Genomic DNA, 57,671 nt, shown 5'->3' on the forward strand with positions numbered 1-57,671 from the left:
AACTGGCTTGGGGCTGATTATGAGGACAGACTTTTCCATGCATCAGATTATTTCGACAAGATGTATGAGAATGCAGTTAAGCTTATTAAGAAGGGCAAGGCTTATGTTTCAGAGCTCACAGCTGAAGAGATGCGTGAGTACAGAGGAACACTTACAGAGCCCGGCAAGAACGATCCTAACAGAGACAGAAGTGTAGAAGAGAACCTTCGTCTTTTTGAAGAAATGAAAAACGGCAGCGTAGAAGACGGAGCCATGACACTTAGAGCAAAGATCGATATGTCATCACCTAACATCAACATGCGTGATCCTATCATCTACAGAGTTGCTCACATGACACATGCTCGTACAGGCGATAAGTGGTGCATTTATCCCATGTATGATTTTGCACATCCCATTGAGGATGCAGAAGAGGGAATTACACATTCCATCTGCACACTTGAGTTTGAAGATCACAGACCGCTTTATGACTGGGTTAAGATCGAGTGTGAATATGAGAATCCTCCGCGTCAGATCGAGTTTGCAAAGCTCTATCTTCAGAACGTGGTTACAGGTAAGAGATACATCAAGAAGCTGGTTGAGGACGGCATAGTTGACGGATGGGATGATCCCAGACTTGTTTCTATAGCTGCTCTTAGACGCCGCGGCTTTACTCCTGAATCAATCCAGAAGTTCGTTGAGCTTTGTGGTGTAAGTAAGGCTAACTCAACAGCTGATTATGCAATGCTTGAGTATTGTATCAGAGAGGATCTTAAGCCCAAGGCAAAGAGAATGATGGCTATTCTTGATCCGGTTAAGCTTATCATCGACAACTATCCGGAAGGACAGATCGAGATGCTTCCCATCGAGAACAACAAGGAAGCACCGGAGCTTGGAAGCAGAGAGATTCCTTTTGGAAAAGAGCTTTGGATTGAGCGTGAAGACTTCATGGAGGAGCCTCCGAAGAAGTACTTCAGACTGTTCCCCGGCAACGAGGTTCGTCTCATGAACGCTTACTTCGTAACCTGCACAGGCTGTGTGAAGGATGCTGATGGCAATGTGACAGAGATCCACTGCACATACGATCCCGAGACCAAGGGCGGAGACAGCCCCGATGGCAGAAAGGTGAAGGGAACAATTCACTGGGTATCAGCAAAGGAGTGCGGCGAAGCAACAGTAAGACTTTATGAGAACATTATTGATGAGGAAAAGGGCGTTTATAACGAAGACGGTTCACTCAACTTAAACCCCAATTCCATCACAGTTATTGAGAATGCTAAGCTGGAGCCCGAGCTTATGGAAGCTAAGGCTTATGATAAATTCCAGTTTGTGAGAAACGGATTCTTCTGTGTAGACAGCAAGGATTCCAAAGATGGAGCGCCGGTATTTAACCGCATCGTTTCATTAAAGAGTTCGTTTGTATTACCGAAGGCATAAAATACTATTTTCTTGTGAGGTGGCAAAATGGGATTTTTAGATGGACTTAAGAAATTCGGACTTGGAGCGCTTGAAGATGAAGAGCTTTACGAGGATCCTAAAAAGAAGGCGGTAAAAAAGGAAGAGCCTAAAAAGCAAGCCCTGCCTTTAAATGAGGAGACACTTCTTTTTGATAAGAAGTACACATGTCCTATTTGTGATTCTCAATTTGATTCGAAGACTGTCAGATCCGGTAAAGTACGTGTTAAGAGCCAGGATGTGGATCTTAGGAATACCTACAATGAGATTGATCCCAGCAAGTACGATATAGTTACCTGCCCTAACTGCGGATATTCCACACTTGCCAAGTACTATGGCAATCTGACCAAGTTCCAGATCGATGAGATCAAGGGTAAGATCAGTGCCAACTTTAAAAGGCATGAATTTGGCAAGGTGACCTACACCTATGAAGAAGCAAGAATGCGATATGAACTCGCCATTGCTACTGCTATGGTTAAAAAGTCCAAGAATTCCGAGAAGGCTTATCTGTGTCTTAAGATGGCATGGCTTATCCGTGGTGAGAATGAGCACATGGATCCGGCTACAGAGGGCTATGAAGAGAAGCAGAAGGCCAATAAGGCTGAAGAGCTTGATCTTCTTAAGAAGGCTCTTGATGGCTTCGTAATTGCAAGACAGAGCGAGACTCCGCCAATCGCAGGAATGGATGAGCTTACACTTGATTATCTCATGGCTGCCATTGGTCTTGAGGTCAAGGATTATGACATGGCCAATAAGATGGTAGGAAATATCATTCTTTCAAGAACAGCTAACTCACGTCTTAAGGAGAAGGCAAAAGATCTTAAGGAAAAGATTGCTGAGGATATGAAGAATAATCCTCCTTCACAGGCATAAAACATAGAAAAGACCGGGATTATATCATTAAGTTAACCTTAGCCCGGACAACAAAAAGAATCCAAGAGGATGTCGGAGATGTTCCGATATCCTCTTTTTTGCGATTCAGACATTAGTTTAATGCTGTAACCCCAGTCCTGGTAAGCAATAGAGACTTTACATTTTTTACTTTTTTTTAATTTTTATCCATGTAAAATAATGAGATAATTATAATAGCAGTTGCCTATTTTGACTGGCAAAGGGATTGTCACAGGGAGTTAGCAGTCGAGGGTATTTTATGAAGCGGATTTTGAAAAAATACATGATCCTCAGATACCGCATACCATCTATCATTATTTTGAGCCTTCTGATATTAGGCTCATCGATAATCGGTATTTCATATAAGAGATACGAAGAAATTAACGTGGAGAAGCACGTTAAGATGGCACAAGGCATAACTATGCTTATGGCTGAGAACTTTGATGCCCAGAAGATAGATTATTATATGGAGAATAATTATTCCTTAGACGAGTATAAAGATCTTATTGAGCATTATAAGCTCATTATGGATAGCTACCTTGATGTAAAACACATATACATATATAAGTTTTACAAGGATAAAGAAGATGGTCCGTTAAACGGTCGTGTGATCGTGGATATGATTGAGACAGGCGAGGACAGTACGCTCTATGGATCTATCGCCACGGTTGGAAATACTTATTTAGCAGGCGAAGAGACCGCCGCTGTCTATGACCGAATGATTTCCGGTCAGGAATGTGTATTTGAAAAGAACCGGATAGGCGAGAGGGAAGTTACGTTCCTTGCGTATATCAAGCCGATAATGGACAGCGAAGGTAATTATATGTGCAGTATGGGTGTTGATTTCTCTCTCAATGAGCTGTACGGAAAAGGAATCCAGTTTATTATTGAGCTGTTGGTGGTAATAACGGTTGTAATACTTGCTGTTATCATAGGTGTAAATATCCTGCTCTCTGTAATTCTGTTCAGACCCCTTGAAAAGATGACAAGCTGTATCCAGTCCTTTAAGTTTGATACAGACAAAGACAGGTTCGATAACTTAAATGGATTCGAATCACTGAACATTCATCTGAATAATGAGATAGATGAGCTGTATAACGCTTTGCTTCTTTCGCTTAAGGACAGTGCTTATTATGTGTCCAGCTTCAACAGGGCCAAGAATGAGATAGAAGAAATAAGCGAAACGGCCTACAAGGACGCCCTGACTTCCGTTGGCAGTAAAACGGCCTACAATGGCGCTATAGCTAAGTTGCAGGAAGATGTTGATAAGAAAAAGCTGTTTTGTTTTGGCTTCGTGATGATTGACGTGAATAATCTTAAGTATGTGAATGATACTTATGGCCACAAGCTGGGCGATGAATATATAAAGGGGTGTTGTAGTATTGTATGCAACGCTTTCAAGAGATCGCCGGTATTTCGAATTGGCGGGGATGAATTTGTTGTCATTCTAAAGGATGCTGATTATGATACCAGGATGGAACTTGTAGATGATATGGAGAATGCTTTCACAGCGGCTTACAACAATAAGGAAGTAGAACCGTACTACAGGTACTCGGCTTCTTATGGACATGCAATCTTTGATCCATTGCTTGACAAGTCAGTTGAGGAAGTACTAAAAAGAGCTGACCAGCGTATGTACGAATATAAGAAAGAGTTCAAAAGAGTTAACGGAAGTTACAGATGACTATAAAAAGACCCGCGGGATCAAGATAATCCTGCGGGTCATAAAAATCTCATATTTGGTAAATCAAAGAGCGCCGTCCATCTTCTTGAGATCATTTATATCATCGTCTTCATCATCGAAGAACTCTTCTGTTTTAACGGGCTCGCTATCTTCAGAATCATCATCTTCGTCTGCAAGATTCTCTTCAGCAGCTGAAGAATTGAGGCTTACATAGTGACGTCCGATGGAACTCTTAGGCTCCTCATCATCAAGATCCTCTTCATCAAATTCCTCAAAATCATCGAAGTCATCATCAAAATCTGAATCCTTCTGTGTAAGATAATAATAAACACCTGCAGCGGCAGCGCCTGCAGCAGCTGCAAAAAGAACTATTTTTCCAAAATGCTTAGACATATATTCTCCCTTCATAATGTAGCCCTGCTTGGATTTGTAAAAAAATACAACAGAACATAAATTGATTTTAATACAAATTGTCAGATAAGAAAAGCACCTGAGATTAAATCGTTGAAAAAAATGCCAGAAAATGCTATATTTAAATGGACTAAGCCGGTCAATCACAGGAGATCCTTTTTCAATGAACGAAAAGTTTTTTGACTTAAAGAAAGAAAAACAGGACCGAATCATCAATGCGGCGCTTAAGGCTTTTGCCCTGGGCGGATACATGCATGCGAGCACTGATGATATCGTGAGAATGGCCGGAATTAGTAAGGGGTTAATTTTTCATTATTTCGAAACCAAGCTGGGGTTATATCAATTCGTCTACGATTACAGCACTCGTGTAATCAATATTGAGATCAACACGGGTATTTCCAAGGATGAGACAGACTTTTTCACAATTAGGGAGGAAATAGAGAAGGTACTTGCAACCTGTATGAAGCAGTATCCTTACATTCAGCTGTTTTTGTACAGTGCAGCCAGAGAAGATACTCCCGAAGCTGCAACAGCCATACTCCCTGCAAGAGAGGCTTTTGAGGCGAATATCAGAAACATCCTGGACAGAGGCGATATAACAAGATTTAAGCAGAGTGCCAACTATGAGCTGGTTGAGAATATAGTGAGTATGACCAAGGAAGGAGTGCTGAAAGGCAGGTTTAGGGAGGGCGATTTCAGAGCGGATGATTACCTTGCGGAAGTCATCAGATATCTGGAAATGCTAAGAGTTTTGACATACGACTGATTACCGAAGAAGCGTCAATTAGCCGGATTTTTCCGGAACAATAAGGAGGCACAAAATGGGTAAATTTGTGGTTGCAGGTATCACACAGGTTGAAACGATTGTCAGAGTGGACAAGGTTCCGATAACTTACGCTCCGTTAACTACCGAGGTCAATTCCATTTACACTGGTCTTGGAGGAGATGCTTACAATGAATCCCTTGCACTCAGATGGCTTGGAGATGAAGTTGAATTCATGTCCATCATAGGCCGTGACAGGTCTGTAGAGGAGCTTAATCCGCCCGGAAACAAGATTCAGTTATCAACGAATTACGTTGTACAGATGATGGAAGAGACTCCTAACTGTGTCATCCTTTATGATAAGGACAGACAGAAGCAGATATTTGAGGATATCAAGGATCTGCGTGATAAGGTTTATGATATGTCCATGTTTGCTCCGCTTGCAGGATGGGCTGACATGATGGTTCTTGCAAATGCTAACTTCTGCAGACCTTTTGCTGTGGCAGCTGCCGAGCATGGCAAGAAGCTTGCTGTCAATATTCGTAATTTCTGCAGAGAGAAGGAGAAGTACAACAGGGAGTTCCTTGATGCAGCTTCTATCCTTTATTTTTCAGACGATCAGCTTGAAGAGGATCCTTATGATTTCATAAGAGGAATCAGTAAGACCTACGGAACAGAGATCATCATCATGGGCCGCGGCTCAAAGGGTGTTATCCTGTTCGATAAAAAAGGTGAATTCATCGCTGATTATAAGACAGTTAAAACTAATGAGATCGTTAATACTGTCGGCGCAGGTAATGCGTTGTTTGCATGTTTCCTTCACTACTATCAGGAGACAGGCGATTCTGTAAATGCTATTAAGAATGCGCTTCTGTTCTCATCCTACAAGATTGGTTATATGGGAACATCCAAAGGTTTCATGACAACAGAGCAGATGGAGCAGTGGAGAAATCTGATCTGGGGTATTCGCGACAACGGACTATAAAAAGATGCTGTCATCATGGGTAGGTGGCAATTTAAAGAGCGTCTTCGTAGTTTTCGCGTGCTATTTTTTGGTAATACTAAATTTACATATATAAGAAGGACAAAATGAAATGGCAAAGAAAGTAAAGAACACAAGAAAATGCGGCGTGCTTATGCCCATTTTCAGCCTTCCGTCAAAGTACGGGATCGGCACATTTTCCAAGGAAGCATACGAGTATGTAGATTTCCTTGCAGACGCAGGTCAGAGTTACTGGCAGCTTCTGCCTCTTGGACCTACAAGCTACGGAGATTCTCCGTATCAGTCATTCTCAACCTATGCAGGCAATCCCTATTTTGTGGATCTTGAGAAGCTCGTCGAGGAGGGCTATCTTAAGGCTGCAGATCTTGAGAAGGTTAATTTTGGAACAGATCCTGAGCACGTTGATTATGAGCGTCTTTTCAAGAACCGTTATGTTGTTTTGGAGACAGCTTATGTGAACAGCGGTCTTTCAGAAAACAGTAAGAAAAAGCCAAAGGCAGAGCTTAAGAAAGAGTTCGATGCTTTTGTTAAGGAGAACGCAGACTGGTTAGAGGATTATGCTCTTTATATGTCCCTTAAGATGCGCTACGACGGTCTTAGCTGGGTTGAGTGGCCAGAGGGAATTCGCCTCAGGAAAAAGAAGGATCTTGATGAAGCAAAGAAGAAATATGCTGATAAGATAGGTCTTCACAAGTTCATCCAGTTCCTGTTTATGAAGCAGTGGTTTGAGCTTAAGGCTTATGCTAACAGCAAGGGAATAGACATTATCGGTGACATCCCGATCTATGTGGCATTTGACTCCGCAGATACATGGGCAAATCCTAAGCTTTTCCAGCTGGATAAGAAAAATCTTCCGATAGCGGTTGCAGGATGCCCGCCCGATGCTTTTTCAAGAACAGGTCAGCTCTGGGGTAATCCGCTCTATAAGTGGGACTATCACGAAGAGACAGGCTTTAAGTGGTGGATTTCAAGAATCCGTGGCTGCTATAAGCTCTACGACGTTATCAGAATCGATCATTTCAGAGGTTTTGATGAGTATTATTCAATTCCTTACGGTGATCCCACAGCTGAGAACGGTAAGTGGGTAAAGGGACCCGGCTATAAACTTTTTGAAGTGATGAAGAAGGAACTTGGTAATATCAGAGTCATCGCTGAAGATCTTGGATACCTCACACCTTCTGTAATTGCCCTTGTTAAAAAGACCGGATTCCCCGGAATGAAGATTCTTCAGTTTGCATTTGATGCAAGGGAAGAGAGCGATTATCTGCCTCACAACTATGTGAAGAACAGTATCGTATATACAGGAACTCATGATAACGACACAACACTTGGATGGTACAAGACTATTCCGAGAACAGATAAGGCTTTTGCAAAGAAGTATCTGAACCTTAAGTCAAACAAGAATGTGACCTGGGAATTCATCAGAGCTACTTTCATGAGCGTATCAGATACAGCCATTATCCCTATGCAGGATTATCTTGAACTTGGAAGCGAAGCAAGAATCAACACTCCTTCCACTCTTGGTAAAAACTGGACATGGCGCATGAAGGGTGACGCACTTTCACCCGAGCTTGCCGAGAAGATGAAGGATATGGCAAAGACCTACGGAAGATGTGCAAATGTCTAAGATTACTATAGTTGATGTTGCGAGACTGTCAGGCGTCGGCGTCAGTACAGTCTCCCGCGTCATCAACGGGCATGTGGATGTAAGTGCCAAAACAAGAGAGAAAGTCCTTTCAGTTATAAAGGAAACAGGATATGTTCCAAATGACAGTGCCAGAAACCTGAAGCGTACAGATGCCAAGTGTATCGGCGTTGTCATTAAAGGAATAACCAATCCTTTTTTCACACCTATGATCGATATCCTTGAAAAGGAGATAGACAGGCAGAATTATGCTCTGGTCCTTCGACATGCAGGCGCTGAAGAGGACGAAGCAGACGTAGCTCTTGAGCTTGAAAATGAAAAGCGACTAAGGGGAATTATTTTCCTTGGAGGCGGCACGGAGCAGTCAAGGCAAAAGCTGCAGGAACTTAAAGTTCCCGCAGTTTTCTCTACGATAGGCGCTACTCTCCTTGAAGAAAATTCCACAGCAGAATATTCTACGGTTTCTGTTGATGACAGACTTGAAGCAAGACATATAACTCAATATCTTATGAATCTTGGGCACACTAATATAGCCATAATAACCGAGGCTATGGGAAGGCGCTCTGTCGGACACCTTCGTCTGGAAGGATATCGTGATGCTTTTGTCATGAGGAAGATTCCTGTTGATGAAGGGAATATTTTTTATGTAGATCAGACCATGGAGCATTTCTCAGTGGAGAATGGCTATAGAACCACCCAGAGAATTATTGAGTCGGGAAAAGATATATCAGCAATTTTCTGCGTGACAGATCTTTTGGCAATAGGTGCCATGAGAGCAATAGCGGATGCGGGACTAAGGGTTCCCGAAGATATCAGTGTATGCGGTTTTGACGGAATGGAGATAGGAAGATATTCCAATCCCAGACTTACGACCATAAGCCAGCCACTGGATCAGATTTCCAGGGAGACGGTTAAGCTTCTGTTTGACATTATTGAGTCCAGGAGCAGTCACAGACATATCGTTTTTCCGGGAGAACTATTTATAGGCGAATCGACAATCAAGCATTTCGTAGAATAATGAGGCTTTTATGAGGGGAAGCTACATTAAGAAAATCATCAGTGTTTTATTGGCGGCAGTACTTGTAGTGTCGTGCGTGGGCTGTGGCCTTTTTGGCGGCGAAGATACCTTCGATCCCAATGAAGCCAATACTAACTACATTACCTGCATGGTCTGGGACCGCGGAGATATGGCTGAGGGCGTAGGTTATGATGACAATGCGCTGGCAGTATGGATAAGGGAACAGGTTTTAAAAGAAACCGGAGTCGAGGTTCATTTTACCGCCATAAAAAGAGAAAATACCAATGAAACTGTTCAGGAAATGATCGATGAAGGAACTGCACCTGACATAGTTTTTTCTTACTCCAAATCTCTTTTTGGAAAACTGGCAGGCATGGGACAGATATCCGACCTGACAGAGGCTTATAAGAATTATGGCAAGGACATTTCGAAGAACATCGGTGAACTGCAGAAGATGGGACAGTACAATGACCTGCAGGCAGCCATCGTAAAGCACAGAGGCTTTGTGATGCCAAGGCATGTGGCATATGTCAGAAGAGACTGGTGTGAAGCTCTTGGAATGGATGAGCCTACTAATAAGGAAGAGCTTGAGAAGTACCTCTACGCCGTGAAAGTAAAGAATCCCGGCGGAGTGGATGACGTTATACCCTGGGCTATGGGCGGTACAGTTAACTCAGAGAAGGCCTACAACAGTTTTGTTGGTTCATTTATCGAAGAGCTAAGCCCCAGGGATTCTTATCTTTACTCGGAAAGGTTTTTGGTCCTTACAGATGAAGCAAATATAGGACTTAAGGAGCTTAACAGGTACTATAAAGATGGGCTTATAAGTCTGGATTTTGCTGCGGATAAAGATAATGAAAAATACATTGAGGATATAAAGAGCGGCAGGGTTGGATTTTTCGTGGATGATAACACTTCACCCTTCAGTCTTTTTGCTGAACTGAATAAGAATGAAGGTCATATCTGCTTTGATCCTGTTTTGTGTTTTGATCTTCCGGATGGCGGATACAGGAATGTCTGTGAACCTTCAACCGGACTTTATATCATGGTTCCAAACAGAAGTAAGGACAAGGTAGATGCGGTAATGAAGTACCTCAACTGGCTTGCGGTTACTGAGAATGCTGTGAATGTTGCATTTACGCCGGATCATACACTTACGGATGAGGGTGCACCGAGGGTTTTATCAGGCGATGAGCTTAATGAAAATAAATATCCCGGAACACCAATTGACTACAGTATTGTTAATAATCTGTTTTTTGAAAATGACAGGGAAAAACAGGTTTCGACCTGGGCTTACGGGTCCGATTGGGCAGACAAGGAGTGGTTTGAGAAATTCTATGATGTATGTACCGCGGACAATTACTTTTTCCTGACAAGTAATGTATTTCTGGAGCCTGAGGCCGATTATCAGACAAATATTGATAAGATGCTGGTTGAATACGCATATAATCTGATATGCTGTAATCCTTTGGATTTTGATGGTGAAAGGGTCTACGAGGAAGCAAAGCTCATGGATAATGGACTTGGACAGATCCTGGATGAGAGAGCTGCATATTTTGATAATGGAATGATTAAATACTAGATATTTTAAGGGAGGACAAAATTATGGCAAACATAGCAATTTTTCTTGCAAACGGATTCGAGGAAATAGAGGCTCTTACTGTGGTTGACCTCTGCAGAAGAGCGGGCCTTACTATAGATATGGTATCTGTCACGGATTCACTTCAGGTTACAGGTTCCCATGGAATCGAAGTGAAGGCTGATAAGGTTATAGATGACCTTGATTTTGATGCAATGGATATGCTGGTTCTTCCCGGAGGAATGCCCGGAACCACTAATCTTGAGAATACAGAAAAGCTTATGGAGAATATCCGTGCCTTTGACAGCAAGGGTAAATTCATAAGTGCAATCTGCGCAGCTCCGGGAGTGTTCGGAAGAGCAGGTCTCCTTCAGGGCAAAAAGGCCTGTGTTTTCCCGGGACTTGAGGGCGAGCTTAAGGGCGCCGATGTTCAGATGAGCGAGACAACCGTAGACGGTCACATACTTACCAGCAGAGGCATGGGAACAGCCATGGCATTCGGCCTTGCTATCGTAGAGCGTTTCTGCGGAAAAGAAACAGCAGATGAGCTTGGCAAAAAGGTTGTCTACAAAATCTGATCCCTTAAAGAGGATATGTAATGGGCGTTGAGATAGAAAGAAAATTCACGGTAAAAGAGCTTCCGGATAATCTTGGGCAGTATCCTTTTCATATTATTGAGCAGGGGTATCTGAGTGTGGTTCCCGCTATAAGAGTAAGGCGTGAGGATGACAGCTTCTACATGACCTACAAGAGTCATAAGGATTTTGGTAAGCAGGGCGTTTTCTCCGAGGCTGGGGATATTGGCAAGATAGAATACAATCTTCCTCTTGATAAGGATTCCTACGAGCATCTGGTAGCAAAAGCGGATGGGAATGTGATTTCAAAAAAGAGATATATTATTCCTATTAATAGTGATGCTTTTGATTCATCGGATGACAGGTGCAAAAAGCTTATGGATTCCCTTAAGATAGAACTTGATGTGTTTGAAGGGAAGTTCGAGGGACGAATCCTTGCAGAAGTAGAGTTTCCTGATGAGGAGACGGCAGCAGCCTACAAGCCTGCAGACTGGTTTGATGAGGATGTCACGGGAGATGTGAGATACAGCAATGCTCACATGAGTACCGAGTAAATCAGGTATAAAATTAGTTGTGGAAATTGATACCGACCTATGTTATAATCGTTAGGCGATTGTGCCTAATGATTTTGGCATAGGTCGTTTTACATAGATAAAAACAGCACAATAAGAGTTGTGTAAATATTTTTATGTTTTATTCAGATATGTATTTATAGGAGGAAGTAAACTTAATGAGCGTATCAGTAGAAAAGCTCGAGAAGAGCATGGCTAAGCTTACAATCGAAGTTGCAGCAGCTGACTTTGATAAAGCAATCGACAAAGTTTTCAACAAGCAGAAGTCTAAGATCCAGATCCCCGGATTCCGTAAGGGTAAGGCTCCCCGTCATATGATCGAGCGTATGTACGGCAAGGAGATTTTCTTCGAGGATGCAGCTAACGAGCTGATCAATCAGGAATATCCCAAGGCAGTTGATGAGTGTGGCGAGGACGTTGTTTCCAATCCTGATATCGATGTTACACAGATCGAAGCAGGCAAGCCTTTCATCTTCACAGCTACAGTAGCACTTAAGCCCGAGGTTAAGCTTGGTAAGTACAAGGGCGTATCTGTTGAGAAGGCAGATACAGAGGTTACTGAGGACGAGATCAAAGCTGAGATTGACCAGGAGAGAAGCAGAAATGCAAGAACAATCGAGGTTACAGATCGTAAGGTTCAGAACGATGATATCGTAACTCTTGATTTTGAGGGATTTGTTGACGGTGTTGCATTCGAAGGCGGCAAGGGCACAGATTATCCTCTTACAATCGGTTCAGGTTCATTCATCCCCGGTTTCGAGGAGCAGCTTGTAGGATTTGAGATTGGTCAGGAAGGTGAAGTTAACGTTAAGTTCCCTGAGGATTATCATTCAGAGGATCTTGCAGGTAAGGATGCTACTTTCAAGTGCACAGTTAAGGGCATCAAGGTAAGAGAGCTTCCTGAGCTCAATGATGAGTTTGCAAGCGATGTTTCAGAGTTTGAGACAGTTGCGGAGTATAAAGAAGACGTTAAGAAGAAGCTTACAGAGCGTAAAGAGGCTGAGGCTAAGGCAAAGAAGGAAGATCAGGCTGTTAAGGCAGTAATCGAGGATTCTGAGATGGAGCTTCCTGAGAAGATGATCGAGACTCAGCAGCGTCAGATTGTTAACGATTTCGCTCAGAGACTTCAGTATCAGGGCATGGATATGAAACAGTATATGCAGTACACTGGCAATACTGTTGACCAGCTCCTTGAGCAGGTTAAACCCCAGGCTGTAGAGCGCATCCAGTCAAGACTTGTTCTTGAGGCAGTTGCAGCAGCTGAGAAGCTTGAAGCTACTGAGGAAGAAGTTGATGAAGAGCTTAAGAAGATGGCTGATCAGTACAAGATGGAGATTGAGAAGCTTAAGGAGCTCATGGGTGAGCGTGAGATCAAGACTCTTAAGGATGATCTTGCAGTTCAGAAGGCAGCTAAGTTCCTTGTAGACAATGCTAAGGAGACAGCAGCTAAGAAGACAACCAAGAAGGCAGCAGCTAAGAAGGACGAGGATGCAGCTGAGGAGAAGCCGAAGCGCACACGCAAGACTGCAGCTAAGAAGGACGACGAGACAGCAGAGGAGAAGCCGAAGCGTACTCGTAAGACAACAAAGAAGGCAGATGAGGAATAATGTTTCCTTTAAGAGGACCCGGTACAGATGTGCCGGGTCTTTTGCGTGGTTGCTAAATAAACTCTTTGTGGGTATAATAGTGTAGTATATTTATAAATAAAATTAAAAAGGGAGCAATGAATATGAGTTTAATACCTTATGTCATAGAACAGACGAGCCGCGGTGAGCGCTCATACGATATTTATTCAAGACTTTTAAAGGAGAGAATTGTATTCCTGGGTGAGGAAGTTAATTCTGTATCCGCAAGTGTTGTTGTGGCACAGCTTCTTTTCCTTGAGGCTGAGGACCCCAGCAAGGACATTCACATGTACATCAACAGCCCCGGTGGTGAGATCACATCCGGTATGGCTATCTACGATACAATGCATTATATCAAGTGCGATGTCAGCACGATTTGTATCGGTATGGCTGCAAGCATGGGCGCATTTCTTCTTGCAGGCGGTGCTAAGGGTAAGCGTATGGCTCTTCCCAATGCAGAGATCATGATCCATCAGCCCCTTGGCGGAGCTCAGGGTCAGGCTACTGAGATTGAGATTGCTGCTAAGCACATCATCCGCACAAAAGAGAAGTTAAACACACTTCTTGCTGAGAATACAGGCAAGCCCTATGAGCAGATTGCTCAGGATACAGAGCGTGATAACTGGCTTTCAGCTCAGGAAGCGCTCGACTATGGTCTTATCGATTCAATCGTAGAGTCAAGACCTAAGGATAAGGAAGAGGATAAGTAATATGGCATCAAAGAACAATGGAGAAATTCGCTGCTCTTTTTGCAATAAGACACAGAATCAGGTGAAGAAGCTTATTGCAGGACCTGCAGGAGTTTATATCTGTGATGAGTGTGTAGATATCTGCGCAGACATCATAGAGGAGGAGTTTGAGGACGAGCCTATAGCTCATGATGATAGTGATATCAACCTTCTCAAACCCGTAGAAATCAAGAACTTTTTGGATGAATATGTAATCGGACAGGATGAAGCTAAGAAGGTTTTATCTGTTTCAGTTTACAACCACTACAAGAGAGTACTTGCACCTAAGGCACACAATGTAGATGATGAGGTTGAGCTTCAGAAGAGTAACATCATCATGGTTGGTCCTACAGGTTCAGGTAAGACATATTTGGCGCAGACCCTTGCCAAGATAATTAATGTTCCTTTTGCAATAGCTGATGCAACCACTCTTACAGAGGCAGGTTATGTGGGTGAGGACGTTGAGAATATCCTTCTTAAGCTCATTCAGGCAGCTGATTATGATGTAGAGAGAGCTCAGTACGGTATCGTTTATATCGATGAGATAGACAAAATCACCAAGAAGAGCGAGAACGTATCAATCACAAGAGATGTATCAGGTGAAGGTGTACAGCAGGCACTGCTTAAGATCATCGAGGGCACAACTGCAAGTGTTCCGCCTCAGGGTGGACGTAAGCATCCTCATCAGGAGCTTATTCAGATTGATACATCCAATATTCTTTTCATTTGCGGCGGAGCTTTTGACGGCCTTGATAAGATTGTTGAAGCAAGACTTGACCGCAACTCAATCGGATTTAACGCTGAGATCGCTGACAAGAGTGAGCGTGAGATCGGCGAGGTGCTTAAAGAGGTAACTCCTCAGGATCTTACCAAGTTTGGTCTTATCCCTGAGTTCGTAGGTCGTGTTCCAATCTGTGTAACTCTTGAAGGACTTAACAAGGAAGCACTTGTAAGAATCCTCACTGAGCCCAAGAATGCGCTGGTTAAGCAGTATCAGAAGCTGTTTGATTTTGATAATGTAAGACTTACATTTGAAGGCGATGCAGTTGAGAAGATTGCAGAGCTTGCACATGAGAGAAAGACAGGTGCAAGAGGACTTCGTTCCATCATGGAGAAGGCTATGATGGATGTTATGTATGAGATTCCTTCCGATGACAATATCTCGGAATGTGTCGTTACAGAGGAGTCTGTATCGGGTACAGCTCAGCCCCTTATCGTTTACAAGGATGAGGTTAAGAGACTTAAACCTGCAAAATAAATTAAGAGGAAAAACTATAGGCAGAGGTGCATAGCATCCCTGCCTTAAGTCATTATTTACTGAGGTATATATGGTAATTAAGAAAGTAAATCTTGAAACAGTAATAGGAATCACAAGTAAGCTTCCACAAAATGATAAGCCGGAGTTCGCATTTGCAGGCAAAAGTAATGTGGGTAAGTCATCACTTATCAATGGCTTGATGAATCGTAAGCATTATGCCAGAGTCAGCCAGGAGCCCGGTAAGACTCAGACCATAAACTATTACAACATAAATGATGAGTTTTATCTTGTGGACCTTCCGGGATATGGCTTTGCCAAGGTACCGGAATCTGTAAAGAAACAGTGGGGCAAAATGATAGAGAATTATCTTCATAAGTCCCGCATGCTTAAGCAGATTTTTCTGCTTATAGATATAAGACATGATCCTTCTGCCAATGATAAGATGATGTATGACTGGATTGTGGATTCAGGTCTTACACCTATCATTATTGCAACTAAATCCGACAAGCTAAAAAAGAGTCAGATAGAAACTCATATAAATGCCATAAAGAATGTCCTTGGAATGCCTGAGGACGGACTGGTTCTTCCTTTCTCTGCGCAGAGTAAGGCAGGAAGAGAAGAGATATATGAGGTTATGGAAAGCATTCTCGCTGAAGATGCCGAGGAAGCCGAATAATAAATGGGGAGCAGGGGTATGGAATTTTTTGTAAAGCTTAAAACTAATTTTCTTGTTGATGCAATAGCACTTATAGTGCTTGGGGCAGTTCTTATTTTTCTTCCGGGAGCAAGTCTTACGCTCCTGACTAAGGTTATTGGCGGAGTTGTTTTAGCAGCGGGAGTTCTTTCGATAGTCGGAAGTCTTGTGTCAAAAAATCAGAATGTTTTAACAAAGAACAGTTCTATTGGTTTTGGCATAGTAATTGCCGTTGTCGGAATCTGGATCTTTATCAATCCTCACTTTTTCGAGGCTATCATTCCTGTAATCGCAGGAGTTATCATGTTATTCAGCGGACTTTTGAATCTTGGCGAGTCCCTTAGTCTTGCGCGAAATCACTATGGCAACTGGTGGTTTGCGCTTATTCTCGCCATTCTTACAGTGGGTGCAGGGGCATTCCTTCTGTTTAATCCTTTAAAATCAATGGCTTATATTGTACAGATCATCGGTGCATCTTTCCTCTACAACGGAGTTTCCAATCTGTGGATTGTATCAAGGGTTCATAAGGTTGATAAGGTAAACCGCAAAGAAATTGTGGATGTGGAGAGCAAAGTTGTTGACTCCGCAGAGAAAAAAGAAAGCTGAAATGATGAGCTTCGCGATGCTGATTGAAATCTGCTGCAGCAAGGTACTGCGGCGGTTTCTGGCGCATCGCGTTTTTATTTTGGTGTTGTTTTTTGAATAGTTGACATTACGAAATATGTATGTTATACATGATATAGAACAGATAAAACAAAGCGCAGAATGTGCGCTTTTTATCAGAGGTGATCGTTATGAAGATAGATAGATTTACACAGAAATCAGTGGAAGCAATCCAGAATATGGAGAAGGTAGCTCTTGATTACGGCAATCAGGAGATAGAGCAGGAGCATCTGCTTTACAGTTTGATGACGATTGAGGACAGCATTATCCCTAAGCTTCTTGAGAAGATGGGAGTTGATAATGATGTTTTCTTAAATCGTGTGGATGATGCTCTTAAAAAGCGCACCAAGGTTCAGGGCGGAAGAACCTATGTGGGGGCTGATCTTAATAAGGTTCTTATTAAGAGTGAAGATGAGATGAAGGCTATGGGGGATGAGTATGTTTCTGTTGAGCATATTCTTCTTGCCATGATCAAATATCCCAACAGAGAGATTAAGTCCATACTTCAGTCCTTTGGCATCGACAGAGGAAGATTCCTTCAGGCTCTTTCTGAGGTTAGAGGTAATCAGAAGGTGGTTTCAGATAACCCTGAAGCAACCTATGATACTCTTGAAAAATATGGCACAGAGCTTGTTGCAAAGGCAAAGGCTCAGAAGCTAGAACCCGTAATAGGACGAGATTCTGAGATTAGGAATGTTGTTAGAATCCTTTCCAGAAAAACAAAGAACAACCCTGTACTTATTGGTGAGCCGGGTGTTGGTAAAACAGCAGTTGTAGAGGCTCTTGCACAGAGAATCGCTGCAGGAGATGTTCCACAGGCTCTTGCGGATAAAAAGATTTTTTCTCTTGATATGGGTGCCCTTGTTGCAGGTGCAAAGTACAGAGGTGAATTCGAGGAACGTCTTAAGGCTGTATTACAGGATGTAAAAGAGTCAGATGGTGAGATCATTCTTTTCATAGATGAGCTTCATACCATTGTGGGAGCGGGCAAAACTGACGGCGCTCTCGATGCAGGCAATATGCTTAAGCCTATGCTTGCAAGAGGTGAGCTTCACTGCATAGGTGCCACAACCCTAAATGAGTACAGACAGTATATTGAGAAGGATGCAGCTCTTGAGAGACGTTTCCAGCCTGTAATGGTGTCTGAGCCTACGGTTGAAGATACTATAAGTATCCTCCGAGGACTTAAGGAGAGATACGAGGTTTACCATGGCGTAAAGATTATGGATTCTGCCCTTGTAAGCGCTGCTACCCTGAGTAACAGATATATTTCAGACAGATTCCTTCCCGATAAGGCAATTGATCTTGTGGATGAAGCCTGCGCTCTTGTGAAAACAGAGATGGATTCCATGCCTACAGAACTGGATGAACTTAACAGAAAGATCATGCAGATGCAGATAGAGGAGAAGGCGCTTCAGAAGGAGGATGATTCTCTTAGCAAGGAGAGACTAGCTAATCTGCAAAAAGAGCTGGCAGAGCTTAAGAATGATTTTGACAATCAGAAGGCTCGCTGGATGAATGAAAAAGAGACTGTAGACAAGCTTGCCATCATTCGTGAGAAAATCGAAAGTGCAAACAATGAGCTGCAGATTGCAAATAGAAATAATGATTTTGATAAGGCAAGTGAGCTTCAGTATGGAACGATTCCTGCTTTGAAAAAGGAACTGGAGATGGAGGAGCAGAAAGCTTCATCTAAGGAGCTGTCTCTTGTTCATGAGAATGTATCCGATGAGGAGATAGCCAGCATCATATCAAGATGGACCGGAATCCCTGTAGCAAAGCTTACAGAGAGTGAGAGAAATAAAACTCTTCACCTTGAGGATGAGCTGCATAAGAGAGTCATCGGACAGGATGAAGCTGTTACCAAGGTTGCAGAAGCTATCATGAGATCCAAGGCCGGTATCAAGGATCCCGGTAAGCCCATTGGTTCCTTTATGTTCCTTGGACCTACAGGTGTAGGTAAGACAGAGCTTGCAAAGAGTCTCGCAGCAGCACTTTTTGATGATGAGAATAATATCGTCAGAATCGATATGAGTGAGTACATGGAGAAATACAGCGTATCCAGACTGATCGGAGCACCGCCCGGATATGTAGGATACGAGGAAGGCGGTCAGCTTACAGAGGCTGTTCGTAGAAAGCCCTATGCTGTAGTCCTCTTTGATGAGGTTGAGAAGGCACATCCTGATGTTTTCAATGTGCTTCTTCAGATACTTGATGATGGACGTGTTACTGATTCCCAGGGAAGAACCGTTGATTTCAAAAACACCATCCTTATCATGACATCTAATATCGGTGCCCAGTACCTTCTTGATGGAATAAATGAGGATGGCACTATAAGCGCCGAGGCTGAGGAGGAAGTGTTTGATGACCTTCATGATCACTTCAGACCTGAGTTCTTAAACCGCCTTGATGAGATGATTCTCTTTAAGCCTCTTACAAGAGAGAATATTGGAGGAATCGTTAAGCTCATTGTGGCTGATCTTAACAGAAGACTTGAGGACAGAGAAATAAGTATCGCTCTTACTCCCGAGGCTGAAGAATTTGTTGCAGAGAATGCTTATGATGCCAATTATGGTGCAAGACCTGTTAAGAGATTTGTTCAGAAGTATGTTGAGACCTTATCTGCGAAGCTTATTCTTGAGGACAGAGTAGAGCCTCATGATACTATAGAAATCTATGTGGAAGGAGGAAGCCTTGCTGCTCGTCCGGTTAAGGCAAATGGTCAGTAATGATACCTAAGGATCCGGTTATGCTACTTAGCTATATAAATACCCAGCTTCGAGATAATTATAGTAATCTTGGCGCTCTTGCTGACGGACTTGATATCAGCGAGAGTGATCTTCAGGAAATAGTATCGAAGCTTGAAAACATAGGTTATAAGTACGATCCCCGGCAGAATAGTTTTAAATGATTTAAGTGAATTATTGCTATTGAGTAACAATTATTGCCATCCTAATGAATTTTCATACAATTAATCGTTTGCGAAACAATTTTTATGTTATAATCTAGAGGATTGGATTTTCCAACAACACAATTCAAAATCTGAAAGGAGATTATTATCTATGAAGGGGAAGAAACAATTAGGATTAATGCTTATGACTTTTGCTATTGCACTGGTTATGTGCTTTGGTGTAAAGCTGCAGGCTAAGGCTCAGCTCAACAAGGATGCTGAGTTCTACAACACTGGTATCGGCAACGGTGAAGCAGCTCAGGTTGTAAAATACATTGTAACAAAGAAGTCATCAGCTAAAAGCTCTGAAGAGGCAGAAAGCAAGATTGGTGAGTGTAAGGTTGTAGGCGCTAAGAAGGGTGCAACTGCAATCATTATCCAGGCTTATCCGAAGGATGAAGATGGCTATGTATACCACACAGTTGGCATTTGCAACGGTGCTTTCAAGAACAATAAGAAGATTAAAACTGTACAGATCAACGCTGGTTTAGGATTCACAGATATTGCTCCTTCTGCTTTCAGTGGATGCACAAATCTTAAGAAAGTGGTAATTCAGGATCCTAATCTCAAGACAATCAAAGAGAGAGCATTCTACAACTGCAAGAAGCTTGAAAGTTTTGAAATTAAATCAAAGAAGCTCACAAAGAGCGGCGTTAAGTCTAATGCTTTCAAGAACGTAAAGAACGTTAAGGTATACGCTCCCAGCAAGAGTGTAGCTAAGAAGTATGCTACATGGTTCAAGAAGCGCGGCGCTAAGGCTACAAGCTTTGCAGCAATAGACTGATGTCTGATATGTAATTTCATATAAGCTAAAGATAACAATCCCCGAAAGAGTCGGAAATCATGGGATTTCCACTCCTTTCGGGGATTGCGTGCGTTAACCACATGATGTATACTAAATTATGAGAAAGTACAATCTGTTGTGTTTGGGGAGCTCTTTACGTGGTACCATCGATTGATATACATTGCCATATAATGCCGGGCGTTGATGATGGGTCTCCTGATATGGAGACAAGCCTAAGTATGCTTAAGACCGCACTGTCTGAAGGCACCAAGGGCATGATACTTACGCCGCATTACAAGCCTATGCATCACAATGTAAGTCCGGAGCATCTTTTGGATTATACTGAGGAACTGATGCAGGCAGCTCATGACCGTGGCATAAAGGTACAGCTTTTTCCGGGCAACGAGATTTATTTTAATGACAATGCAATAAGGGATCTTGAAAGAGGAAGGGCTTCCACTTTGGCGGGCTCTGATTATGCTCTCATAGAGTTTCATCCCACGGATATGTACAAGACTATCCGCAATGCATTGTACAGCGTAAGGTCTGCGGGGTTTATTCCGATACTTGCGCATGTGGAGCGATATGCAGATATCGCCAAGCATATAGCATACGTTGATGAACTTCTGGATATAGGAGTTTATATACAGGTGAATGCCAACAGCGTAATGGGAAAATATGGGCTGGGTATAAGACATTTCACCAGAGAATTATTAAAAAAGCATATGGTGCATTTTGTTGCCACAGATGCACACGACAGCGGATCCAGAGCACCACATCTTCTTGATTGCAGAGATTATGTGGAGGGGAAGCTTGGCGAGAAATATGCGCTAGAGATTTTTCATGATAACGCGATGAAGGTTCTCAGAAATGAGATCATTTAGATAATTTTTCTGTTGAGGGGTGTATGGGAAAAGACGACGTAATCGAAATTAATCTTGGCGAATTATTCGCAGTCTTATTGGGGAAGGCCTGGCTGATCATCAGCTCCGGCGTATTCTTTGCACTTTTGTGTCTTTTTATCAGTAAGTTTGTGCTTACTCCTTTATATTCATCCACCACTAAGATTTATATTTTGAATAAAGAAGAGGGTGCTACGGTTACCTATTCCGACGTGCAGATTTCTACACAGCTGACTCAGGATTACGCGCAGCTTATTAAGAGCCGCTACGTTCTTGAGGAGGTTATTCAGACTCTGCATCTTGATATGGACTATGACGAGTTCAGTGATTATGTATCCATTGGAACTCCTGATGATACACGTATCGTTGCCATCACTGTCAGGGATTCGGACCCCATGATGGCCATGAAGGAAGCCAACTGCGTACGAGAGGTTGCATCCAAACATATTCAGAACGTTATGGATATTGATGCCATTAACATAGCAGAGCTTGCAAATATGCCTACAGAGAAGTACAGCCCAAGTGCCAAGAGATGGGGCATGATAGGCGGCCTGGCAGCTGTGCTTGTGGTATCTGCAATTATAATCCTTGGCTATCTTATGGACGATACAATCAAATCAAGTGATGATATCGAGGCATATTTAGGACTATCCACACTTGCCATGATACCTGCCATAACCGAGGATCAGAACAGCAAGAAGAGGAAAAAGAAGAGCTGATAGAACTTCCGATTTTTAAAGGAGCAATGTATGCAGCAGACCACTTTGCATTTCAGCGAGGCTGAAAATAATTATCAGATAAAAGAAGCATATAAGACACTGCGAAGTAACGTTGAATTCAGCGGGCAGGATGTGAGAGCTATTTCCGTTACAAGCTGTACTCCCGGAGAGGGTAAGTCCAGTGTGTCAATGGCACTTGCGAGAGCTTTTGCGGAAGCGGGCAAAAAGACAGTGCTTGTAGATGCTGACATGAGAAAGTCTGTCATGGTAGGCAGATATAAGACAGGCTCTGTAAGACTTGGCCTTACTCATTGTCTTGTGGGACGAGAGAAGCTCTCTAATGTTATCTGCGAAACGGATACGCCAAACCTGTATGTTATTTTTTCAGGACCTATTCCGCCTAACCCCAGTGAGCTTTTGGGCGGTGAGATCTTCAGCAAGATTCTCGATAACATGAAGTCTGTTTTTGACTATATCATTGTCGATACGCCGCCTCTTGGAAGCGTAATTGATGCTGCGGTTATTGCCAAACAGTGTGATGGAACGATTATGGTGGTAGAGGACAATGCCATCAGTTATCGCTTTGCCCAGAAGGTAAAGGGGCAGCTTGATAAGGCCGGTGCCAAGGTTATCGGCGCTGTGCTGAACAAGGTGGATATGAGCGGCGGTGTTTACGGCCATTACGGAAAATATTATGGCAAGTATTACGGTAAATACTACGGAAGATACTATGGCAAGGATAGTATGGATAATTCCATGACAGGTGGCAGCCCCAAGAGGAAGACAGCTGCCAGCGGACTGGACAGATCAGGTCCAAGAAGAGGACCTATGCATGCGGATCTTGATGAACTGGATTATGTCGATGGCGTGATCAGAAAGGACTAAAGAAAGTTGAAGAGCAATATAGTTGCATTCTTTTTGACAATAGGAAGCGTGGGTCTTGCCGTGCTTATCATGTGGTTTTACAACATGTCGGACAGGACTCCGCCGGAGATGCGATTCGTGGCTATGGAGCTTACTTATAATTCATCCACAAAAGAGGCAGACCTTTTGAACGGGGTTATGGCCAGAGATGATGTGGATGGAGATCTTACGAGTCGCATAGTAGTTGAGAAAACCATTCTTGACGAGGAGCAGGAGACGGCGGTTGTTTACTATGCAGTGAGCGATCTGTCCGGTAATGTTACAAAGCAGTCAAGAGTTTTTCCTGCGGACATAAATGATCTTAAGGGTATAGTTCCGGAGGAAGAGGTTCTTTATCCTGAAAATGAGTCGATGTTTTCAATTGGTACTGTGGAAGGCTACGGGAATTCCCTTGAAGAGGCAGGTACAGAGGGTCAGACAGAGAATTCCGGAGAAGCAGCTTCTACTGATGGTGAACAGGAGCAGACTACGGGGAATTAACTATGAAGGGTCGCATAAATAAGTTTTTACTTATATGGGCCATAGTGGTTACGGTGGTTCTCATCGGACTTGGCATATTTGAGCTGACCAAGTTCTTTGGCAAAAGTAATCTTTTTGCAAAGAAGGTGGTTAATACTCCTATGGCCACAAGTACGGAGGCTCCTACCAAGGAAGAAGAGGAAGAGCTTAAGTGGGAAGATGACTGGATTAAGCATAACGGCACCATATACGACTACAACGAAGATATTATGACCTTCCTCATCATGGGAATAGACAAGATGGATGATGAGGTTAAGGAGGTCTACGGCGAGATAAATGGCGGACAGGCGGATGCTCTGTTCCTTTTGGTTTTTAATCCTCACGACAAGACTACGAAAGTCATCGGAATTAACAGAAACACCATGACGGATGTGGATATTTATGATGCCTATGGCAATTATGTGACCACATATCCTGCGCAGATAGCTGTGCAGCATGGTTTTGGAAACGGTCTTGAGGAGTCCTGTGAGCTTGAAAAAAGAGCGGTAAGTAATCTGTTCTATGAGCTGCCGATTCATGGCTATGCAGCCATAAATATGAGCGCTATCACCACAATAAATGATGCGGTGGGCGGCGTTGATATAACGCCCGAATATGATTTTACTACCAGGGATTTTGAGTTTAAGGCAGGCGAGACTGTTCATCTTGAGGGTGAGCAGGCATTTGCATTTTTACAGGGCAGAGACACCAAGGAATTTGGATCTGCCGACAAGAGGTTATCAAGACAAAAGAAGTATCTTGTTGCTTTTATAAACAAGGTCATCGAAGCGACGGAGAGTAATCCCACCATCGCCATCGATATTTACAATGCGATTAGTAAGCAGATGGTAACAGATGTGTCTGTGGATGAGCTTTCATATCTGGTGACTACTGTTTCAAAATTCAGCTTTAGCATGGATAATTTTTATCTGCTGAAAGGCGAGACTGTGATGGGAGAACAGTTTGAGGAGTTCTACCCGGATCAGGATGCCATGTATGAGCAGTTTTTAGACATTTTTTATGAAAAAGTTAAGTGAAAAAGGTTAAGGTTTTGAGAAAATGAGCCGATATCATTTACGGAAAGCGTCTAGAATGCTTTCCTGCGGGGGACTATTTCTAATAGGTATGAGCATGGCGGTTATTCTTACGTCATGTAAAAGTCAAACAGGAACTTCAGATTCGGGAGCTGCCGGCACCATGGGTGAGACGGCGACGGATGGAAGCGTTGAAGTGCAAAGTGTGATTGCTCAGAATCCGGATATATTTGGATGGATTTATATTCCGGGTACTAATATCGATTATCCTATTGCTCAAAGCGTGGATGGTGATGATGGCTATTATGAGAACCATGATTGCACGGGCTTTTCAGAAAGCGACAAGGGCGGTATTTATATTGGCGCTGCGAATCTGATGGACATGACGGATTTTAATACGGTCATTCATGGGAAGACCACAAGCGATGGGGATATGTTCTCGGATCTTTGGAATTTTTCCGATGAGAAGTATTTTAACGAGCATGATAAATTTGCAATTTTCATAGATGGAAATGTTCTTGAATACGAGATTTGGACAGCCTATCAAAGAGAGAACACGAACATTTTGGAAAAATATGATTTTACTGAATATGATGGATGTGAACAGTTTCTGACAGAGATGAAGAGGGACTGGACAACGGCTACGAATATCAGAGAAGGATGGGAGCAGGGCGTTGACCCTGAGAACTTCCTTGTAACGCTTACGACAACAGATCCAAAGGATCCATCGAAGCAGTGGGTTGTGGTAGGATGCATGATCGGCGATGCTGCAGGTACCATAAACCGTGATATGGAGCAGGATTATCAATAAACTGATTGAATAAATAGCTTGTTTATGCATATTTTATTGTTTTTTAAGTAGTGAATTAATCGTATTTTTGATAAAATATAACCAGAGTTATCTTATGAGTACTGTGCGCGAAAGCGCAGAAAGGGGTCAGTGTTATGAAAAAGATATTAGCTTTAGTGTTGGTGGGAGCATTTACATTTTCTATGCCGGTGCTTGCGGCTAATTCGCCTACTGCTTATCAGGTGACGAATTCTTATAACACGTACAACTATTACACAACAAACAATACGAACAATACTACTAATAATTACAACATTCGTATAACCGTTAAGGGCACAAGTGCTAAGACACCTAAGGTTACAATTAAGAATACATCATCAGGAACAAGCAGCTCTACTACAGTTGCTGAGCCGCCTTTCATCAACACAGTTATGAATGCTCCCGGACTTTGCGATGTTATTCCTGTAGGACAGGGTGGCAAGTTGGTTATCTGCGGAGTTAAGACAAGGGCTACTTTCGTAATGAGAGAGACCACAAGTGCCAAGGTTTCATCAGCCAAGATCCTGGCTGCTCAGATCGGCGGATCTGTAAAGAACGTGGTTGAGACCTACGCTCCCGGTGTTCGTTTTTCTAAGGCACAGGTAGACTTCAAGGTATATGGCGCTCATAACGGCGACATCTACAAGGTTTATCAGCTTGGCGCAAATGGCACATGGAACGAAGTACAGGTTGATGAAGTAAGAGAAGGCCATGTAATCGTGACAGTTAATAAGGCAGGAACCTTTGCTTTTATCAAGATGAACTAATATCTGAGAGCTTTAAGGTGCCTAAGATGGGCAGCTAATTCTCAAGGATGAGGAATTTGGTTTTTAAGTTTTGTTAGTTTTTTAATCTTTTTCTTTACAGAGAAAGGTGCCGGAACATCGGCATATGAGGGGAATAATATGAATGATACCGCTTTAGTTAGACAGGAACAGGATATCATTGAAGCCTCCGGTAGAAAGATCATCAATTTGATCTATCAGGAAGTTTATGATCACAAGGCAAACATTTACAAGGGAATAAAGAGGGCTTTCGATGTAGTAGCCAGTAGTTTTGCCTTGATTGTGTTGTCTCCCATATTTTTGATAACAGCCATAGCAATTCTCTTAGAGGACGGAGGACCGGTGTTCTTCACTCAGGAGAGAGCCGGCAAGGACTTAAAGCCATTTAAGATTTACAAGTTCCGAAGTATGTACAAGAATGCCGAATCACAGTTCCAGCGTATGCAGGCACAGAATGAACAGACAGGACATGCATTTAAGATTAAGGATGACCCCAGAATCACACATGTTGGTAAGTTCATTAGAAAGTACTCAATTGACGAGCTTCCGCAGCTCCTGAACATCATCAAAGGTGATATGAGTATTGTCGGACCAAGACCTATTCTGGTAAACCAGATGGAAGAGTGCAATGCTTATGAAAAGCAAAGGCTCATCGTTAAACCGGGTCTTACCTGTTACTGGCAGGTAGGCGGACGTGCAAATATTAAATGGGATGAATGGGTTGAATTGGATCTTAAGTATATAAGCGATATGAGTATTGCGACAGATATAAAGCTGATTCTTAAAACTATTCCAGTTGTATTTAAATCAGATGGCGCATATTAAAAAATAAAATGATTAACCGCCGGGACATATAATTATGGTCCCGGCGATTTTGCGTTCTGAGCGGATTATTTAGCGCAGTTTAGCAGTTGATTAACAAATAAATATCGGGCAGGAGATTTTGAGATTGGTTTTCAAGTGGTAGAATGGAAAATGTGAGGTAAGAAAGAGACTGCCTCCGGGAAAGGATTATGAAGTTATGAGTGAGATTTTAAGAGATAAAAACGGACTTACAGAAGAGGAGTATTTAAAGGATTATAATCCGGATAAGTGGAAGAAGCCTTCACTTACAGCGGATATCTGCATAATTACCAAAAGTGAAGGCGCAAGAAAGATCCTTCTTATCAGAAGAGGAAATCATCCCTATATCGGAAAATGGGCTCTGCCCGGAGGTTTTACACAGCAGGGTGAGAAGATAGAAGAGACTGCATCAAGAGAGCTTGAGGAGGAGACGGGAATCCGAATGGATGCCAAGGTACTTACTCTGGTGGGCCTTTACAGCAAGCCCGGCCGAGATCCAAGAGACTGGACAGTATCCGCAGCATACCTTGCGGTAGTTGACGAAAACAAAGTTCGCCCCATCGCCGGCGACGATGCTGAGGATGCAAAGTGGTTTACAATTTCAGAGGATGGCGGTAAGTATACTCTTAGTTGTGATGGAATCGTGCTGTCTTTATCAGATCTGGCCTTTGATCATGAGGAGATTTTTATGGATGCGATCGGGAAAGTAATGGCAGACTGATTGGAAAGTGCAGTTTGACTGATGGGAATTGTGTGATCGGAATCGTATGATTCTTAAGGCTTTCTTAGGATTTCAATATATTCTTAAGGTTTTATTAAAAGGTATTGCCTGGCAGATGCTCAGGTGATATCTTTTTTCTTGCGTCTTTTCTTGACGTGTCTGCTGCTATATAAGCGGCAGTAAATCCCGGGATTATTTTAATGAAAAATTATTTATGAAACGGAGGATTATTTTTAAATGAATATCAAAAAAGCAGCCCGTGTATTTAAGCGTGCTGCCGTAGCTGCCTGCCTTTCCTGTGCGATTTTTTTCTTTGCCCCTGTAATGCCGGCTTCTACGGTACATGCAGAAAGCTGCGAACATGAGGATTATGAATGGGTTGATCTCATAAAACCCACCTGCAGTAAAGAAGGCAAAAGGATCAGGATTTGTCAGGACTGTGAAAAGGTCTTAGAGACAGAGAACATAGAGAAAAAAGAACACAAGTGTAAGTGGGAGAAGACAAAGGATGCAACTTGCAGCGCGGAGGGTATTAAGTCCTATGTCTGCAAGAATTGTAATGCTGTGGTGGACACAGAGGAAATAGCGAGGAAAAATCATAGCTTTTTATGGACTACCACAAGGGAATCAACCTGCGCAGAAGAAGGATTAAAGCAACAAATTTGTAAGAACTGCGGCGCGATTGGAGAATCGAAGGCTATTCAGGCGAAGAAGCATAAGTATGGCGAATGGTCCATTGGTTCAGTCTCGGTTAAAGGCAGAGTTTTAACGCTGACCCAGTTGCGGACCTGCAAGGTATGTGGTGTACATAAGCAGACGGTAACCGGTAAAACGGCGCCATTTTCAAAAAAGCACGATAAGAAGAAGTACTATTACAAGTACACACCGAAAACCGGCAGAGTAGTGATTCTGTGTCCTGAATGTCGCCAGTCTGTAACCGGCAAAATTTCATCAGGAGCACTGAAATTCACAAAGCCTAAGAAGGATAAGACGAGGACTATTTCGAAATCGTGGAAGAGACTTAAGATTGAAGGGTGACTTGCCTTGCTTGCGCATTAGTTTGTCAGTATAATATTCGTAATTAACGATGTTTTTATCCGGAGGTATTTATGACAATAGGTCAAAGAGTTTTTTATTTACTGGAAGAAAAGAATATGACTCAGCGAGAGTTTTCGCGTAGAACGGGTATTGCAACCAATACTATAAGTAATTGGAAAAAGAAAAATACTAATCCCGGATCAGACAAAATAATGTGCATATGTGCTGCTCTGGAAGTAACTCCGGAATACCTTCTTTCAGGAGTTACTGAAGACAGCAAAAGAGGAAGGGGTGTGGATTTTATGGTTATTCCAAGTGGAACCAAAGAACGAGAATTATTGGAAATATTTAATGATATGGAATGGCTTGACCGTGAGCATCTTCTTGACTACGCAAAGAAGACACTGTCCAAATATGGTAATGGCAGGAGGACGCGCAAAGAATCCGATTCTCTGGAAAAGATAGCAGAGTTCAACGATATTGAAATGTTTATGGATTCGAATTTTGAAGGAAAGCCTTCGCTTGTAGTGTACTATATTGATGATGATATTACAGGAACAATCGACATCCAAAAGGGGCTTATCGAAGGCAACTTTTCTGAGTATGTGCGTCCTGTTATTGATGAATGGCTTAATGATAACAGGGCCCTGCTTTTGGATATGTGGAATAAAAAGAAAATCGAAGTGTTGCCAGATTGGGAGTAGTAAATGGCGTGTATAGTAATAAAAAGAATGCTTGGATATGAGCTTTGTGTACTGGAAAAGGAGGGAACGCTTTTTTATTCAGATCCTGTTGTAATAATTCGGAAAGAGAATTTTACTGAAATCTATAACATTCAAAAGCATGAACATGAAACCGGTGATATTATTCAAAAGAAAACTATAAGAGAAAAAATATATAGTTATATAGAGAATCATTCAGAGTTGTTTGAGTTGTAAATTATCAGTATGTATATGGAGGATCCTATCGCTCAATATACAGCATATTTCCATGACAAATGCCCATATTTAGCGTATAATATCCCTATAGAACGACTTATTCTATGGGGATTTTCTTATGATTTGCACCAAGAGAATTTGGTGCATAAACTTTATGAAAAGAGTTTAGATTTTGGGGGCATACATAACGATTAGTTTAGCGGCAGCGCGCCTGGATGCTCCAAGGTGTGGATGCCGCTTTTGTATTTAGTAGCTAAAAGAGAATGATGGTTGATTTTTCTTGATGATAATAATGGGTTGACATATGAAAGAACGATTACTGAAAGTAATTTATTATTTTGCTGAAAAAGGCAAACATATAGGGGTTAAAAGAGAAGTTTTGAGAGCAAGGCTTTTTCCATTTTATAGGTTTGCCTGCATGATTTTATATAAGTTTGGGAGATACTTATATTTATATCATGTAGAACTTCCGGTTACACAAAGGTGTAACTTACGGTGTAAGAACTGTGTATTTATGATGCCGTATTTTGAAAAGCCAAGAGATTTTCAAACAGAAGATTTATTGAAATATGAAAGAAAACTATTTGAAACCATTGACGCTATTCAGATATTTAGAATTCTTGGCGGAGAACCTTTCCTGTATCCGAATTTAAAACCGGTTATTGAGGAAGCACTAAATAACGACAAGATAAAGACTGTTGAAATAGTGACAAATGGGACTATAGTGCCACCAAAGGATTTATTAAATACATTGAAAAATCCTAAACTTAAGATACAAATCAGTGATTATGGAGAGTTGTCACGTAAACGAGATGAGATTAAGGCATTATGTGATCAGGAAGAAATAAATTGTGTAATTCGTGGTTCGGATGAAAAGAATTGGTTTGATCCGGGCGACTTGCATTTCAGAGGGCGCAATAAGCAAGAATTAAAGAAACAATTTGCGAATTGCGGTGAGATATGCAGAAACCTTCATGACGGAAGATTATATTTTTGCCCTAGAGCTGCATTTGGGACAAAACTGGGAATCCCTGATGTTGAAAGCGAATATGTAGATTTTACAAAAGATAAAGAAAGGGACCAAATACGAAAAGAAATATATGAACTGAATCAAAAAAGATACCTGGTGGCGTGTAATTATTGCAATGAAGGTACCGATGAATATGTGCCTATTCCTGTTGCGGAGCAGTTAAAGAATGAGAATAAAGGTAATTGAGAAAAGAAGAAAAGAAGTAGAAGAAGATTGCCAAAAGTGGGCAGATGAAATAGAAAAGGAATTTGTGCCGGATATAGTCGTATTTGTAGCTGATAGTGGATTTCTATTTGGGAAAGCCATAGCATATGCGATGGATAAGCCGCTTTATTATGTAAAAGCAAAGCGCGCAGGGGATAAAATAAAAAACAAATCTAATGCTATAAAGAAAATGATTCCTATGCCTATTGTAAAAGTAATCATCAGTTCTCCGCTTAAATTCTATCTGCATGGAAAGAACCATGAGAGAAATCTTATAATACCTGAAAGATTGTCAGAGCTGCAGGATAAGAATGTAAGAAAAATATTATTGGTGGATGATGCAGTGGATACAGGGTGGTCTATTAAGTGTGCCTATGATGGTTTAAATAAACTTTTTAAAGGTGCAGAAATAAAGGTGGCTGGATATACCGTTTGTGATTATAGTATGAAAACTTTTAAAACGGATTATTATAGATTTTTTAATAAACTTGTAATAACGGCTACTTCGAGAAAATCAGATGAGTATAATGATTTCTTGAATGATTTACGCGTTTGGAATGAAGAACATGGATGAATTAAAAAAAACAATTTTCAAACAACATTTAAAAGAAATAGCAAAGAGATTATTACGTATTTGCTTTCGCAAAACGGAAAAGAGTATCGAGGCTAAAATTGATGGTGCTGATGTTGTTTCATTTGATTTATACGACACTTTGATATGCCGAGAGAGTGGTAGACCTCAAGCGGTCTTTTATAAGCTTGGTGAAAATGCTGAACAGAAGCAAAACAGTGTGGATAAAGATACATTTGTTTTTGGTAGAATTTCAGCAGAACGAAAGGCGAGAAGTGAGAATGGAAAAGAGGAGATAACTCTTTTTCAAATCTATAATAATATGGAGTTTATACCCCAAAAAGAAAAACTTGAAGCTATAAAACTTGAAGAGCAGATGGAGGAAGCGGACGCTATTACATTGGAAACCGGAAAAAGGTTGTATGAATATGCTCTGCGTAATCATAAAAAAATAATTATTACGTCAGATATGTATTTGTCAGGAAATGTAATAAAAAGAATTTTAGAAAAAAATAATTATAGTGGTTATGAAGAGATTTATTTATCCAGTGAACGCAAGGATTCAAAGGCCACTGGAAAGCTATTTGAAAGAATTAAGATTGATAATCCAAAATGCAGAGTACTTCACATAGGTGATAATGTTCGAACTGATTTATTTAATGCACGAAGAAACGGAATTAGTGCGGTAATTATATAATGCGGAGAGTATTAGCATGAGAGTGGTTTTTATTCCTGATGTTCCCGAATATGGAGGCGCATATAATTCATTTTGTGAAATGGTGGAAACTCTTGCTGAAAATCATTCTGTTGAACCTATTATTTTGACAGCGAAAAATGGGAAATATCTTGAGTTTGCACAGAGCAAAGGATATGAAAGCTACGTAATAAATTATAAGCCATTCTATTTACAAAAAGGGAATACTATTGAAATACGATTAGTTAAATTTTTGCTCCTGCCATATCTTTATTGTCGATATGTATTGGTTGGATATATGGCAATAAAAAGTATAGAGCGGGTAATTGATTTTAATTGTATAGATATAATTCACTCAAATGTGAATCGTGATGACATTGGAGCTATTTTATCCGGTAGACATGGAGTACCTCATGTATGGCATCTTAGGGAACCAAGTGAGAAAAATCGATACTATTCATTTAGACACAATTTTATTAGCTTTATGAATCAAAATACCGACGCATTTATAGCTATATCAGATATGGTAAAAAGTGAATGGGAAAAAAGTGGTATTGAAGGAGAAAAGATACATAGGGTTTATAACGGTATTGATGTGAAACGATTTTATGCAAATAGGACAAACGATGTAGGTAATATTATCAGGATAATTATGATAGGAAGGCTTGCGGTGCATAAAGGACAGATTATCCTTCTAAGAGCTATAGCCATGTTACCAAAAGAATACAGAGAACAGATTCATGTAGATTTCTATGGTAATTCAGAAATGGGATACAAACGTAGACTAGAAAGATATATTAAACACGAAGGAATAGAAGAAGCAATATCTTTCTGCGCATATGATACATCAATCGAAAAAGCATTATCTCGATATGATGTAGGTATGATGTGTTCTAATAATGAAGGATTTGGAAGGGCTACTATTGAATATATGCTGTCTGGATTGTGCGTTATCGCATCCAATTCCGGGGCAAATCCTGAGCTTGTTGATGATGGCGTTTCAGGATTCCTCTTTAAAAATAATGATGCAGCAGATTTGGCCAGAGTTATTACCAATATATGTAACAATAAAAGGCAAATAAGGACGATAGGAAAGTTAGCCCAGCAAATAGCAGCAAAAAGATTTTCAAGAGAACAAAATGCAAATAGTGTATATGAATTGTATGAGAATCTAATAAATGAGAAGAGAAAACTATGAATGTATTGCTTATAACCCCACTATACCATATAGAAGGGCGCAAAGAATTGATACATGACACTAGTGCGATTCATTATCTTGTTCGCCCATGGGCAAGAGAACATAATGTTGTTGTGGTTGATATTTATTTGCAATCAATCAAGTACGTGTGGAGATACTTATCTTCCCAAGCAAGGAAGTATAAGGATGGGTATTTCTACGAAGTGGATGGTGTTAAAGTTGGGCTTATCGAAGTTCAGAAAATGCCAAAACAGGGACCGGTGGTTCTGAAGTGTCAAAGTAAGAGAATACATGAGTTTATAGAAGACTTTTTACATAGAATTGATTTTGAGCCAGATGTTGTTGTGGCTCACGTACCAATTTGCTCCGCATACGTAGTATCGGAGATTTTTATGGATAAGCCAAAGGTTGCTGTTTTTCATAGTACAGATGTGATTTTTTGGGAGAAGAAAAAGAAATGTTCAGATTTAGTAATAGGGATTTATGATAAATACTTTACAAGATCTAGAGCTATAAGGGATTTCTTTGAGCATAAGGGCTTAAATGCGTTATCAAAGGATGTAATTTACTCGGGGGTCCCGAGTGCCTCTAATACTAATAATAATCGGATAAGAAATAGGATTATATATGCAGGCAAATTCATAAGACGAAAACGAGTTAATGATATTATAAAAGCATTGTCAATTGTTCAGAGAGAAGGTTATTCCTTTACTTTTGATATATACGGTGATGGAATATGCGAAGATTTGCTAAAACGACAGGCAGAAAGGCAACTGGATAGTGCATGCTTTCGTTTTTGCGGTAAGGTGTCCAGAGAGGAATTGATAAAACAATTAGGAAATGCTGATTTTTTTATCATGGTCAGTGAGAGAGAAACCTTGGGCTTAGTGTATTTGGAAGCTATGATGCAGGGATGTATTCCAATAGGAAGCGAAGGTGAGGGAATAGATGGAATAATAGAGGATGGGATTAATGGTTATTTGGTTAAACCGAGAAATGTAGATATGCTTGTAGAAAAAGTAAAAATTTGCTTAGATGCATCGGAATCAGAAAAAGAGCAGATAAGGCACAATATACATACGTGTATGGAGACCTTTTCGGAATACGATAAGGGCATGGAGTATTTTAATAAAATATGTGAACCTTATAACAGAGATAAATAATGAAAGAAACTATGACATACAAAGAAAAAATATCATCATATTTGTTTTATTATATTTTTGCATTATGGTATACGACTGAGATTGTCTTTAATACTGATTTACTGGGATATTGTAATTCGGCATTAAACAATATTATGGAGATACAGAATGCGGATATAAATTTTTATATTAGTGTCTTGGTTTTTGTATTATTGATTGTAAAGATATGTTTTTTGCAAAAGTATTCAGTGAATGAATTATTGATTATTGCATTTATTTCGCTACCTGTTGCATTTGCGACAATACAGTCACACGACAGAGTTATGGTGTCGCTTATTATGTTTGTCGTTGCTTCAAAGAATACGGATTTAAATAAAACTATAAGAATTGTCTTGATTATTTCATTGATACTAATTCCGGTGATTATGATTCTTTGTGGCGCCGGCATGCTTCATGATTATACTATGTACCGAAGTGGGATTATTAGGCATTCTATGGGATTTTCTCATCCAAACCAATTGGGTATTAAGTTGTTTCAGTATATGGGATGTCATTATTTTATTCATAGAAACAGAATGTTTAATGTTGGAGATTATTTATTGAATCTCTTTCTTGTTATATTTACTTATAGAGTTACTTATTCTCAAACTGCTTATATTGGACTTATTTTATTATTGATTTTTATGATTATTAGAAATTCAATGAAAAAGAGTAAAAAAGTAGCATCTACTGTGTTCAAATTAGTAATAGTCGGAAGTGTGATAATAAATGTGTCGAGTATATATTTGTCCATTTTTTATGTGAGAAATAATCATTTAATGAAAACAATAAACAAATTATTGTCATTTAGATTCTCTTGTGGATCGGCAGTATACAGGTATTATGGATTAACATTGTTTGGACAGCCGATATCAACACTCGTCAAAGATAAGCATTATGTGGGCATTTTTCATCAATTTTATTTAGATAATGCGTATATGTCTATTTTGATGAGATATGGAGTAATAATATACATTTTATTTAGCGTATTACTTATTTATTCTATGTACAGCTTTTTTAGAACCGGGAACTATACATTAGTCATGTTGTTCTTTATATATTCAATATATGGAATCATGGAAAAAGGATTGTATACTTTGGCACATAACATTTTTTTGATTGCAATGGCTACAATAATTTATAGGCAAGTATTAGTGGAAGAAAGTGATACTCCTTCAGTAAGATATATAGTTAGGTTACAGTAGCTAATGATATATGGGCATTTTTTTATAGCTTATAGGCTATTGGAAAATGCAGATTATAAACAATTTAGGGAGTTGAGGTTACAACATTATGGAGATGCATAAAATGGGCGTACGCGCTTTTAACTACTATGTAAAGAGCCATCTACCGGAGTTTTTATATCCAGCATTTATCCAGTATAAATACAAAAAGATGATGGGGAGATTTTGCAATCTGACTAATCCTCAGACATATACTGAGAAAATACAATGGTCAAAGCTGAATAGGAGAGATCCTATTATCACTGATCTGGCGGATAAGGTCAAGGTGAGAGAATGGGTGAAAGGTAGGATTGGGGAAGAATATTTAATTCCTACGGTGGGAGATGTATATAGTTCTGCAGATGAAATAGATTTTGATGGGTTACCGGATAGATTTGTTATCAAGGCTAATCACGGTTGTGGATATAATATTGTTGTTAATGATAAGAATAATTTGGATGTTGCAGAGATAAAAAAAAGGTTGAATTCATGGTTGTCTCATAATTTTGCATTTAATACATTTGAAATGCAATATAGGGACATCAAACCTAAGCTTTATATAGAGAAGTTCATGATTCCTGAAGGTGAAGAGGATCTTCCTGATTATAAGTTTTTTTGTTTTGACGGTAAGGTTTTTTGCTCTTATACAATGATTGATTATACGGTCAACCATTCTGAAGGGAGGCTTGGTTTCTTTGATAGGGATTACAAGCTGATGCCCTATTATCGTGCTGATTATAAGCCTATAAAGGAGCAACTGCCGCCGCCGGATAAGTATTGGGAAATGGTGGAGCTGGCAGAGACTTTATCAAAAGGTTTTTCTCATGTGCGAGTTGATTTTTATAACGTAGAGGGCAAGGTGTACTTTGGAGAGATGACATTTACCAATGCCAGCGGACTGTGCATATTTGTGCCTGATGAATTTGATAGGATTTTGGGGGATCAATGGGATCTTAGTTCGGGGATTTGAATGGCTAATGAAAAAATAAAATCAAATTTTATATATAATGCATTGTTTCAACTCTCAGGAATAATCATTCCTTTAATCACATTACCATATTTGACCAGAGTTCTTCATGCTGACGGAATGGGGAAATATGCCTTTTCCTATTCCGTAGCATATTATTTTTATATTTTTATAAGACTGGGATTACATAATTATGGTAATCGAACAATAGCTTATGTAAAAGATGATCAGCATGAGTTATCAAAAACATTTTTTGAAATATATGCATTTCAGTTTTTCATGGGATGCAGTATGTCTGTGATATATTTGATGTATTGTATATTTCTGTCATCAGATAAAACTCTTTCTTTTATTTTTCTGCTTGTTGTGATGGCGGGGGGGATTGATCTTACTTGGGCATTATATGGCCTTGAAGAATTTAAAGTTACTTCTATAAGAGATATCTCGGTCAAGGTATTGACTGCTGCTTGTATATTTGCATTTGTTAAAGACGAATCTGATGTATGGAAGTATTCACTTATTTATTGCAACGGCTTTTTTATCAGTCAGGTTGTATCAATACCGATACTGAAAAAAAGAATAAGTTATGTAAAACCCAAGTATCAGGACATAATCGTCCATATAAAACCCAACCTGATTTTGTTTTTACCGACGATTGCTGTCAGTGTTTATAAGACAATGGACAAAATAATGCTTGGACTAATGGCCAGTGAGCAGGAACTTGGGTATTATCATAGCTGTGAGAATATCATCAAAGTACCGCTTGCGCTTATTACAGCGCTTGGGACGGTAATGTTACCCAGAATGTCCAACATTCTTTCTCATGGAAATGATAATTCGGAAGCAGAAACTATTTTTGATAAATCCATTGCATTTGTAATGTTTATTTCATCTTCAGTTTGTATCGGAATAATGACGGTTTCGAAAGAGTTTGTGCCATTATTTTTTGGAGAAGGGTTTGATAAGTGTGTAACGCTGTTTAACATAATCCTGCCAAGCTGCCTATTCTTGGCATTTGCGAATGTTATCCGGACGCAGTTCCTTCTTCCAAGGAAGAAAGATAGGCTTTTTATCATATCGCTTTTTACCGGTGCTGCAGTGAATCTAATATTGAATTTGATTCTCATTCCCGGTTTTGCTTCGGTGGGGGCAGCGATAGGAACACTGGCTGCAGAGATAGTGGTGTGCGTTGTTCAGGCTGTAAGTGTTTATAAGGAAGCTCACATTGGCAGAAACATAATTAATTCGCTACCCTTTGTTTTGGCAGGGGTATTGATGTATGCGGTGTTTAGTAATTATTCTCCGGTTATTCTGGGTAATGACATTCTTTCATTATTGTTTAAAATAGTGATATGCGGCTTGTTTTATCTGGCTGTGCTTGGAGTATTATGGTTTGGTAAAATAAAGATACATTATCAGGGAAACAACTCTGTTAAAAAGGAAAAAATATGACAACTACTTACTCAGATATTCTTTCCAAATGGAAATTAAAAAGCATACAATCAGAAGCAGACCTTGATGTACTTTTAGGGGATTTCAGGGTTTTATTTGCATACCACTCCAACAAGATAGAAGGCGCAGGGGTGTCAATCCATCAGACCAGAGAGATATTTGAGAATGGTAAGGTTGTTGGATATACAGGAGATCTGAGAGCACTTTTTGAAGCTGAGAATCAGAGAGCTTGTTATGTTTTTTTGAAAGATAAGATTCTTGCAAGAGAGAAGGTATCAGAGAACCTTATTCTAAATGTGCAGGAAATCCTATGCCATGGCTGTTATGATGAGAGCAGATGGCAAAAGGGAGAACGCCCGGGAACCTATAAGAAGAATTATTATGGCGTAGGGCTTTCTGTTGGAGTTATGCCGGAGGATGTGCCAGAAGAAGTTCGATTTATTTGTGATGAACTTAATGGGTATCAGTTTGATGATGCTGAGAAGGTTCTGAAGGCAGCAGCCTGGTTCAATTGCAGCTTTGAGAGGATACATGCTTTTGCAGATGGTAACGGAAGAGTTGGTAGGACACTTCTCAATTATATCCTTATGATAAATGATGTGCCGCCCATAATCCTTTTTGATGAAGATAAGGAAACTTATTATATGGCACTTGAGGTATTTGATCATACTGACAAGATCGATGGCTTTGTTGCCTTTCTGAAAGAGCAGATGGTTAAGACTTGGACAAGAACAAGCCCGAAGGGTGAGGAGTTTATTTGTATATAAGAGGCAATATGGCAGGAACTATAAGAGTTTGCAATATTGGTATAAAAGATTTATGTACACAATGAAAATGGAGATGTGAAGGAAATACTTACATGAAGATTAATGAATTACGGGGCAAAATCGCAAATGCAGAACATTCAGATCTTGAGAAGATTATAGCTGAAGTTTATAAGCAGGTTCCAAAAGCAAAAAAAGAAGATCTTGATCAGGTAATAGATGACATCCTCGAGCATAGGGATATAAAAGTACATAAGAAAGTAGAAGATATTGATTTTGATTCTCTTAAAACAGAAATGGAGATTTTTTTAGATAATGTTTTCATGAATTACTATGTGGCACCTAACAGAGTGGTGCCAAAGGCTAAAAGGTCCAAGTGGAGATTTGAGGTTAAAAACTATGTTAAGCAGCTGATCAAGGTGCCCTTGGATGGCAGTGATGCGCAGGAAGCAGCTGATTTGATAGATAGATTGTATAAATGCCTTTGCCGCGGTTGTGGCTATTATATGTTTCCATCCGAGGATCCATTTAACGCAATAGGTATTTCTCAGCAGGATTTTTATAAAATGGTGGTAACTCGGTTTCTTGCTTCAGATTATTCTGATGAGAAAATAAAGAATCTGATTCATGATGCGACATCAGTTTTCCTTGATCGGAATACGTTGCATATTATTCTTGAATGTATTCTGGTTGATGCGTTGCCTACCTCAGATATGAAATACAAGGCTATCGAGATGGCGCAGCAGCTGGTGGATAAGTATGAAGATGAATTGCTGAGTGTGAAGAAATACTCAGATAGAAAGTATTATATTGAAGAGCATATCAATGAGCTCTGTAATCTGGTACTTGGAATAAGCATATCGCTTGGAGAGGGTGACGATGGTGTTAAGTACTACTGGCTTCATGCGAAAGAGCGCAGCAAGGAGATCGTATTATATTGTATTCTCGATACAATCCGTTTCTATGATGATTATAGTCCTTTGTGGATTAGAACTTACGAAAAGGCGGTAAAGGGCAAAGTGGTTCCAAGGGATAGTCTTAAAGAGGTATACAAAGAACTGGTTAGATAATAGAGGAGACATGTAATGAAATACATTTTGAAAATAGAGCTTGTTGGCGGGACGTATTATACCCATGGGGTGATGAGAAAAATAGAAATTGGCGGAACGTCCACTCTGGATGACCTTTGTATTGCCATACTTAATTCTGTTAGTTTTGATTACGATCATCTTTATGATTTTGAAATAGATGGCGTTGTTTATGAGAGAATGAAGTCGGAATTTGGGAGTGGCAAGAAAACTAACGTGAAGCTTTATTCAACAGGAATAAGGAAAGGTTCAGTTTTCAGGCTGAACTATGATTATGGCGATGATTGGACATTCCTTATAACGGTAGAAGATGCTATCGATGAAAAGGGCTTCATTCCTGTGAAAGTCATAGAAAGCTCTGGAGAGGTGGAGCAGTATCCGGGTGAAGACTGGGATGATGAATATGCTGATGACAGTTTTTATGATGAGTATTTCGAGATAATAGACAGTGATGAAACGGCAGATTATCCGGCAGGAACAAGAGAAGAGGCGACCAAAGAGGAATGGGAGAAGCTTTACAAACTTGCTTTTGAGTTTAAAAAGAAGAAACCCTGGACTTATATGATGAACTCAGATGTTGTGGAAATCCGTTTTGATGATGAGGTTTTTGGTGAATTCATTATCATGGGTAATGGCGGAATGGAATACGGATTTTCTCTATATCTTGGTGATGAAGGATATAGTCAGATGAGAAGAATGGTCTTAACGGACCATTATGGGATAGAAGACTCGCATGTAATACTTGGGCAAAACAGCATAAATATGTGGATTGGAGATAAAGAGGATTTGTCTCCCGGACATGAAGAACTGATTAAGAAGCTTGGACTTAAGTTTCGGGGAAAGAGATCATATATCTATTTTGATAAGTATTCCCCCGGGTTTGCACCATATATACTTGATGGAAAAGAAGTAAGAATATGTACGGAATTTTTGACTCTTTTGCTGGAGACTCTCGATAGATGCAAGGAAAATATAAATGAGATCAGAGACAATTTTACTATTTTTTCATATGAGTCAAAGGGTGGAGATTTCGAGTTTGGAATAAAGAAGCTACCTGAGAAGGAAAAACTATTTGTGGCTCCGCAGATGGTAGTTGATAGCAATACAACCAAGTTGAAGAAAGCAAAAAAGAATAACGATACATGGGAACTGGATATGCAGATTAGCGGAGGAATAGTTCAGGATGAAGAATTCTCAAAACCGCTTCTTATGCCAACCGCGCTTATTGCTTCCAGAAAAAATGAAATCATAATTGCCCGTATGATGATAGAACCGTCCATGATCAAAGAAGAGGAAGCTTGTAACCTTCTGGCAAATGCGATTTTATCACATGGAAAACCGAAGTCGATAGTTGTAAAAGATATCATGATTTCAAACATGATATCAGATGTTTGCAAGGTGTGCGGAATAGAGATTACATTAGGTGATACGCCAATAGTCTCAGAATTTTATGAATATGTAGACAATCCGGAAACTGACAGAGAAATCGAGGAAATGATGAATTTCCTTGGGATGGATATGGATGAAGCGTTGGAAGCTGCGTCCAGATCAGAAGCAGATTTCATGGAATATGCTAAGAGCAAGATATCTGAGAACCTTATGAATGGAGATTTTTACGGCCTTGTTCCGGAGGAAGAAAAACTATCTTCTCAGAAGCAGAAAATACAGAGAGTTTTGGATGCATTTGGTGAGGGGCAGTTTGATGAGGATACTCTTGAAGAGTTAGATATAATCATTACCTCTGAATGGGTGCAGCGCACCAGAGATGTAGTCTCCATGTGCAAAAAGCAGACTCTTGAGTATATGGTCGGGGAGCTGGGACTTTTGGTGAACAGTGGAGCAAAAAAAGATGTTCTGGTCGACATAATTACTGACAGGATAATACGAAAACCAAATGAGATGGTAAGTTTTCTTAATGAGGATGAGAAGAAACTGCTAAAGACATGCATGCGACTTACAAAAAGCGATGACTGTGAATTTCCGGAGGATTGTCCTTTTTCATCAGATACAGTAATATCTCTCGTTGAAAAAGGTATGCTCGATGTGAAGTGGCTGACCAGTAACTTTGGGATTCAGCTAGTACTATGTCCGTTAAAAGCTATGGAGAAAGTGATTAAAAAGTTTTAGTGCAGGGGGATGCTATGCCGGTTACACAGAACGACATATTCAAAGCTTGGAAATGCACTTGTCTATGTCTGCGACGCCAGGAAAATGACGGACACAGTTCGGAAGATATGGGAGAGAACTGACAGGGATCTTTGCATAGCATCTATGAAGATTCCGGAGGAGTATTATCAGTAACGGAGAATTTTAAATGCAATATGATGCAATTTCTGAGGCGAAATTCATATCCCGCCCAAATAGGTTTATAGCAAAGGTGATGCTTGATGGGGAAGAGATTGCTGTTCATGTGAAAAATACAGGCAGATGCAGGGAGCTTTTGATTCCGGGATGCAGGGTGCTTTTGGAAAAGGCATCCAATCCTGAGAGAAAAACTACCTTTGACCTTGTGGCTGTAGAAAAAGACGGACGCCTGATCAACATAGATTCGCAGGCACCAAATGCTGTTGTCAGAGAGTGGCTGCTTAGTAAAAATGAGTATAGCTTCGTAAAGCCTGAATATAAATACGGCGATTCCCGAATTGATTTTTATATGGAGAAGGGTGATGAAAAATACCTGATGGAAGTTAAGGGCTGCACACTTTTTATAGATGGTGTGGGGTACTTTCCTGATGCTCCCACAGAGCGCGGAGCGAAGCACCTTAGAGAGCTGGCTGGAGCTATCTCTGAGGGTTATCAGACAGCAGTAGCTTTTGTTATCCAGGGCGAGGGCATAACCGAGGTGAGACCAAATATGGCTACGGATCCTGAGTTCGCTGCAGCTTTTGAGGAAGCAAGGGCAGCAGGTGTTAAGGTGATCTTTTATCTATGTAGAGTCACTGAGGATAGCCTGGAGATTACGGAAGAGGTTGAGAGATAGTCTTGATCTTGCGGGAGAGACGGTTGGGTAGCTTGGATTTTGCGGAGGATATTTACATCCGATACGTATGACTTTCCGAACGATAACAAGGAAAAATCGTTCGGAAATCTGCGTTCAGCAGACACGCCTTTCACTTCGTGAAAGCCTGGTCCATTACGGATGCCGAATTTCTGATGAAATTCGGTATCCTATACTGATTCATAGCTGCATTATACGTGTCAGTTGTGGCAGATTTTGGCACGCATGCGGATTTATGTTGTTAATATGCGTGTCCGTGGGACTTAACTCCGACACGCGCATAACTTTATGTGATTCAATATGCGTGTCAGTGAATGGCCAGTGTATATAAGTCGGTGACGCATTTTGAGATTTTTTCTTATTCTGCTTTATAGCAGTTTTGAGGCCAACACGTAAGGTCAAGAAAACTCATAAGGTGCGTGTCGTTTTCGGAAAATATCGACACGCAGAAGTTCATAAAGCATACATATGCGTGATTTTGTTGAGAATATGGCAGGATGACTTAGCTACTTCGACACGTAGCATTCATCTGGACTTTCATTTACGTGTCCAAGACATCCGACTTTGAAGGCCTTTCAGCAGGATATGATACATTATATTTTATTTTATTTAAGGATAAATCAGTAGTAATGAAAAAAAGATTAGTACAGTTGTTGGTAATAACAACAATGATAATAGCCACCGGTTGCGGAAGGCAGGCTAATAACGAAAACGCAGAACTATGGACGCATATTCAGAGTGAGAATAATGGCGATGAGAGTGCAGAAGTGGAAGTAAAAACAAAATCGGATGAGAAAGAAGTCTCTGTTGAAGTTTATGGAGAGGCAGAGCAGGGAGAAAAATCAGAGCTCGAAGAGCGGGGCGGACAATTAGAAGCTGAAGTGCAGTCAAAGGATTCTGCAGAAATAAATGAAGAAGAGAATGAAGAAGAATCATATGGGGCATCATCGACAGTGGAGGATTCAGTAACAACTAACATAACTGAAAATGTTTCGTCATCTGACGAATCCCTCCAGACTTCATCCGGTCTCCTTACATCCACCGCAGACATAAACCTTACTGACGTCGATGGGAACGGAGCGAGCTACACATTTACATATGACGGCGAGCAATACAGCGCTGAGTACATAACGGATAACTGGAAAATCAGGAATTCCTACAAGATTAATAATGAAAGTGATATGATTATTATTTGTCAGGCTCTGATTGATGAAAAACCTGTTCATGGCAGAGATATGGAATCCTATAGAACAGCTGAGGATATGGCCTACGAGTGGGTGATTCACAACATGGCCTACGAGCTTTTATCTGATGATGATGCCATGAAAGCACACGCCAAAGATGTGGACTTTGATCCGAAGGATCAGAATAGAAGCTTTGATGAGATTTATGCGGACAGAACAGGAAAAGAGTTTAATATAAATGACTTCCTTAATCGCATGAATTAACGCAGGAAAATGGACAGAGGAGATTATGAAATACAAGAATTTACTATTTGATTTAGACGGTACGCTTACAGATTCATCGGAGGGCATCTTTAAGTGTTTTCACTATGCTTTTGAAAAAATGGGATATCCGCAGCCGGACCAGAGCCTGTTGCAGACTTTTATTGGACCACCTCTTGGGGGCAGTCTTGTAAGAGGCGGCATACCGGAAAGCGAAAAAGAAAGAGCTATCAAGGTTTACAGAGAACGCTACAACACTGTTGGTAAGTTTGAAAACAGCCCCTATCCCGGCATGATAGAGCTTTTGCAGAAATTAAAAAGCGAAGGCTTCATGCTCTATGTAGCGACCTCCAAGCCTGAAAAGACAGCACTTGAGGTTCTTGATCATTTTGATATGACAAAGTATTTTGATGAGATCGCAGGCTCTACCATGGATGGCAGCCGCGAGACCAAAGAGGATGTTATCAAATATCTTCAGAAGAAAATTGAAAGCGCTACAGATGGCTCAGATGCTACAACTATTGAGAAGCACAACACTGTAATGATCGGCGATACCTCCTACGACATCCTTGGCGCAGCGGAGTGCGGTATTCCCACAATCTGCGTAGGTTGGGGCTTTGGCGATAAAGAGCAGATGATAAAAGACGGCGCTCTTACCATAGTAAACAGCATGGATGAGCTTTATGCATTTTTGCATGCATAATAAACGCCCTGAAACCACCGCAAATACTGCAGGATTTTCTTCAATGGGGTTTAAATATCGGCAAAATGTGCCGATATATATATGAATAAAATGTGTTTTGCATTGCTATAAATGTAGATGTTTGCTACCATTTTATGTGTAGAGTGGTTTTTATCACTAATCTATGTCTGAGGGGAATGTCATGAAATACGCAATTACATCTTTTGCACTGATTATAACGCTGGTGTGTGGTTTTATTTTTGGTGCATATTATATGTATAACAAGTATAATCCCAAGCCCATCGTCCAGACCGTTGAGAGGGAAGCGTCGGAGGAAGAGGAGCTTGATAACTCTGCTTATTATGACAGTGATGGCAATTGGATTTTCAGATACGGAACCGAAGAAAACATAAACGGCGAGACCGGTTCAAACGCTATATCAGCAGGCGGATCAGCTGTTGAGAACATAGATTACAGAATAACAGGCACGAACTTCGTCTATGAGGATGATGGTTCATACTCAGGTTTTCATGCGGTTGTGACCGTGGAAAATATCGGATCAGGCAATCTTTATCTTGGTAGCGGATCAGTATTTAATATAGAAGACAGAACTCTTAACGTGGTGGATTCCTACGATTATGTAAGAGCTGTACCGGATGTGATCGCACCCGGTGAAAAGGGATTCTTCTATGTGCCTTACGGTCAGATCAAGACAAAAGAGGACAGTGTCACTATCGAAGAGGGTGACCTTTCCGGTGAAGTTCTTGATGCCATGAGCGGCGATACCATTGAGGGTACTATCGAAAACGGCGAAGATGTAAATGCAGTTGATATCGATGAGCTTGAAAAGGCTCTTGGAATCAGAGACGTTGATAACGGCGATGGCGATGCAAACAGTGAAAATGCAGAGTCCGGTGAAAGCGGCGGAGCAGATGCAGGAACCTCAATAGATGGCAGTTCATCTGATTCTTCAAGCGAAGACAGCGGAACTAAGCTGGATGATGCAAGACTTGATACACAGTTTGTGAAGTCGCAGATTTATCTTGCCGCAGCAGATGCGTCAAGCGATGGCAGCAGTGAGGACGATAAGTCTTCTAAAAGTGCTGACAGTAAATCAGATGCATCCGCTTCATCAGATGAGACGGAAGAAGATGCTGAAGATACTGAAAATGCCGAAGAGGAAGATGACTCTGCAACAGAAGATGGCGGACTGGGAACTGTCCTTGAAGATGCAAATGCAGAAGAGTCTGAAGAGGCAGAGCCTGAAAAGCCGCAGTATCCCGGACTTTCCTTATACAAGGTGAATGAGTATTTCATCATGCCGATGCTGGACGTTCAGAAATGTGCCGACGATCCGAAGATAGACTACGATATTGACAAGATAGTATATGGAAGTAACAACAAGGGCTATTTTACTCTGTCAGCAAATGTTACAAATGCGACCGAGAAAAATATAGATTTTATCCCTGTTACAGTTATTGCGCTTGATAGAAGAGGTAATGCTATTGCAGCATGCCGTGATTCTATCACGGATTTTTATTCGGGAGCGACAAAGAGCTTTGGCGTAAGCTATGTTCTTACAAGAGAGCAGCGCTCGAATATTGTGCAATGCATAATTTATGCCAGGGATACTGTAGTTAAATGATATGATTTTGGAATTTTTTGCGGAAAATAAGGACGTTTTTATACGAATCCTTGAAGATATTAGTCATGTAAGTGGATATGCAGGTGTAGGCTTTGCGATCGCTCTGGTTTACGGGGCGGTCTATTTGCTGTATTCGATTATTTGTGAGCTTTTGAAAAAAGAGCGAAGGCTGGGGATGGATCATGCAGTGGCTGTTTTCATGCTGCTGATCTATATAACGGCTTTTATCTATATCGTACTGATGAGCAGAGAGCCGGATACGTACTCTGGTGTGAATCTGCAGCTTTGGTCAAGCTGGGGACATTCCGTTACCACCAAGGCATTTTTTATAGAAAACATACTGCTGTTTATTCCTATGGGAATCCTGATGCCAAGCGCATTTAAGATCTTTCGTAAGCCGTATATTTGCATACCGGCATGCATGCTGATGTCCCTTTGCATCGAGGTGATCCAGTATTCATTTGGGCTTGGAATCGCTGAGCTGGATGATGTGATCACAAATACCGCGGGAGGTGCCATAGGCTATATCATTTGGCTGATTCTTTTATTTATTCACTGGATATGTAATAAATTTGACAAATCTGTAAAAATAGGTTAACATTCGAATTTGTGGGGAGCAGTACAGCTCCCTCGTGTTTTATTCTGAGGTTATTTATGAGCCATATTTCGATAAGACAAAAGAATGTTACGTCATTTGAATTAACGGTGCTGGCAGCATCGGCTATTGTTTTGCTTATTTTAGTATGCGCTTCTTTACTTAGACCTGCTACTCAGGATCCCGGCACTATTGTCGCAGAGGCTATTGAAATACCTGCGCCGGATACAGAAGAGTCCTACGATGTCAGTGAGACAGTCATGCTGTCTAAATCGGTAGATGACGAAGAGGCTGATGAAGGTCTTATTTCTATTAACAATGTTCCGGAAGAAGAGAAAATTGTTCCTGCTTATAACATCACTGTTTTTGATTCTGAGAAAACACTTTATACAAGTGACAGAGTCAATGTAAGAACAGGTGCAGGCACAGAGTTTGATAAGGTTGCTGTTTTAAACAGAGGTGCTCAGGTTACAGCTCTTGGCGTGACCGACAATGGTTGGACTCAGGTCGTTTATGACGGCACAGCAGCGTATATAAAGAGTGATTATCTGCAGGAGAAGGCAGTTCCTGTTGCTTCTAGTTATGTATTTGCAGGCGATTCCAGAACAGTTCAGATGAATCAGGCTGTTGGGAAAAGTGGCAGCGTGTGGGTTGCACAGGTTGGAGAAGGCTATGATTTCTTTGTAAATACAGCTATTCCGACTATTGATGCAAGTGCCGCAAACGGAACAGCTATTATAATAAACTTTGGTGTAAACGATCTGCACAATGTAGATAAATATATTAAGAAGGTCAATTCCAAAATCGATTCATGGACTTCAAAAGGCGCAACTGTCTACTATGCGGCTGTTCTTCCCGTGAGCGATTATCCTACCATTACCAATGCTGATATCGAGGCATTCAATTCCAAGCTTCAGAGCGGTCTTGACAGCAGAGTATGTTATCTTGACGGATACACATTTTTGCAGAATAATGGATTTAGCACAAATGATGGGCTTCACTATGATTACGACACATACAGAAGTTTATATGCCTATTATATGAGCAAAATATCCGTTTGAGAGGCATGATGTAATGGTTTCTATCAAGGATGTGGCGAAAGAGGCAGGGGTTGCCATTTCCACAGTTTCAAAGGTTCTGAATAATTATCCAAATGTAAGTGAAGAGACCAGGCGAAAAGTTAACGACGCTGTGGAGCGTCTCAATTTTGTGCCCAATCAGGTGGCAGCGGCGCTTTCATCCAAGCGTTCCGGCAGAATCGCACTTCTTCTTAAATTAAATATGAAAACACAGGCCATCGACGAGATTGATATGCAGTATATATCAGGCGCTCTTGGGATGGCCCAGGAAAAGCAGCTCGACTGTATCACTGTGTTTTATTCGATGATTGCCAAGATGAATCTGGAAGAGATGATCAGATATTTCGCATCCCAGAACATCAGCGGGATCGTTATTTTTGGAATGAATAATGATGACAGAGTGCTGCATCAGCTTATTGATTCGCAGTACTTTAAGATAGCAGTGGTTGATGGTGCCACTACAAATGAGAGCACATCCGTTGTGGGTATCGATCATTATCAGGCTCAGATAGATGTTGCAGAGAAGACCATAAAAGAAAACTACTGCAAACGCATCCTCTATATTGCAGGCATGCGCAACAGCTATGTTACAGAAGAGAAGATCAGAGCCATGGAGGATCTTTGTAAAAAGAGAAAGCTTAAGCTTTTTATCAGAAACGGAGATTTCTCAGAGCTTAAGGCCCGTAACCTGACACTTCGATACGGCAAAAACAAGGATATCGTCGTGTGCGGCTCAGACCTTATGGCGATCGGTGCCATGAAGGCCTTGATGGATATGGATATTTTCAGACCTGTCTGCGGCTTCGATGGCATAATCCTTATGGGCTATGTGGGCAAACAGATGAATACTGTAAAGCAGAATTTCTACAACGTGGCAGCAGAAGCAGTCCGCGAACTTGCCCGTCTCCTTACAGGCTCCAAGGGCAGGAAAGTCCGCCTCCCTCACACTTTGGTAAGGATGAAGTATGAGGATATTATTTGTTGAGGATTACTATTTATAAATTATAAGCAAGCAGATTCAGAGGGAAGAAAAGGCACCTGCTGAATCTACTTTTGTGCTATTCACCACTTGTTTTTTAGTACTTCACCATAGGAGTATAGGTTGCCTTTTACGTTCTCTTTTATCGGTGATAGTTGACCCTGCTGTACCATATAGGAAATGTTTTGTCTCGAACACTCAAGAATATCGCAGCACTGCGTGGTATCAAGGAGATTCTTTTTGGCAAATGAGAAAAAATCATCAGGTGTCAGAGGAATAAGCTCTCCGGTATCATACAGCAAGGACGATGGGATATCTATGGAATCATTAAAGGACACAAAATAGCCGCCGGTTCCGACCTTGCAGGATGAAAACAGGTCTGGATATCTTAAAATTTTATCGATTTCTGACTTTATGGATGGATATATGTCTATAACTTTGTCTTTGGTTTCGAAAAGATTTCCAAGGTTTGTTTTCCTGACAGTATTATCAGCAAAAAAGCAAAGAAGAGAGCTATCTCTAATTGGCGTACAATCAGAAAGATTACGATTTTGCCTGTTTATTACATATGTCGGTAATTCATCCAGCTTCTTTATATACAGACTGTCCTGAGAACAACGACCATTTGATAGTTCAAGAAAGCGCATCTCGTCGTATTCTTTAAGGCGATGAGTGTTAAGAATGCTTCCGATATTCTGGCGTCCGCTTGGGATGATGCGCTCTTTTACCCATAACAGACTAATGTCTCTGGGAATTGTATGTATTCCCTTTTTTACATAACTGGTAAGTAGCAGAGGTGCAGTCCATTCGTCCAGACCTTCCTGAAGTTCTATTATAAATGTTCGTTCTTTTTCGTAGAAAAGGAGAACACCGATTGAAATATTGTTTCCTTCATCTACAATTTCATAGATTTTCATAGATTAAGTACCTTTCATAAATCATGGCCCAGATTTTATCTATAAAGACATCAGATAATATACCGTAAAGACCTTCAAAAATGTAGGTTTTATCAGATTCTGTCAGTTGATTTTTGAATATATAGTCGCGATTTTTGATAAGGTTTAGATTTTCAAAGCAGGATCCGGATCCAATGAAATTCTGACAACGTCTGTCTTCCATTATGTCGAAGGCGGCCGCAGTTTTGTCTGTAGTACATGAATAGAGAAGGGAGAGTCCATGATCAAACAACGGAGCTATTCGGAGTGTGTGATTTCTTGCGTCTCGCAAGATCTCGATGTTTGCTCCATGTCTGTCTCTGTTGAGTATGATGAAATCTATAGCAATCATCTCATCAATGTAATCTTTAAACCCGTTTCTGGCGCAGAATTCATAATGTGATTCGCCGGGGAGGGCATTAGTTCTGAAGTAATCATCCAGAGCTATTTTGCTCTCACCTCTGTTTTTGAAGTCTTCAGAAGCGCATAAATATGTATCGAAGGTTCTGCCTTCTATTTCTATAGTCGCATTGATCAGGTTATAGCTCAAATGTTCAACCCCTAATAAAGTAAGTAACCTGTCCACGATTATCTCATTTATGCATTCGTGACCTATGACACCTTTCTCTGAGTCAAAATTTGAGAGTTTATAATATATCTTAGATCCACCAATAGTAGACTGGGATTTTAAAAAAGTCCCTGCAGTACCACTTGAACTTCGTATATGTGACCATTTGAGGTAGGTGAGATCCTGTTTTTCGTGGATGATTTTTGTTTTCATTGTCTACTCCGTTTGCACTATATATTTGACGCACGTCAAATAAAACTATTATTTTATGTTATTATATATTTTTATTTGACGCGCGTCAAATAAACTAAATGATATAATTAGTTATGGATGTTCATTAATAGTTGTTTGGGATATATCGAAGTCTTGGATGAGGATGAAATAATGACTTTATACCGTTTTATGTCAAAAGAAGAATATGAGGAATTACTGGCGGGGAAGGTACTGGTGAATGAAGAAGACCACACCAAGGAGTACAAGACTGCGAGCGTGGGATTCTGTTTTCTTGATATTAACGACTACTCGCCGCGGCAGGCCTATGAATTCCTGCGGGGGATAGTGGCTGACTACGTGGCAGTTATGTTCGAAGTGGATGAGAGTTATCTTACCCCTTCTTACGGAGTCTATGCCTATGTGGACAAGATAACTGAGTATTACACTACTACATATTCAATGGAACATTTCAGACCGGTGAAGGTCAGCTTCAATTTCATGGACAGGCAAAATGCCGTGTGGCACGAGATATCAACGCCACAGAAGTGAGAATGAGAGCTATTTATTTAGCTCTTATTTTTTATGCAAAGTTTGTCGAAATAATAGACAGGAATAGTGTTGTCAGACATGGAGGTCTATCAGACAGGATTGATGGAGGAGCACGGGCAGATGCGAATTCAACATAACCTCCAGTCTATGAACAGCAATAGACAGCTTGGGATTACGACAGCTGAAAGTGCGAAAAGCTCTGAGAAGCTTTCGTCAGGCTATAAAATAAATAGGGCAGCAGATGATGCTGCAGGTCTTTCCATTTCTGAGAAGATGAGACGTCAGATCCGCGGGTTAGGAAGAGGATCAGACAATTCTCAGGATGGAATTTCTATGGTCCAAATTGCGGATGGTGCAATGGCTGAAATACATGACATGCTTCACAGAGGAACAGAACTGTCAATTCAGGCAGCCAATGGAACCATGAGCTATGATGACAGGCTCGCCTGCCAGAGAGAAATCGAGCAGATAATACAAGAGATAGATGCCATACAGGAGAGAACATATTTTAATGAAATTCCTGTTTTAAAAGGCGGAACGTACTATTATAAACATCAGATGATAGATCCCGGCTATCGTGCAGGAGATCTGATAGTGGGCGGCGGACAGCTCCCATCATGGCTTAGCAGATCAATAGATTATTCTTCGCGTAACGGCGGCATTATGGGTTCTTCGTACACCCACACAAATGCTGACGGAACACAGACTGGGCCTCATGCTGCTACATTTATTGATTTTGCGAATTTTACCCCTGATAAAATAGATTCTCTTGATGGTAAAGGTTTTCATTCCACTTGCTGTACCTGTCAGGACAGATACAGTATCAAATTCGATGCGTCTACAAATGTAAACAGTCGTGAAACCAGCGGAAATCATTTTGTTTACACCATCGGGATAAGTGATTGTCAAACACCGGAAGATATTATTCAGAAAATCATCAGCGGAACTCAGAATGGTCATCCTGAAAATCATTTTACGCAATACGAGCAGCAGGGCACCAAGCTTGTGATATATGACAACAGACCGGGCCAGAAGCCAAACAAGAGTGCTCAGAGCGGCATTTTTGGACAGGGTGTTGCGCAAATTGCCACAGAAAATAAGGATCCGGTATATGCGTGGAGATACGGTGCCCAGAATAAGCAGGCAAATGTCCATGCCGGTACTGAAGCCGATATGAACAATAAGATTTTCATAAAGCTTCCCAGCATCTCTTCCAAGGCCTTGAATATAACAGATGTCAATGTATCCGCAGTCGAGGACTGGGCAGGAAAAACCACAGTAATCACCGCCGAAGGCGACATGATTAAATACAGTGAACTTGAACCCGGCGAAAGACCCGCTAAATATGTACTTGGCCCTGACTCAAATGAGACTTACGACGAGTATCTAAGCAGAAAGCAAAAAGAAAATATCTGCGAAGGCGCAAGACTTGGCATACAGCGTTTTGGAGAAGCCCTTGAATACGTAAGCGCGGAGCGCTCAAGAATGGGTGCATACCAGAATCGCCTTGAGCACACCATCAGGAACCTGGATAATGTCGTTGAGAACACAACCGCCGCAGAATCAAGACTTCGCGACACAGATATAGCAAAAGAGATGGTAAAGAAATCCATGCAGAACATCCTCACTCAGGCAGGCCAGTCCATGCTGGCCCAGGCAAACCAGACCACTCAGGGGGTAATGGCATTGCTGCAGCAGTGAGGGGGCTCGAGGTTTATTCGTTTGCAAATAGGAATGTGATTGACATCTATTCATTTGCAAAAACGTTGAAATATGAAGAATATTCGCCTGTAAAAGTGTGAAATCATATTGAAGATTCGTTTGTAAAAGTGTGCAACTATATTAAATATTCGCCTGCAAAAGTGTGAAATCATTTTTACAAGGTAGATAAATTCAATGAAACGATTAGTATATGACAGACTATTTAGAATGGATAAGTACAGCAGAAAAAAGACAAAGCATTACCTATTACATAGAGCAGTTATCTCGCAAGAGGAAGCTGCTCTTTCTACGTTGTTTCCACATGAAATATCATTAGTACCCATGCGAATATTTTTCATGCAAAAATATTGCATGTAAAATAATGAATGATATAATTGTATTAGGGATAGATTATTGTGGAGGTAATTACCGTGATAATAGAGATTAGAGCAAAAAATTGTTTTGCCTTTGATGATCAGATTGCATTTTCAATGAAAGCTGATATGAGGAACAAGAAGTTTGCAGCGAATGTGCATAGAGAGAACAATTTCAATGTACTTAAGACTGCTGGAATTTATGGACCTAATAATGCAGGAAAGACCTGCCTTATCAGGTGTATTAAGGCAATAAAAAATGTGCTACTTAATAGATCAAATGGATTGATGTCCAACATTTTTACTGATAGCAGTATATGTGAAATGGGCATAACATTTTTAAGTGGGGGAAGAAAATTTTCTTATGATTTTAAGTATGATTCTATGAAAGAAGAATATGTCTATGAATCATTTTCGGAGATTTTGAAGGATCAATATAACAATGAAAAAGAAATATGCTGGCTTAAGCGAGATACTTTGGAAAGCTTGTATGAGTGTGCAGATCCTGAGTTAGTGCCAATGATACAGGTTGTTGCAAAAAACAACATTCTTTTCCATCTAATAGATACAAGCAGATTTGACCATATAAATGAGATGAAGCTTATTCTGATGGGGTTAGCCGGGAAAATAGACATTATAAATATGAATAATATTCCTATGGAACATACCATTGAACTTATGAAGAATAAAAATAATCTCCTGGAAAAGATAGTTGGCTTTATAAAGAATGCAGATTTGTATATGGACAATTTTGAATATGTGGAGATGAGTGATATTGAATTAAAGACTAGTGATGCGTCTGAGAAACCTGAAGAAACAGTGCTAAATCTTTCTGATAAAATCATGGATCAGATAAGACTTGTGTCAACTTATAAAGGTGTGCACGTCCCTAGTATGCTTTTTGATTCCACCGGGACAAAGAAATTTGCAGCTATGGCTAGTTATGTAATTGAGGCACTTGAGCAGGGACGAATACTAATTATAGATGAACTTGATAGCAGCATTCATTTTAAACTGACAAGAGCAACAGTGGCTTTGTTTAATAACGAACTTAATACCGATGCACAGATGATTTTTACAGTTCATGATATCAATCTAATGGATTGCAAACGTTTATTCAGAAAAGAGCAGATATGGTTTGTCGATAAGGATGATAATGGTGTTTATGTGTACTCTCTTGCGGATTTTACAGCAGAAGATGGTGTCAGGGATACATCGGATATTATTGAAAAATACCGTAAAGGAGCTTTTGCGGCTTTGCCTGAGCCTGAACTTATAAATACTCTCTTAGGGATAAAGGGAAATGTAAGGGAGGATGGTAATGATGGGGGATAACTAGTATTAATATGAATCTATGAAGCTGTGGTAGGATATTTGATATTTGCCATATTGTGTACAGGGAATATTGTTCAAAATGCGGGGGTGTATAGATAGCTGATATTAAGAATGGCGGAAAAATGGCTAAAAATTACGGGGATGAAAAAAGAAAAACAATATTTTCCCCGTAATAAAACGAGGAGGAGTTTGTATGGATAGGTTACTATTTTTTATTACGACAGTATGTGGAAAAATACAGGTCGTTTCTGACCTTTTCTGGGATTTTCCTACCAATTTCGAGTGGTATTCAAGCATCCCGATAATTGGAAATTTCTCGCTTGCGATCATTCTTCTTATCGGTTCCGGAATCTATTTCTCAATAAGACTAAGGTTCGTCCAGGTACGCAAGTTTAAGCGTGGAATAGAGGTTCTGAAAAACAGTAAGGCTAAAACAGGTATATCTCCTTTGGCATCCTTTTTTCTATCAACTGCTATGCGAGTTGGCCCCGGTAATATTCTTGGCGTGACCGGAGCTGTTTCCGTGGGCGGCCCTGGAGCTCTGCTCTGGATGTGGATTTCTGCATTTTTTGGAATGGCTACTGCATTTGTGGAATCTACGCTCTCTCAGATTTTCAAGGAAGAAAAAAATGGAGAGTATATCGGCGGAATGTCTTTCTATGGACGAAGGCTTTTGAAAAACTCAGCTGTAGTCGGCGTTGTGCTATCACTTATGTATATCATTTATGCTATTCTCTGCTTCCCAGCACAGGGCTTTAACACTGTATCAGCCATGGGGCAGATATGCAGTATCATCAGCGGAACGGAACTTTCTACAACACACCTTGTTTATTGGATTGGATTTGTAATAGTCATTGTTGCAACAGTAGCAGTATCTTTTGGTGGAACAAAAAAGATTTCAAAAGTAACGGACGTGCTAGTTCCCATCATGGCAATCGTATATGTAGTTACTGTACTGGTTCTGATAGTGATTAACTTTAGCCGCATCCCCTGGTTCTTCTATGCTATTTTTACAGAAGCATTTAAACCGGAAGCAGTTTTTGGCGGAGCATTTGGAGTGGCACTTATGCAGGGCGTAAAGAGAGGCCTTATGTCAAATGAAGCAGGACAAGGTACTATCACAATGCCGGCAGCAGCTTCAGATGCTGCACATCCCTGTGATCAGGGCTGCGTTCAGGCAATTGGCGTATTCCTTGACACTATCGTTATCTGTACTCTCACAGGTTTTGTTGTCATCATGGGAAGAGTATGGCTTACGGATGAGGCAGATGCGTGGTTTGAACTTGGAAAACTTCCAAAGTATCTGGCATCTGTGGCAGAGCTGACACCGGGGACAGCCTTTAACAGCATAGTGACATTGCTTGTGTCTCTCTGTTTTGGACTTTTTGCATTTACATGTCTTCTTGGATTTATGTCGTTTTCCGAGATCTGCGCAAACAGAATCAGTAAAAGCACTGCATTTATTAATGTTATCCGGATCATTGACATAGCAGTTATATGTTTCGGGATGCTCACATCCATTGTGGGGATGGATCTTGGCGCCCTTTGGGATTTGTCTGATTTTGCCAATATTCTGATAGCATACTGTAACATACCGCTTCTGTACATCGGATTCAAATATGTTAAAATGGCCGAGGAGCATTTTGAAAAGAATGACGGAACTCCGTTTACGTCAAAGGTAATCGGAACTGACGTGGAGATTTGGGATAGAAAGGCAAATTTAAATGAATAAGAGGATTCCCATGTGCGACCTTATTGCGGTCGATATGGATGCTACTCTTTTAAAGAGTGACAAGACGGTAGATCCTTCTACTATCAGTGATATAGACAAAGCTGTTTCCAAAGGAGTGAACCTTGCGTATTGTACCGGAAGGGCTCTTATTGAAATGAAGAACTACTTTGAAGAGCTTCCGCAGATAAGATATGCCATCTGTTACAGCGGAGCTATTATATATGATTGCTTAGAAGAAAAGACTATATATAAAAACGAAGTAGATTCTCAGTACTTTGAACCAATTATTGCAACCGCAAAGAAGTATGATGGAATGCTGACTTTCCTTACTGAAGATGAATCCATTGTTTCAGAGGATGATCTTGAGCATATGGAAGATTTCCATATGGGAGTATATAAGCCTATGTATATTAAGGTAACAAGGCGTGTAAAAGATATGGAAGCAGAGAGCACCAGGCATTCCTCAATAACAAAGATCAATATATATTTTAGGAGCGTTGAAGACAGGGAAAAAGGATATTCTGAATTAAAACATCTCCCACTGGAGTTCGCTTATGCAGAAAAAACTAGCCTTGAGATGAACGCCAAGGGCGTAACAAAAGGCATGGCGATGCTGAAACTTGCAGAACTATTAGGTATTCCTGCAAGTAAAACAATGGCTATAGGTGATGCGGATAATGATATTGATATGCTTAAAAGAGCCGGTTTTTCCGTAGTGATGGACAATGCAAAACAAAGTATAAAAGAGCTGGCTGATATGGTCACTAAGGACAATGATCATAACGGAGTGGGATATGCAATCAGATCCATGATTGGATGAACCTTTAATTATGGACAAATAATAAGTGCAGGTAAGGACATATATGACTTTATCTGCACTTTTCATATCTAATTATTCTTTTGCTCAAAACCAAGTCGTTCGCTTAGCTTTTCAACCTTCTATTTACTTTAATCTCGAAATTCC

57 protein-coding genes (1 of these 57 only partly in view) are annotated in these 57,671 nt (G+C 40.6%); 54 read left to right on the forward strand and 3 right to left on the reverse strand.

The window, feature by feature from the left end; all coding sequences use genetic code 11:
* The 3 genes from G603_RS0116130 to G603_RS0116140 all read left to right on the forward strand — a co-directional run.
* Window positions 1-1,413 carry the 3' portion of a glutamine--tRNA ligase/YqeY domain fusion protein gene (locus tag G603_RS0116130; RefSeq protein ID WP_026670866.1) on the forward strand. The gene continues 249 nt to the left of window position 1, outside the view, so only the last 1,413 of its 1,662 coding nucleotides appear in the window; its start codon lies beyond the left edge, outside the window; its stop codon occupies window positions 1,411-1,413.
* Between the two features lie 27 nt (window positions 1,414-1,440).
* Window positions 1,441-2,304: a DUF2225 domain-containing protein gene (locus G603_RS0116135; RefSeq protein WP_026670867.1), complete on the forward strand. Its 864-nt coding sequence runs from the start codon at window positions 1,441-1,443 to the stop codon at window positions 2,302-2,304.
* A 277-nt stretch (window positions 2,305-2,581) separates the two neighbouring features.
* Window positions 2,582-4,006 carry a GGDEF domain-containing protein gene (locus G603_RS0116140; protein WP_026670868.1) on the forward strand — a complete coding sequence of 475 codons (1,425 nt, stop codon included), beginning with the start codon at window positions 2,582-2,584 and terminating at the stop codon, window positions 4,004-4,006.
* 63 nt (window positions 4,007-4,069) lie between these two features.
* On the opposite strand, the gene G603_RS21710 is transcribed toward G603_RS0116140, so the two are convergent.
* Entirely contained in the window at window positions 4,070-4,414 is a 345-nt protein-coding gene (locus tag G603_RS21710) for a hypothetical protein (protein ID WP_051207994.1), read from the reverse strand.
* A gap of 166 nt (window positions 4,415-4,580) precedes the next feature.
* On the opposite strand from G603_RS21710, the gene G603_RS21715 reads away from it, so the two are divergent.
* The 46 genes from G603_RS21715 to G603_RS0116370 all read left to right on the forward strand — a co-directional run bounded on the left by G603_RS21715 (window position 4,581) and on the right by G603_RS0116370 (window position 49,306).
* Window positions 4,581-5,183: a TetR/AcrR family transcriptional regulator gene (locus G603_RS21715; RefSeq protein ID WP_051207997.1), complete on the forward strand. Its 603-nt coding sequence runs from the start codon at window positions 4,581-4,583 to the stop codon at window positions 5,181-5,183.
* A gap of 55 nt (window positions 5,184-5,238) precedes the next feature.
* Window positions 5,239-6,165: a carbohydrate kinase family protein gene (locus tag G603_RS0116155; protein ID WP_026670869.1), complete on the forward strand. Its 927-nt coding sequence runs from the start codon at window positions 5,239-5,241 to the stop codon at window positions 6,163-6,165.
* A 109-nt stretch (window positions 6,166-6,274) separates the two neighbouring features.
* Window positions 6,275-7,810 (forward strand): 4-alpha-glucanotransferase, encoded by a 1,536-nt coding sequence (malQ, locus tag G603_RS0116160; protein ID WP_026670870.1) that lies wholly within the window; start codon window positions 6,275-6,277, stop codon window positions 7,808-7,810.
* Window positions 7,803-8,846, forward strand: coding sequence for a LacI family DNA-binding transcriptional regulator (locus G603_RS0116165; RefSeq protein ID WP_026524894.1), 1,044 nt, complete (start codon window positions 7,803-7,805; stop codon window positions 8,844-8,846). The genes malQ and G603_RS0116165 overlap by 8 nt, the downstream gene beginning before the upstream one ends.
* 10 nt (window positions 8,847-8,856) lie before the next feature.
* Entirely contained in the window at window positions 8,857-10,428 is a 1,572-nt protein-coding gene (locus G603_RS0116170; protein WP_026670871.1) for an extracellular solute-binding protein, read from the forward strand.
* A 23-nt stretch (window positions 10,429-10,451) separates the two neighbouring features.
* Window positions 10,452-11,003, forward strand: coding sequence for a DJ-1 family glyoxalase III (locus tag G603_RS0116175; protein WP_026670872.1), 552 nt, complete (start codon window positions 10,452-10,454; stop codon window positions 11,001-11,003).
* A 20-nt stretch (window positions 11,004-11,023) separates the two neighbouring features.
* Entirely contained in the window at window positions 11,024-11,554 is a 531-nt protein-coding gene (locus G603_RS0116180; RefSeq protein ID WP_026670873.1) for a CYTH domain-containing protein, read from the forward strand.
* Between the two features lie 176 nt (window positions 11,555-11,730).
* On the forward strand, window positions 11,731-13,179 hold the full coding sequence (gene tig, locus G603_RS20790; protein WP_035793679.1) for a trigger factor: 1,449 nt from the start codon (window positions 11,731-11,733) through the stop codon (window positions 13,177-13,179).
* 122 nt (window positions 13,180-13,301) lie between these two features.
* On the forward strand, window positions 13,302-13,907 hold the full coding sequence (clpP, locus tag G603_RS0116190) for an ATP-dependent Clp endopeptidase proteolytic subunit ClpP (protein WP_026524898.1): 606 nt from the start codon (window positions 13,302-13,304) through the stop codon (window positions 13,905-13,907).
* A gap of 1 nt (window position 13,908) precedes the next feature.
* On the forward strand, window positions 13,909-15,183 hold the full coding sequence (gene clpX, locus G603_RS0116195; RefSeq protein ID WP_026524899.1) for an ATP-dependent Clp protease ATP-binding subunit ClpX: 1,275 nt from the start codon (window positions 13,909-13,911) through the stop codon (window positions 15,181-15,183).
* Window positions 15,184-15,253: 70 nt separating this feature from the next.
* Window positions 15,254-15,859, forward strand: a complete 606-nt coding sequence (gene yihA, locus G603_RS0116200; RefSeq protein ID WP_026670874.1) for a ribosome biogenesis GTP-binding protein YihA/YsxC — start codon at window positions 15,254-15,256, stop codon at window positions 15,857-15,859.
* A gap of 18 nt (window positions 15,860-15,877) precedes the next feature.
* Window positions 15,878-16,483, forward strand: a complete 606-nt coding sequence (locus G603_RS0116205) for an HdeD family acid-resistance protein (RefSeq protein ID WP_196808090.1) — start codon at window positions 15,878-15,880, stop codon at window positions 16,481-16,483.
* Between the two features lie 188 nt (window positions 16,484-16,671).
* Window positions 16,672-19,269, forward strand: a complete 2,598-nt coding sequence (gene clpB / locus G603_RS0116210) for an ATP-dependent chaperone ClpB (RefSeq protein ID WP_026670876.1) — start codon at window positions 16,672-16,674, stop codon at window positions 19,267-19,269.
* Complete coding sequence (locus G603_RS0116215) at window positions 19,269-19,451, forward strand: DUF4250 domain-containing protein (protein WP_026524903.1); 183 nt, start codon at window positions 19,269-19,271, stop codon at window positions 19,449-19,451. Before clpB ends, G603_RS0116215 begins: the two co-directional genes overlap by 1 nt.
* 151 nt (window positions 19,452-19,602) lie before the next feature.
* Window positions 19,603-20,274: a leucine-rich repeat domain-containing protein gene (locus G603_RS0116220; RefSeq protein WP_026524904.1), complete on the forward strand. Its 672-nt coding sequence runs from the start codon at window positions 19,603-19,605 to the stop codon at window positions 20,272-20,274.
* A gap of 158 nt (window positions 20,275-20,432) precedes the next feature.
* Window positions 20,433-21,158 carry a CpsB/CapC family capsule biosynthesis tyrosine phosphatase gene (locus G603_RS0116225; RefSeq protein ID WP_026524905.1) on the forward strand — a complete coding sequence of 242 codons (726 nt, stop codon included), beginning with the start codon at window positions 20,433-20,435 and terminating at the stop codon, window positions 21,156-21,158.
* Window positions 21,159-21,181: 23 nt separating this feature from the next.
* Window positions 21,182-21,895 carry a YveK family protein gene (locus tag G603_RS0116230; RefSeq protein WP_026524906.1) on the forward strand — a complete coding sequence of 238 codons (714 nt, stop codon included), beginning with the start codon at window positions 21,182-21,184 and terminating at the stop codon, window positions 21,893-21,895.
* Between the two features lie 30 nt (window positions 21,896-21,925).
* On the forward strand, window positions 21,926-22,780 hold the full coding sequence (locus tag G603_RS0116235) for a polysaccharide biosynthesis tyrosine autokinase (protein ID WP_026670877.1): 855 nt from the start codon (window positions 21,926-21,928) through the stop codon (window positions 22,778-22,780).
* Between the two features lie 6 nt (window positions 22,781-22,786).
* Window positions 22,787-23,299, forward strand: coding sequence for a hypothetical protein (locus tag G603_RS0116240; protein ID WP_155831014.1), 513 nt, complete (start codon window positions 22,787-22,789; stop codon window positions 23,297-23,299).
* A gap of 2 nt (window positions 23,300-23,301) precedes the next feature.
* Window positions 23,302-24,354 carry an LCP family protein gene (locus tag G603_RS0116245; RefSeq protein ID WP_026670878.1) on the forward strand — a complete coding sequence of 351 codons (1,053 nt, stop codon included), beginning with the start codon at window positions 23,302-23,304 and terminating at the stop codon, window positions 24,352-24,354.
* Between the two features lie 55 nt (window positions 24,355-24,409).
* Window positions 24,410-25,162: a class B sortase gene (locus G603_RS21720; protein WP_207637069.1), complete on the forward strand. Its 753-nt coding sequence runs from the start codon at window positions 24,410-24,412 to the stop codon at window positions 25,160-25,162.
* 134 nt (window positions 25,163-25,296) lie between these two features.
* Entirely contained in the window at window positions 25,297-25,947 is a 651-nt protein-coding gene (locus G603_RS0116255; protein ID WP_026524909.1) for a hypothetical protein, read from the forward strand.
* Between the two features lie 138 nt (window positions 25,948-26,085).
* Window positions 26,086-26,790 carry a sugar transferase gene (locus G603_RS0116260; RefSeq protein ID WP_051208003.1) on the forward strand — a complete coding sequence of 235 codons (705 nt, stop codon included), beginning with the start codon at window positions 26,086-26,088 and terminating at the stop codon, window positions 26,788-26,790.
* A gap of 196 nt (window positions 26,791-26,986) precedes the next feature.
* A complete protein-coding gene (locus G603_RS20800; RefSeq protein ID WP_035793686.1) occupies window positions 26,987-27,529 on the forward strand; it encodes an NUDIX domain-containing protein in 543 nt (180 codons plus the stop codon).
* Window positions 27,530-27,766: 237 nt separating this feature from the next.
* Entirely contained in the window at window positions 27,767-28,567 is an 801-nt protein-coding gene (locus tag G603_RS0116270; RefSeq protein WP_026670880.1) for a hypothetical protein, read from the forward strand.
* A gap of 71 nt (window positions 28,568-28,638) precedes the next feature.
* Window positions 28,639-29,271: a helix-turn-helix domain-containing protein gene (locus tag G603_RS21725; RefSeq protein ID WP_051208006.1), complete on the forward strand. Its 633-nt coding sequence runs from the start codon at window positions 28,639-28,641 to the stop codon at window positions 29,269-29,271.
* 3 nt (window positions 29,272-29,274) lie between these two features.
* Window positions 29,275-29,505, forward strand: a complete 231-nt coding sequence (locus tag G603_RS0116280) for a hypothetical protein (protein WP_026670881.1) — start codon at window positions 29,275-29,277, stop codon at window positions 29,503-29,505.
* Between the two features lie 304 nt (window positions 29,506-29,809).
* A complete protein-coding gene (locus G603_RS0116285) occupies window positions 29,810-30,721 on the forward strand; it encodes a radical SAM protein (RefSeq protein ID WP_026670882.1) in 912 nt (303 codons plus the stop codon).
* Window positions 30,702-31,313: a phosphoribosyltransferase family protein gene (locus G603_RS0116290; RefSeq protein ID WP_026670883.1), complete on the forward strand. Its 612-nt coding sequence runs from the start codon at window positions 30,702-30,704 to the stop codon at window positions 31,311-31,313. The genes G603_RS0116285 and G603_RS0116290 overlap by 20 nt, the downstream gene beginning before the upstream one ends.
* Window positions 31,306-32,007: a hypothetical protein gene (locus G603_RS0116295; protein ID WP_026670884.1), complete on the forward strand. Its 702-nt coding sequence runs from the start codon at window positions 31,306-31,308 to the stop codon at window positions 32,005-32,007. Before G603_RS0116290 ends, G603_RS0116295 begins: the two co-directional genes overlap by 8 nt.
* Window positions 32,008-32,023: 16 nt before the next feature.
* Window positions 32,024-33,202, forward strand: coding sequence for a glycosyltransferase family 4 protein (locus G603_RS0116300; protein WP_026670885.1), 1,179 nt, complete (start codon window positions 32,024-32,026; stop codon window positions 33,200-33,202).
* Entirely contained in the window at window positions 33,199-34,365 is a 1,167-nt protein-coding gene (locus G603_RS21730; protein WP_026670886.1) for a glycosyltransferase family 4 protein, read from the forward strand. Before G603_RS0116300 ends, G603_RS21730 begins: the two co-directional genes overlap by 4 nt.
* Entirely contained in the window at window positions 34,365-35,588 is a 1,224-nt protein-coding gene (locus tag G603_RS0116310; RefSeq protein ID WP_026670887.1) for a hypothetical protein, read from the forward strand. Before G603_RS21730 ends, G603_RS0116310 begins: the two co-directional genes overlap by 1 nt.
* Window positions 35,589-35,691: 103 nt before the next feature.
* The gene (locus G603_RS20815) at window positions 35,692-36,576 is read left to right on the forward strand and encodes an ATP-grasp fold amidoligase family protein (protein ID WP_196808092.1); all 885 of its coding nucleotides are present in this window, start codon (window positions 35,692-35,694) and stop codon (window positions 36,574-36,576) included.
* The gene (locus G603_RS20820) at window positions 36,577-38,025 is read left to right on the forward strand and encodes an oligosaccharide flippase family protein (protein WP_035793689.1); all 1,449 of its coding nucleotides are present in this window, start codon (window positions 36,577-36,579) and stop codon (window positions 38,023-38,025) included.
* The gene (locus G603_RS0116325) at window positions 38,022-38,792 is read left to right on the forward strand and encodes a Fic family protein (RefSeq protein WP_026670888.1); all 771 of its coding nucleotides are present in this window, start codon (window positions 38,022-38,024) and stop codon (window positions 38,790-38,792) included. The genes G603_RS20820 and G603_RS0116325 overlap by 4 nt, the downstream gene beginning before the upstream one ends.
* Before the next feature lie 92 nt (window positions 38,793-38,884).
* On the forward strand, window positions 38,885-39,859 hold the full coding sequence (locus tag G603_RS0116330; RefSeq protein ID WP_026670889.1) for a hypothetical protein: 975 nt from the start codon (window positions 38,885-38,887) through the stop codon (window positions 39,857-39,859).
* A 15-nt stretch (window positions 39,860-39,874) separates the two neighbouring features.
* The gene (locus tag G603_RS0116335; protein ID WP_026670890.1) at window positions 39,875-42,004 is read left to right on the forward strand and encodes a DUF7309 domain-containing protein; all 2,130 of its coding nucleotides are present in this window, start codon (window positions 39,875-39,877) and stop codon (window positions 42,002-42,004) included.
* A 9-nt stretch (window positions 42,005-42,013) separates the two neighbouring features.
* Complete coding sequence (locus G603_RS22510; protein ID WP_155832708.1) at window positions 42,014-42,178, forward strand: hypothetical protein; 165 nt, start codon at window positions 42,014-42,016, stop codon at window positions 42,176-42,178.
* 13 nt (window positions 42,179-42,191) lie between these two features.
* On the forward strand, window positions 42,192-42,857 hold the full coding sequence (gene sfsA / locus G603_RS0116340) for a DNA/RNA nuclease SfsA (RefSeq protein WP_026670891.1): 666 nt from the start codon (window positions 42,192-42,194) through the stop codon (window positions 42,855-42,857).
* 647 nt (window positions 42,858-43,504) lie between these two features.
* Window positions 43,505-44,323 (forward strand): hypothetical protein, encoded by an 819-nt coding sequence (locus tag G603_RS0116345; protein WP_155832709.1) that lies wholly within the window; start codon window positions 43,505-43,507, stop codon window positions 44,321-44,323.
* 25 nt (window positions 44,324-44,348) lie between these two features.
* The gene (locus G603_RS0116350; protein ID WP_026670893.1) at window positions 44,349-45,023 is read left to right on the forward strand and encodes an HAD hydrolase-like protein; all 675 of its coding nucleotides are present in this window, start codon (window positions 44,349-44,351) and stop codon (window positions 45,021-45,023) included.
* A 181-nt stretch (window positions 45,024-45,204) separates the two neighbouring features.
* Window positions 45,205-46,647, forward strand: coding sequence for an FxLYD domain-containing protein (locus G603_RS0116355; RefSeq protein ID WP_026670894.1), 1,443 nt, complete (start codon window positions 45,205-45,207; stop codon window positions 46,645-46,647).
* A gap of 1 nt (window position 46,648) precedes the next feature.
* The gene (locus G603_RS0116360; RefSeq protein WP_026670895.1) at window positions 46,649-47,245 is read left to right on the forward strand and encodes a VanZ family protein; all 597 of its coding nucleotides are present in this window, start codon (window positions 46,649-46,651) and stop codon (window positions 47,243-47,245) included.
* A 56-nt stretch (window positions 47,246-47,301) separates the two neighbouring features.
* Window positions 47,302-48,303 carry an SH3 domain-containing protein gene (locus G603_RS21735; protein WP_051208012.1) on the forward strand — a complete coding sequence of 334 codons (1,002 nt, stop codon included), beginning with the start codon at window positions 47,302-47,304 and terminating at the stop codon, window positions 48,301-48,303.
* A 13-nt stretch (window positions 48,304-48,316) separates the two neighbouring features.
* The gene (locus G603_RS0116370) at window positions 48,317-49,306 is read left to right on the forward strand and encodes a LacI family DNA-binding transcriptional regulator (protein WP_026670896.1); all 990 of its coding nucleotides are present in this window, start codon (window positions 48,317-48,319) and stop codon (window positions 49,304-49,306) included.
* Window positions 49,307-49,383: 77 nt separating this feature from the next.
* Here the strand turns inward: G603_RS0116370 and G603_RS20830 are convergent, their stop codons facing one another.
* Both G603_RS20830 and G603_RS0116380 read right to left on the reverse strand, forming a co-directional pair.
* Entirely contained in the window at window positions 49,384-50,217 is an 834-nt protein-coding gene (locus G603_RS20830) for a hypothetical protein (RefSeq protein WP_035793702.1), read from the reverse strand.
* The gene (locus tag G603_RS0116380; protein ID WP_026670897.1) at window positions 50,204-51,016 is read right to left on the reverse strand and encodes a hypothetical protein; all 813 of its coding nucleotides are present in this window, start codon (window positions 51,014-51,016) and stop codon (window positions 50,204-50,206) included. The genes G603_RS20830 and G603_RS0116380 overlap by 14 nt, the downstream gene beginning before the upstream one ends.
* Before the next feature lie 171 nt (window positions 51,017-51,187).
* Between G603_RS0116380 and G603_RS0116385 the strand changes: the two genes are divergently transcribed.
* The 5 genes from G603_RS0116385 (at window position 51,188) to G603_RS0116405 (ending at window position 57,527) form a co-directional block, all read left to right on the forward strand.
* Window positions 51,188-51,565 carry a hypothetical protein gene (locus tag G603_RS0116385; RefSeq protein WP_026670898.1) on the forward strand — a complete coding sequence of 126 codons (378 nt, stop codon included), beginning with the start codon at window positions 51,188-51,190 and terminating at the stop codon, window positions 51,563-51,565.
* A 120-nt stretch (window positions 51,566-51,685) separates the two neighbouring features.
* Complete coding sequence (locus tag G603_RS22955) at window positions 51,686-53,266, forward strand: flagellin N-terminal helical domain-containing protein (protein WP_242834901.1); 1,581 nt, start codon at window positions 51,686-51,688, stop codon at window positions 53,264-53,266.
* Window positions 53,267-53,697: 431 nt separating this feature from the next.
* The gene (locus G603_RS0116395; protein ID WP_026670900.1) at window positions 53,698-54,975 is read left to right on the forward strand and encodes an AAA family ATPase; all 1,278 of its coding nucleotides are present in this window, start codon (window positions 53,698-53,700) and stop codon (window positions 54,973-54,975) included.
* Window positions 54,976-55,168: 193 nt separating this feature from the next.
* On the forward strand, window positions 55,169-56,707 hold the full coding sequence (locus G603_RS0116400) for an alanine/glycine:cation symporter family protein (RefSeq protein WP_026670901.1): 1,539 nt from the start codon (window positions 55,169-55,171) through the stop codon (window positions 56,705-56,707).
* Window positions 56,700-57,527 carry a Cof-type HAD-IIB family hydrolase gene (locus G603_RS0116405; protein WP_051208015.1) on the forward strand — a complete coding sequence of 276 codons (828 nt, stop codon included), beginning with the start codon at window positions 56,700-56,702 and terminating at the stop codon, window positions 57,525-57,527. Before G603_RS0116400 ends, G603_RS0116405 begins: the two co-directional genes overlap by 8 nt.
* Window positions 57,528-57,671: the final 144 nt, after the last annotated feature.

The organism is Butyrivibrio sp. AE3006 (genome assembly GCF_000424165.1).
GTDB lineage: Bacteria > Bacillota > Clostridia > Lachnospirales > Lachnospiraceae > Butyrivibrio.

Excerpts from the sequence above, each read along its gene's own strand:
- G603_RS21720 (WP_207637069.1), top strand. The coding sequence starts at position 24,410 with ATGCTTTCCTGCGGGGGACTATTTCTAATAGGTATGAGCATGGCGGTT.
- G603_RS0116255 (WP_026524909.1), top strand. The coding sequence starts at position 25,297 with ATGAAAAAGATATTAGCTTTAGTGTTGGTGGGAGCATTTACATTTTCT.
- G603_RS0116220 (WP_026524904.1), top strand. The coding sequence starts at position 19,603 with ATGAAGGGGAAGAAACAATTAGGATTAATGCTTATGACTTTTGCTATT.
- G603_RS0116235 (WP_026670877.1), top strand. The coding sequence starts at position 21,926 with ATGCAGCAGACCACTTTGCATTTCAGCGAGGCTGAAAATAATTATCAG.
- clpB (WP_026670876.1), top strand. The coding sequence starts at position 16,672 with ATGAAGATAGATAGATTTACACAGAAATCAGTGGAAGCAATCCAGAAT.
- G603_RS0116310 (WP_026670887.1), top strand. The coding sequence starts at position 34,365 with ATGAAAGAAACTATGACATACAAAGAAAAAATATCATCATATTTGTTT.
- G603_RS0116405 (WP_051208015.1), top strand. The coding sequence starts at position 56,700 with ATGAATAAGAGGATTCCCATGTGCGACCTTATTGCGGTCGATATGGAT.
- G603_RS0116360 (WP_026670895.1), top strand. The coding sequence starts at position 46,649 with ATGATTTTGGAATTTTTTGCGGAAAATAAGGACGTTTTTATACGAATC.
- G603_RS0116180 (WP_026670873.1), top strand. The coding sequence starts at position 11,024 with ATGGGCGTTGAGATAGAAAGAAAATTCACGGTAAAAGAGCTTCCGGAT.
- clpX (WP_026524899.1), top strand. The coding sequence starts at position 13,909 with ATGGCATCAAAGAACAATGGAGAAATTCGCTGCTCTTTTTGCAATAAG.
- G603_RS0116325 (WP_026670888.1), top strand. The coding sequence starts at position 38,022 with ATGACAACTACTTACTCAGATATTCTTTCCAAATGGAAATTAAAAAGC.
- G603_RS0116400 (WP_026670901.1), top strand. The coding sequence starts at position 55,169 with ATGGATAGGTTACTATTTTTTATTACGACAGTATGTGGAAAAATACAG.
- G603_RS21725 (WP_051208006.1), top strand. The coding sequence starts at position 28,639 with ATGACAATAGGTCAAAGAGTTTTTTATTTACTGGAAGAAAAGAATATG.
- G603_RS0116330 (WP_026670889.1), top strand. The coding sequence starts at position 38,885 with ATGAAGATTAATGAATTACGGGGCAAAATCGCAAATGCAGAACATTCA.
- G603_RS0116140 (WP_026670868.1), top strand. The coding sequence starts at position 2,582 with ATGAAGCGGATTTTGAAAAAATACATGATCCTCAGATACCGCATACCA.
- tig (WP_035793679.1), top strand. The coding sequence starts at position 11,731 with ATGAGCGTATCAGTAGAAAAGCTCGAGAAGAGCATGGCTAAGCTTACA.
- G603_RS0116385 (WP_026670898.1), top strand. The coding sequence starts at position 51,188 with ATGACTTTATACCGTTTTATGTCAAAAGAAGAATATGAGGAATTACTG.
- G603_RS0116350 (WP_026670893.1), top strand. The coding sequence starts at position 44,349 with ATGAAATACAAGAATTTACTATTTGATTTAGACGGTACGCTTACAGAT.
- G603_RS0116290 (WP_026670883.1), top strand. The coding sequence starts at position 30,702 with ATGAGAATAAAGGTAATTGAGAAAAGAAGAAAAGAAGTAGAAGAAGAT.
- clpP (WP_026524898.1), top strand. The coding sequence starts at position 13,302 with ATGAGTTTAATACCTTATGTCATAGAACAGACGAGCCGCGGTGAGCGC.
- G603_RS22510 (WP_155832708.1), top strand. The coding sequence starts at position 42,014 with ATGCTATGCCGGTTACACAGAACGACATATTCAAAGCTTGGAAATGCA.
- G603_RS0116370 (WP_026670896.1), top strand. The coding sequence starts at position 48,317 with ATGGTTTCTATCAAGGATGTGGCGAAAGAGGCAGGGGTTGCCATTTCC.
- G603_RS0116335 (WP_026670890.1), top strand. The coding sequence starts at position 39,875 with ATGAAATACATTTTGAAAATAGAGCTTGTTGGCGGGACGTATTATACC.
- G603_RS0116355 (WP_026670894.1), top strand. The coding sequence starts at position 45,205 with ATGAAATACGCAATTACATCTTTTGCACTGATTATAACGCTGGTGTGT.
- G603_RS20800 (WP_035793686.1), top strand. The coding sequence starts at position 26,987 with ATGAGTGAGATTTTAAGAGATAAAAACGGACTTACAGAAGAGGAGTAT.
- G603_RS20820 (WP_035793689.1), top strand. The coding sequence starts at position 36,577 with ATGGCTAATGAAAAAATAAAATCAAATTTTATATATAATGCATTGTTT.
- G603_RS0116260 (WP_051208003.1), top strand. The coding sequence starts at position 26,086 with ATGAATGATACCGCTTTAGTTAGACAGGAACAGGATATCATTGAAGCC.
- G603_RS0116380 (WP_026670897.1), bottom strand. The coding sequence starts at position 51,016 with ATGAAAACAAAAATCATCCACGAAAAACAGGATCTCACCTACCTCAAA.
- G603_RS0116345 (WP_155832709.1), top strand. The coding sequence starts at position 43,505 with ATGAAAAAAAGATTAGTACAGTTGTTGGTAATAACAACAATGATAATA.
- G603_RS0116205 (WP_196808090.1), top strand. The coding sequence starts at position 15,878 with ATGGAATTTTTTGTAAAGCTTAAAACTAATTTTCTTGTTGATGCAATA.
- G603_RS21730 (WP_026670886.1), top strand. The coding sequence starts at position 33,199 with ATGAATGTATTGCTTATAACCCCACTATACCATATAGAAGGGCGCAAA.
- G603_RS20815 (WP_196808092.1), top strand. The coding sequence starts at position 35,692 with ATGGGCGTACGCGCTTTTAACTACTATGTAAAGAGCCATCTACCGGAG.
- G603_RS0116170 (WP_026670871.1), top strand. The coding sequence starts at position 8,857 with ATGAGGGGAAGCTACATTAAGAAAATCATCAGTGTTTTATTGGCGGCA.
- G603_RS21735 (WP_051208012.1), top strand. The coding sequence starts at position 47,302 with ATGAGCCATATTTCGATAAGACAAAAGAATGTTACGTCATTTGAATTA.
- G603_RS22955 (WP_242834901.1), top strand. The coding sequence starts at position 51,686 with ATGCGAATTCAACATAACCTCCAGTCTATGAACAGCAATAGACAGCTT.
- G603_RS0116175 (WP_026670872.1), top strand. The coding sequence starts at position 10,452 with ATGGCAAACATAGCAATTTTTCTTGCAAACGGATTCGAGGAAATAGAG.
- G603_RS0116165 (WP_026524894.1), top strand. The coding sequence starts at position 7,803 with ATGTCTAAGATTACTATAGTTGATGTTGCGAGACTGTCAGGCGTCGGC.
- G603_RS0116135 (WP_026670867.1), top strand. The coding sequence starts at position 1,441 with ATGGGATTTTTAGATGGACTTAAGAAATTCGGACTTGGAGCGCTTGAA.
- G603_RS0116245 (WP_026670878.1), top strand. The coding sequence starts at position 23,302 with ATGAAGGGTCGCATAAATAAGTTTTTACTTATATGGGCCATAGTGGTT.
- malQ (WP_026670870.1), top strand. The coding sequence starts at position 6,275 with ATGGCAAAGAAAGTAAAGAACACAAGAAAATGCGGCGTGCTTATGCCC.
- sfsA (WP_026670891.1), top strand. The coding sequence starts at position 42,192 with ATGCAATATGATGCAATTTCTGAGGCGAAATTCATATCCCGCCCAAAT.
- G603_RS0116215 (WP_026524903.1), top strand. The coding sequence starts at position 19,269 with ATGATACCTAAGGATCCGGTTATGCTACTTAGCTATATAAATACCCAG.
- G603_RS21715 (WP_051207997.1), top strand. The coding sequence starts at position 4,581 with ATGAACGAAAAGTTTTTTGACTTAAAGAAAGAAAAACAGGACCGAATC.
- G603_RS21710 (WP_051207994.1), bottom strand. The coding sequence starts at position 4,414 with ATGAAGGGAGAATATATGTCTAAGCATTTTGGAAAAATAGTTCTTTTT.
- G603_RS20830 (WP_035793702.1), bottom strand. The coding sequence starts at position 50,217 with ATGAAAATCTATGAAATTGTAGATGAAGGAAACAATATTTCAATCGGT.
- G603_RS0116280 (WP_026670881.1), top strand. The coding sequence starts at position 29,275 with ATGGCGTGTATAGTAATAAAAAGAATGCTTGGATATGAGCTTTGTGTA.
- G603_RS0116300 (WP_026670885.1), top strand. The coding sequence starts at position 32,024 with ATGAGAGTGGTTTTTATTCCTGATGTTCCCGAATATGGAGGCGCATAT.
- G603_RS0116270 (WP_026670880.1), top strand. The coding sequence starts at position 27,767 with ATGAATATCAAAAAAGCAGCCCGTGTATTTAAGCGTGCTGCCGTAGCT.
- yihA (WP_026670874.1), top strand. The coding sequence starts at position 15,254 with ATGGTAATTAAGAAAGTAAATCTTGAAACAGTAATAGGAATCACAAGT.
- G603_RS0116295 (WP_026670884.1), top strand. The coding sequence starts at position 31,306 with ATGGATGAATTAAAAAAAACAATTTTCAAACAACATTTAAAAGAAATA.
- G603_RS0116230 (WP_026524906.1), top strand. The coding sequence starts at position 21,182 with ATGGGAAAAGACGACGTAATCGAAATTAATCTTGGCGAATTATTCGCA.
- G603_RS0116285 (WP_026670882.1), top strand. The coding sequence starts at position 29,810 with ATGAAAGAACGATTACTGAAAGTAATTTATTATTTTGCTGAAAAAGGC.
- G603_RS0116155 (WP_026670869.1), top strand. The coding sequence starts at position 5,239 with ATGGGTAAATTTGTGGTTGCAGGTATCACACAGGTTGAAACGATTGTC.